This is a genomic window from Streptomyces sp. NPDC056628 (assembly GCF_042792555.1).
Lineage (GTDB): Bacteria > Actinomycetota > Actinomycetes > Streptomycetales > Streptomycetaceae > Streptomyces.
In genome coordinates, this window is the sequence record NZ_JBHTWG010000015.1 from 8,798 (window position 1) to 66,468 (window position 57,671).

Annotated in this window: 41 protein-coding genes and 3 pseudogenes (1 of these 44 cut by a window edge); 24 read left to right on the plus strand and 20 right to left on the minus strand. The window is 72.2% G+C overall.

From position 1 onward, the window contains the following. Nucleotides 1–137: 137 nt before the first annotated feature. Entirely contained in the window at nucleotides 138–1,937 is a 1,800-nt protein-coding gene (locus ACFRAC_RS19610; protein ID WP_382925239.1) for a coagulation factor 5/8 type domain-containing protein, read from the minus strand. 206 nt (nucleotides 1,938–2,143) lie between these two features. Between ACFRAC_RS19610 and ACFRAC_RS19615 the strand changes: the two genes are divergently transcribed. From ACFRAC_RS19615 to ACFRAC_RS19630, 4 genes are read left to right on the plus strand one after another with little or no spacing between them, the layout of a single operon-like run. Then, complete coding sequence (locus ACFRAC_RS19615) at nucleotides 2,144–3,463, plus strand: ABC transporter substrate-binding protein (RefSeq protein WP_382925241.1); 1,320 nt, start codon at nucleotides 2,144–2,146, stop codon at nucleotides 3,461–3,463. 5 nt (nucleotides 3,464–3,468) lie between these two features. Further along, nucleotides 3,469–4,458, plus strand: a complete 990-nt coding sequence (locus ACFRAC_RS19620) for a carbohydrate ABC transporter permease (protein ID WP_382925242.1) — start codon at nucleotides 3,469–3,471, stop codon at nucleotides 4,456–4,458. Between the two features lie 46 nt (nucleotides 4,459–4,504). After that, on the plus strand, nucleotides 4,505–5,344 hold the full coding sequence (locus tag ACFRAC_RS19625; protein ID WP_361342500.1) for a carbohydrate ABC transporter permease: 840 nt from the start codon (nucleotides 4,505–4,507) through the stop codon (nucleotides 5,342–5,344). A 29-nt stretch (nucleotides 5,345–5,373) separates the two neighbouring features. Further along, the gene (locus ACFRAC_RS19630) at nucleotides 5,374–6,738 is read left to right on the plus strand and encodes a GH1 family beta-glucosidase (protein ID WP_382925244.1); all 1,365 of its coding nucleotides are present in this window, start codon (nucleotides 5,374–5,376) and stop codon (nucleotides 6,736–6,738) included. A 58-nt stretch (nucleotides 6,739–6,796) separates the two neighbouring features. Here the strand turns inward: ACFRAC_RS19630 and ACFRAC_RS19635 are convergent, their stop codons facing one another. Continuing rightward, complete coding sequence (locus ACFRAC_RS19635; protein ID WP_382925245.1) at nucleotides 6,797–6,943, minus strand: hypothetical protein; 147 nt, start codon at nucleotides 6,941–6,943, stop codon at nucleotides 6,797–6,799. A 468-nt stretch (nucleotides 6,944–7,411) separates the two neighbouring features. After that, nucleotides 7,412–8,185: a CDP-alcohol phosphatidyltransferase family protein gene (locus ACFRAC_RS19640; protein ID WP_382925246.1), complete on the minus strand. Its 774-nt coding sequence runs from the start codon at nucleotides 8,183–8,185 to the stop codon at nucleotides 7,412–7,414. Nucleotides 8,186–8,293: 108 nt separating this feature from the next. Between ACFRAC_RS19640 and ACFRAC_RS19645 the strand changes: the two genes are divergently transcribed. From ACFRAC_RS19645 to ACFRAC_RS19665, 5 genes and pseudogenes are all read left to right on the plus strand, one after another. Next, nucleotides 8,294–9,274, plus strand: a complete 981-nt coding sequence (locus tag ACFRAC_RS19645; protein WP_382925247.1) for a zinc-binding alcohol dehydrogenase — start codon at nucleotides 8,294–8,296, stop codon at nucleotides 9,272–9,274. 151 nt (nucleotides 9,275–9,425) lie between these two features. Next, nucleotides 9,426–9,824 (plus strand): 6-carboxytetrahydropterin synthase, encoded by a 399-nt coding sequence (locus ACFRAC_RS19650; protein ID WP_055619267.1) that lies wholly within the window; start codon nucleotides 9,426–9,428, stop codon nucleotides 9,822–9,824. Next, complete coding sequence (locus tag ACFRAC_RS19655; RefSeq protein WP_382925249.1) at nucleotides 9,821–11,020, plus strand: glycosyltransferase family 4 protein; 1,200 nt, start codon at nucleotides 9,821–9,823, stop codon at nucleotides 11,018–11,020. Before ACFRAC_RS19650 ends, ACFRAC_RS19655 begins: the two co-directional genes overlap by 4 nt. 116 nt (nucleotides 11,021–11,136) lie before the next feature. Further along, on the plus strand, nucleotides 11,137–12,093 hold the full coding sequence (locus ACFRAC_RS19660; protein ID WP_382925251.1) for an SAM-dependent methyltransferase: 957 nt from the start codon (nucleotides 11,137–11,139) through the stop codon (nucleotides 12,091–12,093). Further along, nucleotides 12,090–13,067: pseudogene (locus ACFRAC_RS19665) on the plus strand (lysylphosphatidylglycerol synthase transmembrane domain-containing protein); the annotation flags it as partial. The gene ACFRAC_RS19660 and the pseudogene ACFRAC_RS19665, both read left to right, overlap by 4 nt. Before the next feature lie 152 nt (nucleotides 13,068–13,219). Here the strand turns inward: ACFRAC_RS19665 and ACFRAC_RS19670 are convergent. Beyond that, entirely contained in the window at nucleotides 13,220–14,002 is a 783-nt protein-coding gene (locus tag ACFRAC_RS19670) for a creatininase family protein (RefSeq protein WP_382925253.1), read from the minus strand. 41 nt (nucleotides 14,003–14,043) lie between these two features. Here ACFRAC_RS19670 and ribA point away from each other — a divergent pair, with 41 nt between their 5' ends. From ribA to ACFRAC_RS19685, 3 genes are all read left to right on the plus strand, one after another. Beyond that, entirely contained in the window at nucleotides 14,044–14,712 is a 669-nt protein-coding gene (gene ribA, locus ACFRAC_RS19675) for a GTP cyclohydrolase II (RefSeq protein ID WP_382925255.1), read from the plus strand. A gap of 179 nt (nucleotides 14,713–14,891) precedes the next feature. Then, on the plus strand, nucleotides 14,892–15,950 hold the full coding sequence (locus tag ACFRAC_RS19680; RefSeq protein WP_382925257.1) for a saccharopine dehydrogenase: 1,059 nt from the start codon (nucleotides 14,892–14,894) through the stop codon (nucleotides 15,948–15,950). Continuing rightward, complete coding sequence (locus ACFRAC_RS19685; RefSeq protein ID WP_382925259.1) at nucleotides 15,947–17,110, plus strand: saccharopine dehydrogenase family protein; 1,164 nt, start codon at nucleotides 15,947–15,949, stop codon at nucleotides 17,108–17,110. The genes ACFRAC_RS19680 and ACFRAC_RS19685 overlap by 4 nt, the downstream gene beginning before the upstream one ends. A 7-nt stretch (nucleotides 17,111–17,117) precedes the next feature. Here the strand turns inward: ACFRAC_RS19685 and ACFRAC_RS19690 are convergent, their stop codons facing one another. Beyond that, a complete protein-coding gene (locus tag ACFRAC_RS19690; RefSeq protein ID WP_382925261.1) occupies nucleotides 17,118–18,350 on the minus strand; it encodes a serine hydrolase domain-containing protein in 1,233 nt (410 codons plus the stop codon). A 495-nt stretch (nucleotides 18,351–18,845) separates the two neighbouring features. Between ACFRAC_RS19690 and ACFRAC_RS19695 the strand changes: the two genes are divergently transcribed. Further along, complete coding sequence (locus ACFRAC_RS19695) at nucleotides 18,846–19,256, plus strand: VOC family protein (RefSeq protein WP_382925262.1); 411 nt, start codon at nucleotides 18,846–18,848, stop codon at nucleotides 19,254–19,256. 4 nt (nucleotides 19,257–19,260) lie between these two features. Here the strand turns inward: ACFRAC_RS19695 and ACFRAC_RS19700 are convergent, their stop codons facing one another. From ACFRAC_RS19700 to tkt, 7 genes are all read right to left on the minus strand, one after another. Further along, on the minus strand, nucleotides 19,261–20,727 hold the full coding sequence (locus ACFRAC_RS19700; protein ID WP_382925263.1) for a membrane-associated oxidoreductase: 1,467 nt from the start codon (nucleotides 20,725–20,727) through the stop codon (nucleotides 19,261–19,263). A gap of 126 nt (nucleotides 20,728–20,853) precedes the next feature. Next, nucleotides 20,854–21,729, minus strand: coding sequence for a phosphogluconate dehydrogenase (NAD(+)-dependent, decarboxylating) (gene gnd, locus ACFRAC_RS19705; RefSeq protein WP_382925265.1), 876 nt, complete (start codon nucleotides 21,727–21,729; stop codon nucleotides 20,854–20,856). Between the two features lies 1 nt (nucleotide 21,730). Next, nucleotides 21,731–23,449, minus strand: a complete 1,719-nt coding sequence (gene pgi, locus ACFRAC_RS19710) for a glucose-6-phosphate isomerase (RefSeq protein ID WP_382925267.1) — start codon at nucleotides 23,447–23,449, stop codon at nucleotides 21,731–21,733. Continuing rightward, entirely contained in the window at nucleotides 23,442–24,377 is a 936-nt protein-coding gene (opcA, locus tag ACFRAC_RS19715) for a glucose-6-phosphate dehydrogenase assembly protein OpcA (protein WP_382925270.1), read from the minus strand. Before opcA ends, pgi begins: the two co-directional genes overlap by 8 nt. Continuing rightward, nucleotides 24,374–25,903, minus strand: a complete 1,530-nt coding sequence (gene zwf, locus ACFRAC_RS19720) for a glucose-6-phosphate dehydrogenase (protein ID WP_382925272.1) — start codon at nucleotides 25,901–25,903, stop codon at nucleotides 24,374–24,376. The genes opcA and zwf overlap by 4 nt, the downstream gene beginning before the upstream one ends. Then, complete coding sequence (gene tal / locus ACFRAC_RS19725; protein ID WP_382925274.1) at nucleotides 25,900–27,045, minus strand: transaldolase; 1,146 nt, start codon at nucleotides 27,043–27,045, stop codon at nucleotides 25,900–25,902. Before tal ends, zwf begins: the two co-directional genes overlap by 4 nt. Before the next feature lie 18 nt (nucleotides 27,046–27,063). After that, nucleotides 27,064–29,139, minus strand: coding sequence for a transketolase (gene tkt / locus ACFRAC_RS19730; protein ID WP_382925276.1), 2,076 nt, complete (start codon nucleotides 29,137–29,139; stop codon nucleotides 27,064–27,066). Between the two features lie 177 nt (nucleotides 29,140–29,316). Here tkt and ACFRAC_RS19735 point away from each other — a divergent pair, with 177 nt between their 5' ends. Together ACFRAC_RS19735 and ACFRAC_RS19740 are read left to right on the plus strand one after the other, a co-directional pair. Then, a complete protein-coding gene (locus ACFRAC_RS19735) occupies nucleotides 29,317–30,303 on the plus strand; it encodes an AraC family transcriptional regulator (RefSeq protein WP_382925278.1) in 987 nt (328 codons plus the stop codon). 31 nt (nucleotides 30,304–30,334) lie between these two features. After that, on the plus strand, nucleotides 30,335–30,745 hold the full coding sequence (locus ACFRAC_RS19740) for a GerW family sporulation protein (protein WP_382925279.1): 411 nt from the start codon (nucleotides 30,335–30,337) through the stop codon (nucleotides 30,743–30,745). Between the two features lie 58 nt (nucleotides 30,746–30,803). Here the strand turns inward: ACFRAC_RS19740 and ACFRAC_RS19745 are convergent. Continuing rightward, a pseudogene (locus tag ACFRAC_RS19745) lies at nucleotides 30,804–32,196 on the minus strand (glycoside hydrolase family 16 protein). Between the two features lie 174 nt (nucleotides 32,197–32,370). On the opposite strand from ACFRAC_RS19745, the gene ACFRAC_RS19750 reads away from it, so the two are divergent. Beyond that, nucleotides 32,371–32,571 carry a DUF1905 domain-containing protein gene (locus ACFRAC_RS19750; protein WP_382925280.1) on the plus strand — a complete coding sequence of 67 codons (201 nt, stop codon included), beginning with the start codon at nucleotides 32,371–32,373 and terminating at the stop codon, nucleotides 32,569–32,571. Nucleotides 32,572–32,607: 36 nt separating this feature from the next. Here the strand turns inward: ACFRAC_RS19750 and ACFRAC_RS19755 are convergent, their stop codons facing one another. After that, a complete protein-coding gene (locus ACFRAC_RS19755; RefSeq protein ID WP_382925421.1) occupies nucleotides 32,608–33,393 on the minus strand; it encodes an IclR family transcriptional regulator in 786 nt (261 codons plus the stop codon). Nucleotides 33,394–33,988: 595 nt separating this feature from the next. Between ACFRAC_RS19755 and ACFRAC_RS19760 the strand changes: the two genes are divergently transcribed. The 4 genes from ACFRAC_RS19760 to fxsT are packed head-to-tail and all read left to right on the plus strand — an operon-like array spanning nucleotide 33,989 to nucleotide 42,356. Continuing rightward, on the plus strand, nucleotides 33,989–36,124 hold the full coding sequence (locus tag ACFRAC_RS19760; protein WP_382925281.1) for an FxsB family cyclophane-forming radical SAM/SPASM peptide maturase: 2,136 nt from the start codon (nucleotides 33,989–33,991) through the stop codon (nucleotides 36,122–36,124). Beyond that, nucleotides 36,121–36,954, plus strand: a complete 834-nt coding sequence (locus ACFRAC_RS19765; RefSeq protein ID WP_382925282.1) for an aminoglycoside N(3)-acetyltransferase — start codon at nucleotides 36,121–36,123, stop codon at nucleotides 36,952–36,954. The genes ACFRAC_RS19760 and ACFRAC_RS19765 overlap by 4 nt, the downstream gene beginning before the upstream one ends. A gap of 58 nt (nucleotides 36,955–37,012) precedes the next feature. Beyond that, complete coding sequence (locus ACFRAC_RS19770) at nucleotides 37,013–38,305, plus strand: TIR-like protein FxsC (RefSeq protein ID WP_382925283.1); 1,293 nt, start codon at nucleotides 37,013–37,015, stop codon at nucleotides 38,303–38,305. Beyond that, complete coding sequence (gene fxsT / locus ACFRAC_RS19775) at nucleotides 38,292–42,356, plus strand: FxSxx-COOH system tetratricopeptide repeat protein (protein WP_382925285.1); 4,065 nt, start codon at nucleotides 38,292–38,294, stop codon at nucleotides 42,354–42,356. The genes ACFRAC_RS19770 and fxsT overlap by 14 nt, the downstream gene beginning before the upstream one ends. Before the next feature lie 17 nt (nucleotides 42,357–42,373). On the opposite strand, the gene ACFRAC_RS19780 is transcribed toward fxsT, so the two are convergent. From ACFRAC_RS19780 to ACFRAC_RS19805, 6 genes and pseudogenes are all read right to left on the minus strand, one after another. Next, complete coding sequence (locus tag ACFRAC_RS19780; protein WP_382925287.1) at nucleotides 42,374–43,267, minus strand: alpha/beta fold hydrolase; 894 nt, start codon at nucleotides 43,265–43,267, stop codon at nucleotides 42,374–42,376. Nucleotides 43,268–43,391: 124 nt separating this feature from the next. Beyond that, nucleotides 43,392–46,328 carry a glycoside hydrolase family 2 TIM barrel-domain containing protein gene (locus ACFRAC_RS19785; protein WP_382925288.1) on the minus strand — a complete coding sequence of 979 codons (2,937 nt, stop codon included), beginning with the start codon at nucleotides 46,326–46,328 and terminating at the stop codon, nucleotides 43,392–43,394. Further along, nucleotides 46,325–47,164, minus strand: coding sequence for a carbohydrate ABC transporter permease (locus ACFRAC_RS19790; RefSeq protein WP_382925290.1), 840 nt, complete (start codon nucleotides 47,162–47,164; stop codon nucleotides 46,325–46,327). Before ACFRAC_RS19790 ends, ACFRAC_RS19785 begins: the two co-directional genes overlap by 4 nt. Nucleotides 47,165–47,176: 12 nt before the next feature. Then, complete coding sequence (locus ACFRAC_RS19795; protein WP_382925292.1) at nucleotides 47,177–48,136, minus strand: carbohydrate ABC transporter permease; 960 nt, start codon at nucleotides 48,134–48,136, stop codon at nucleotides 47,177–47,179. Beyond that, a pseudogene (locus ACFRAC_RS19800) lies at nucleotides 48,136–49,421 on the minus strand (extracellular solute-binding protein). The gene ACFRAC_RS19795 and the pseudogene ACFRAC_RS19800 overlap by 1 nt, the downstream one beginning before the upstream one ends. A 60-nt stretch (nucleotides 49,422–49,481) precedes the next feature. Beyond that, nucleotides 49,482–50,501 (minus strand): carbohydrate kinase family protein, encoded by a 1,020-nt coding sequence (locus ACFRAC_RS19805; protein WP_382925294.1) that lies wholly within the window; start codon nucleotides 50,499–50,501, stop codon nucleotides 49,482–49,484. 150 nt (nucleotides 50,502–50,651) lie between these two features. Here ACFRAC_RS19805 and ACFRAC_RS19810 point away from each other — a divergent pair, with 150 nt between their 5' ends. The 4 genes from ACFRAC_RS19810 to ACFRAC_RS19825 all read left to right on the plus strand — a co-directional run. Beyond that, nucleotides 50,652–51,416, plus strand: coding sequence for a DeoR/GlpR family DNA-binding transcription regulator (locus ACFRAC_RS19810; protein WP_361342489.1), 765 nt, complete (start codon nucleotides 50,652–50,654; stop codon nucleotides 51,414–51,416). Next, nucleotides 51,413–52,753 (plus strand): 6-phospho-beta-glucosidase, encoded by a 1,341-nt coding sequence (locus ACFRAC_RS19815; RefSeq protein WP_382925295.1) that lies wholly within the window; start codon nucleotides 51,413–51,415, stop codon nucleotides 52,751–52,753. Before ACFRAC_RS19810 ends, ACFRAC_RS19815 begins: the two co-directional genes overlap by 4 nt. Before the next feature lie 502 nt (nucleotides 52,754–53,255). After that, nucleotides 53,256–54,713, plus strand: a complete 1,458-nt coding sequence (locus ACFRAC_RS19820) for an NF041680 family putative transposase (protein WP_382925297.1) — start codon at nucleotides 53,256–53,258, stop codon at nucleotides 54,711–54,713. A 48-nt stretch (nucleotides 54,714–54,761) separates the two neighbouring features. Further along, a protein-coding gene (locus tag ACFRAC_RS19825; RefSeq protein ID WP_382925299.1) for an alpha-mannosidase crosses the window boundary here: on the plus strand, nucleotides 54,762–57,671 show its 5' portion. It continues 138 nt past the right edge of the window; 2,910 of the gene's 3,048 nt are visible here — the first part of the coding sequence; its start codon is at nucleotides 54,762–54,764; its stop codon lies beyond the right edge, outside the window.

A 57,671-nucleotide genomic window follows, 5' to 3' on the forward strand; every position in this document is an offset into this window, starting at 1 on the left:
CCGGCTTCCGTGTCTCGGTTGCCCGGGGGGGGCCGGGCGCGGGGCCGTGCCACTACTTCGCGGTCGGGGGTTGCGGCCTCGCCCTGTGGCGCTCCCCCCCCGGGGGGGGGGGGGGCCCCCCCGGGAGCCGTCGTCGGTCAGGGATACGACACCACCGTCGACGGCACCGTCGACGTCCCCGACGTCGGGTTGCCCGTGTCGTTGATGACGCGTTCGTACTGGCCGTTGCCGCCCAGGGAGACGACGAGCAGGTTGTGGAAGCGGACGTTCGGGCGGGTCGGGGCGGCGAAGCCGTGGTGCTGGACGATCGTCGGGTCGACGTTGTAGTAGCAGTAACTGCCCAGGCCCCAGCCCTCGTGCGAGGTCACGGCGTCGCCGACCCGGTAGGCGGCGTAGCCCTTGACCGAGCCGTTCTGGATGGCCGCCTGGTTCGGGGCGTCGTACGCCTTCTCGTTCTGGAAGAAGATCGTGCGGCCCCGCTGGCCGAACCACTGCACGTCGTACTTGTTGAAGTGCTCGACGAACAGGCCGGTCGCCAGGACGTCGTCGCCGTTGACGACGACGCCGTAGTCGGCGCGGTTGGTCTCCCAGCCGACGCCCTCGCCGTGGTCGGCCCGCCACACCCAGGTGTGGTCGACGATGGTGTGCCGGTTGTTGATGACCATGCTGGTGGTGGCCTTGCCGGCGCCCGCGCCGCCGATGCGGATGAACACGTCCTGGAGGGTGGTCGGATTCGCGGAGTGGTCGCGGGAGGCGCCGGGGGGCCCGATCTCCAGCAGGGTGGATGAGTTGACCGGCCCGGCGTCCACCAGGAAGCCGGCCAGCCGCACCCCGTCGACGTCGGCGACCTTCACGGCGGTGACGCCGCCGTCCGGGATGAGGGTCGCGTAACCGAGGCCGAGGACGACCGTGTTCGCCCGGTTGATCCGCAGGGGCTCGTCGAGGTGGTAGATACCGGGCGTGAGCAGGAGGTGCAGTCCCTGCGTCAGCGCCTGGTTGAGCGTGCCGGCCGAGACGCCGGGACGGGCGACGTAGAACTGCGTGAGCGGCAGGGAGGTGCCGCGCGGGGTGCCGTTGCCCCAGGTCACGCCACGCGCGTCGGTCCGCTTCTCGGGCAGGAACACCCGGTACTCGCCGCCCTGGAGGTACAGGAACGGCTTCTCGCGGGAGACCGGCGTGGTGGCCAGGGTGGTGTACGGCGGGTTGGGGAAGCTCTGCGCGGGGGCGCCCTCGACACCCGAGAACACCATGTTCCAGACGCCATTGAGCCAGCTGCCGATCGCGCTGTCGCGGGTGTACCACTGCTGTTGCGAGTACGGTCCGACCTGCCCGTCGACGCGGCTGTCGGCGATGTAGCCGCCGCTGGCCCAGCCGTAGCCGGTGGGGGAGAGGTTCAGCCCGCCGCGGACGTGCATCCGGCGGAACGGGGCCGCCTGCGCGACCGCCCAGCGGTTGGTGCCGTTGACCGGGACCAGGGCCAGGTTCTCCGCCGAACGCCAGAAGTTCTGCGTGGCGTTGCCGCCGAACCAGCCGGCGTCGACGGTGACGTCCCCGTTGATGGTGGTGTCGTCGGGGGACAGGCCGAGGCCCGCGATGGAGGTGTAGAAGCCGAGCTGGGCGTTGAGCCCGTGGTAGGTGCCCGGCTTGAACAGCAGCGCGTAGCGGCCGGTGCCGAACTGCGCGGACTCCTGCTGCCGGAACACCTCGTCGAGACGGGCCTGGATGCCGGGGGTCGACGGGTCGAAGACCAGGACGTTGGGGCCGAGGTCGCCACCGCCGGGGAGCGCGCGCGGCCTCTTGCGGGGGGCCGGGGCGGCGGAGGCGTGGGCCGAGGCACCCAGCACCACGGGGGCCGCTGTGACGGCCGCGGCGGCGCCCAGCAGGGTGCGGCGGCCGACCGGGGACGGGCGCGACGAGGACGGGGAGGAATCATGCATGGGGCGGCTCTCCTTGTTCAGGAAGTGAACGTGGTGGGGTCCGGGAGCGCTCTCTCGCCGCTGAATGGTTCAACTGCGAAACGAGAGAGTCAAGAGGTTCGACCAGACTCCGGCAACTGCGTCCAAAGCCTTGACGCCGCCCGGTCCAGAGGCTTAACTCACGCTCTAAATTAAGCAGCAGTACCCCCGGAAGGGACACCGGAGCCATGCGCACAACGCGAGCCGCGGCCGTAGCTGCCGTCACCATGTCTCTCGCCCTGGCCGCCACGGCCTGCGGAGGCGGTTCGTCGACGGACGGCGGGGGGTCGAACGACTCCCCGAAGACCCTCACCTACTGGGCCTCGAACCAGGGCGCCAGCATCGAGGTCGATAAGAAGGTCCTCCAGCCCGAACTCGACAAGTTCGAGAAGCAGACCGGCATCAAGGTGAAGCTGGAGGTCGTGCCCTGGTCCGACCTGCTCAACCGCATCCTCACCGCCACCACTTCCGGACAGGGACCCGACGTCCTCAACATCGGCAACACCTGGAGCGCCTCCCTCCAGGCGACGGGCGCCCTGCTGCCCTGGTCCGCCGGGAACTTCGACAAGATCGGCGGCAAGGATCGCTTCGTCGACTCCGCGCTCGGCTCCACCGGCGCCGAGGGCAAGGACCCGGCCGCCGTCCCGCTGTACTCGATGGCGTACGCGCTCTACTACAACAAGAAGGCGTTCGCCGACGCCGGCATCTCCGAGCCGCCGGCCACCTGGGACGAACTCGTCGCCGACGGCAAGAAGCTCACCGGCGGCGGCAAGTGGGCGCTCGGCGTCGAGGGCTCCAACCCCTCCGAGAACATCCATCACGCAGTCGTCTTCGCCAAGCAGCACGGCGCCGACTTCTTCACCGCCGACGGCAAGGCCGACTTCACCTCCGACAAGGCCGTCGCCGGCGTCAAGCAGTTCGTCGACCTGATGGCCAAGGACAAGATCGTCGCGCCCGGCAACGCCGAATACGCGCAGAACCAGTCCGTCAGCGACTTCGCCAAGGGCAAGACGGCCATGCTGCTGTGGCAGTCCGCGTCCGCCAACCTCAAGTCCCAGGGCATGAGCGAGGACGCCTACGGCATCGCCCCGGTGCCCGTGCGGTCCGGCACTCCCGGCACCGGCGCGGGCGTCAACTCGATGGTCATGGGCATCAACATGGCCGTCTTCAAGAACACCGACAACATCGACGGCGCCACCAAGTTCGTGAAGTTCATGACGAGCGACGCCGAGCAGAAGATCCTCAACCAGGCCTACAGCTCCATACCGCCGGTCAAGGGCGCCCAGGCCGACGCCGCCTTCAACACCCCGGCGAACGCGGTCCTCAAGGACACCCTCGCCAAGAGCGCCGTCGCCGCCCCGCAGGTCGCCGACGAGTCCCAGTTCGAGACCGCCGTCGGCACGGCCATCAAGGGGCTGTTCGCCGACGCCGCCGCCGGACGCAAGGTCACGGAGGACTCGGTCAAGGCCGCCCTCGAGAAGGCCCAGCAGCAGATGCCGGCGAAGTGAGCACGATGACGACCACGGTCCCCACCGAGGCCGCGGTGCGTCCGAGCTCCCCCGGGACGGCGAGCGGCCCCCGCCGCCGTCCCGGGCGGATCCGCCGTATCGGCCTGCCCTACCTGTTCCTCCTGCCCGCCCTGCTCCTCGAACTCCTCGTCCACCTCGTGCCGATGGTCATCGGCATGGTGATGAGCTTCAAGGAACTCACTCAGTTCTACATCCGCGACTGGACCACCGCGCCCTGGAACGGCCTCGACAACTACTCGGTCTCCGTGGACTTCGACGCCCCCGTGGGCGAGGCGCTGCTCCACTCGTTCCTGGTCACCGTCGCCTTCACCCTGCTCTCCGTCGGCCTGTGCTGGTGCATCGGCACCGCCGCCGCCCTCTACATGCAGGAGACCTTCCGCGGCCGGGGCCTGCTGCGCGCCCTGTTCCTGGTGCCGTACGCGCTGCCCGTCTACACCGCCGTCATCACCTGGGTCTTCATGTTCCAGCACGACAACGGCCTGGTGAACCACGTCCTGCACGACCAGCTCGGCATCACCGACAAGCCCACGTTCTGGCTCATCGGCGACAACAGCTTCTTCGCGCTGCTGACGGTCTCCGTGTGGAAGGGCTGGCCGTTCGCCTTCCTCATCGTCATGGCCGGCCTGCAGAACATCCCGAGGGAGCTCTACGAGGCCGCCTCCCTCGACGGCGCCGGCATGTGGCAGCAGATCCGCCGGATCACCCTGCCGTCCCTGCGGCCCGTCAACCAGGTCCTCGTCCTCGTCCTGTTCCTGTGGACGTTCAACGACTTCAACACGCCGTACGTCCTGTTCGGCAAGACCGCGCCCGAGGCCGCCGACCTCATCTCCGTGCACATCTACCAGGCGTCCTTCGTCACCTGGAACTTCGGCACCGGTTCGGCGATGTCCGTGCTCCTGCTGCTGTTCCTGCTCGTGGTGACCGGCGTCTACCTCGTGATCACCTCGCGCGGACGGAGGACCGCCGATGTCTGAGTCCGCCCGGCCCATCAAGTCCCCTGCCATGCCCGCCCGTTCGCCGATGGCACCGCCCCGGTCCTTCCTGTGGTCCCGGCGGATCTTCCTCACCCTGCTCACCGGTTTCGTCCTGGTCCCCGTCTACGTCATGGTCTCCAGCTCGCTCAAGCCGCTGGCCGACGTGTCGGGCACGTTCCGCTGGCTGCCCAGCGGTCTGACGATCCGCCCCTACATCGACATCTGGTCGACGGTGCCCCTCGCGACGTACTTCGTGAACTCGCTCGTCGTGGCGGGCGCGGCCACGGTCTGCTCGGTGGTGATCGCGGTCTTCTCCGCGTACGCCGTCAGCCGGTACGACTTCCGCGGCAAGCGGGTCTTCACGGTCACCGTCCTGTCCACGCAGATGTTCCCGGGCATCCTCTTCCTGCTCCCGCTGTTCCTCATCTACGTCAACATCGGCAACGCCACCGGCATCGCCCTGTTCGGCAGCCGCGGCGGCCTGATCCTGACGTACCTCACCTTCTCCCTGCCGTTCTCCATCTGGATGCTCATCGGCTACTTCGACTCGGTGCCGCGCGACCTGGACGAGGCGGCGCTGGTCGACGGCTGCGGACCGCTCGGCGCGCTGTTCCGGGTCGTCGTCCCGGCCGCCGTCCCCGGCATCGTCGCCGTCGCCGTCTACGCCTTCATGACCGCCTGGGGCGAGGTGCTGTTCGCGTCCGTCATGACCAACGACACCACCCGCACCCTCGCCGTCGGCCTCCAGGGCTACTCCACGCTCAACGACGTGTACTGGAACCAGATCATGGCCGCCTCACTGGTCGTGAGCGTCCCCGTGGTCGCCGGCTTCCTCCTCCTCCAGCGCTACCTGGTCGCCGGACTGACCGCAGGCGCCGTCAAGTGACCGAGCACCCCCGCCCCGAAAGGAACTCCGTGCCCGACCGTATCGACCTCGCCGCACTCCCGAACGACTTCCTGTGGGGCACCGCCACAGCGGCGTACCAGATCGAGGGAGCCGTGGCGGAGGACGGCCGCTCCCCGTCGATCTGGGACACGTTCTCGCACACCCCCGGAAAGATCGACAACGGTGACACCGGCGACGTCGCCTGCGACCACTACCACCGCTGGCGCGAGGACCTCGCCCTCATGCGCACGCTCGGCACCAACGCCTACCGCCTCTCCGTCGCCTGGCCGCGCGTCCTGCCGGGCGGCGACGGCCCCGTGAACCCCAAGGGCCTGGCCTTCTACGACGAGTTGGTCGACGCCCTGCTGGAGGCGGGCATCACGCCGTCCGTCACCCTCTACCACTGGGACCTTCCGCAGGCCCTCCAGGACCGGGGCGGCTGGCCCGAGCGGGAGACGGCCGAGCACTTCGCCGAGTACGCCTCGGTGGTCGCGACCCGGCTCGGCGACCGCGTCCGCCACTTCGCCACCCTCAACGAGCCGTCCTGCTCGGCCTGGATCGGGCACCTCGAAGGCACCATGGCCCCCGGCCTGACCGACCTCACGGCCGCCGTCCGCGCCTCCTACCACCTCCTCCTCGGCCACGGCCTAGCCACCGAGGCGATCCGCGCCGCCGCACCCGGCGCCGAGGTCGGCATCGTCAACAACCTCTCCACCGTGTACGCGGCCGGCGACCGCCCCGAGGACGAGGCCGCCGCCCGCCGCCAGGACGGCCACGTCAACCGCTGGTGGCTCGACCCGATCCACGGCCGGGGCTTCCCGGCCGACATGGTCGAGACGTACGGCGTCGAACTCCCCGAGCGGGCCGGTGACCTGGAGACGATCGCGGCCCCGCTGGACTGGCTCGGCCTGAACTACTACTTCCCGGCCCACGTCGTCGACGACCCCGACGGCCCCGCCCCGTACGCCCGCGCGGTCCGCCGCCCCGGCGTGCCGCGCACCGGCATGGACTGGGAGATCGACGCGAGCGGCATCGAGACCCTGCTGCTGCGCCTCACCGAGGAGTACGGGGCGCGCAAGATCTACATCACCGAGAACGGCTCCGCCTTCCCGGACGTCGTACGCCCCGACGGCACGGTCGACGACCCCGAACGGCAGGACTACCTGGTCCGGCATCTCGCGGCCTGCGCCTCGGCCGCCCGCAAGGGCGCCCCGCTCGCCGGGTACTTCGCGTGGTCGCTCCTCGACAACTTCGAGTGGGCGTACGGCTATGCGAAGCGGTTCGGCCTGGTCCACGTGGACTACGAGACACAGGTACGGACGATCAAGGGCACCGGGCATCTGTACGCGGACATCGTGCGGGAGCACGGGGGGAGGGGGCGGCGGGCGGCGTGAGTCCGGGCTGCCCGTGGCCGGAGCACGAGGCGGGTCGGCCGTCCGTGTCCGCGGCCGCTCACTTCCCCGCAGGGCGGAAACGGTCCACGTGCCGCAGGCCGAGGAGTTCTGCGGCTCCGTCCAGCCGGCGGGAGGTGTCCTCGTCGCCGTCGATCCCGCCGGCGGTGGTGGCCGCGCCCTCCAGCCAGGAGCGCACCACGGTCACCGCCTTGTCACCCAGGTACGGGTTCGGGCGGCCCGGCTGCGTACCGGGTACCCCCCGCTGTGGACCACCTCGGCGAGGAACGCCACATCCCGCGGTCGCACCCCGAGCCGGTCCAGCAGGACGGCGGCGCCCACCGCGCCGTCGCCGAAGAGGGCGGCGCGGCGCGGTCCGGTGAGGGAGAGGCCCTAGCGCAGCATCGACGGGATGTCCTGCCGCGCCGGCTCGTCGTCGGTGCGGCCGGTGGGCGGGTCCGCGGCGCGCAGTTCATGGCTTCCTCACGGTGACGGTGTAGCTGTGGACGGTGGCGACCGGGCTACACCGAGGAGCAGCTCATCGCCGACGCCCTCCACCAGTACGAGCGGCACCTGGAGTTCCTCCGGGTGCGCCACGACGCGTCCACCCGCTCGAAGCTGCCCGGCCACCGTCCGGACGCGCACCTGCCGGCTCAGTGAGGGACCGGGCGGGACGTCAGCTCGTCACCAGTTCCGGTCGCGCCCTGCGCTCGGCCGCCGCCGGCGCCACCCGTGTCGCCCGGTGCGTGCGCCCCAGCCACAGCACGTCCCGGCCGAACGACCACAGCAGGGCGCCCAGCGCCGTGGCCGTGACCGCGAACGTGGCGGCGTGGGGGAACAGGCCGGACGCGGCCACCAGGAGGAAGACGCCCTGCACCGCGGCGACCGTCTTGCGGGCCGTGCTCGGCGGCAGCGGGGCGTTCAGCCAGGGCCAGAACCGGGCGGCGGCGACGAAGCCGTAGCGCATGGCGCCGATCAGCAGCACCCACGGACCCAGCGACATCGAGACGTACACGCTGAGCACCAGGATCAGGAACGCGTCCACCTCCATGTCGAAGCGGGCGCCCAGCGCCGTCGAGGTGCCGGTGCGGCGGGCCACCTTGCCGTCCACGCCGTCGAGGATCAGGGCGACCGCGGTCAGGCCCACGAACAACGTGACCGGCGGCGAGTCCTGGAAGGAGTCCGCGACCAGTGCCGTCACCCCGCCGACCAGCGTGGCCCGGCCGAGCGTGACCCGGTTCGCCGGGCCGAACGAGCGGAGCCCGGACCGGTGCAGGGCCAGGGAGAGCAGCGCCCAGGAGGCGACGGCGAACGCGAGGCCGGTCAGCCAGCCCGCGGGACCCATGCCGATCGCCGATCCCAGCAGGGCCAGCAACAGGATCTGAACGCCCGCTCCCACCGCGGTCTCCTGCTGGACCAGCCTTGCTTCGTACGTGTTGTTCAGGGCCACCGCACATTCCTCCGGCCAGATGACAGAGTCGATCAAGGCCGCGTACTGTGCGCGGCCTGTGCACACCTCGGTACGTGGACAGGTCGCCGATCGTTCAGGAGGTTCCCGATGAACCGCACCGCACGCGCGTTCTGGCTCAGTGCTCCGGGGGAGGGCGAGATCCGGGAGGTCGCCCTGCCCGAGCCCGGCGAGGGGGACGTGCTGGTGCGGTCGCTGTACTCGGGGGTCAGCCGGGGCACGGAGACCCTCGTGTTCCGCGGCGGCGTCCCGGAGAGCCAGCACGCGGCCATGCGGGCGCCGTTCCAGGAGGGGAACTTCCCCGCCCCGGTGAAGTACGGCTACCTTAACGTCGGGGTGGTCGAACAGGGGCCGGACGCGCTGGCCGGCCGTACGGTCTTCTGCCTGTACCCGCATCAGACGCGCTACGTCGTGCCCGCGAGCGCGGTGACCGTCGTACCGGACACCGTGACCGCCGCGCGGGCCGTCCTCGCCGGCACCGTCGAGACCGCCGTCAACGCCCTGTGGGACGCGGCGCCCCTGGTCGGGGACCGGATCGCCGTGGTCGGCGGCGGCATGGTGGGCTGCTCCGTGGCCGCGCTGCTGGCCCGCTTCCCCGGCGTGCGGCTCCAGTTGGTCGACGCCGACCCGTCCCGCGCCGAGGTGGCCGGATCCCTCGGCGTCGCCTTCGCGTCCCCCGAGGACGCCCTTGGCGACTGCGACCTCGTGGTGCACGCCAGCGCCAGTGAACAGGGACTCGCCCGCTCCCTCGAACTGCTGCGCCCCGAGGGCACCGTCCTCGAACTGAGCTGGTACGGCGACCGGCAGGTGGCCGTCCCGCTCGGCGAGGCGTTCCACTCGCGGCGCCTCGTCATCCGCAGCAGCCAGGTCGGGACCGTCTCACCGGCCCGCGCCGGCCGCAGTTACGCCGACCGCCTCGCGCTCGCCCTCGACCTGCTCGCCGACTCCGCGCTGGACGCCCTCGTCACCGGGGAGAGCCCCTTCGAGGAGCTGCCCGAGGTGCTGCCGAAGCTGGCGTCCGGGCGGCTCCCGGCGCTCTGTCACCGCGTCAGGTACCCGGACGCGCCCTGACGCGCGGATTCGCCCCGCGGGACGCAAGAGCGCCTGACCTGAGAAAAGAGTGAGGACGCGCTGAACATGGGGAAGCGAAGAGCCGTACTACACGGCATCCCCGGCGGCGATCGGCCGGGGACTAGGCGCACCGCACCTGGAGGGTCGTCCGTTGTTCAGCATCACCGTCCGCGATCACATCATGATCGCCCACAGCTTCCACGGCGAGGTCTTCGGGCCCGCGCAGCGTCTGCACGGGGCGACGTTCCTCGTGGACGCCACGTTCCGGCGTGAGCAGCTGGACGACGACAACATCGTCGTCGACATCGGACTGGCCACCCAGGAGCTCGGTGCCGTCGTCGCCGAGCTGAACTACCGCAACCTCGACAACGAACCCGACTTCGCCGGGATCAACACCTCCACCGAGTTCCTGGCCAAGGTCATCGCCGACCGGCTCGCCGAGCGCGTCGAGAAGGGCGCGCTGGGCGAGGGCGCGCGGGGACTCGCCGGGATCACCGTCACGCTGCACGAGTCGCACGTCGCGTGGGCGAGTTACGAGCGTGCCCTGTGACCGACGTGACCCTGGAGAAGCAGCCGCGGCCGGAGAAGGTCAAGCTCGCCTACGTGCCGGCGCAGCACTCCGTCCTGAAGAACGCGGAGATCATCCCGATGTCCCTGCGCTCCGTGCACTTCGTCATGCCGGGCGGCGTCGACGACCCGGCGGCCCCCAGCGGCGGCAACGCCTACGACCGGCGGGTCAGCCTGGACCTGCCCGGCTTCGGCTGGCAGGTCCACAAGCACGCGGTGGCCGGCGCGTGGCCCCGCCCCGACGAGGCGGCCCGCGCCGAACTCACCCGCACCCTGCGGGAGTTCCCGGACGGGACCGTCGTCCTGCTGGACGGCCTGGTTGCCTGCGGGGTGCCCGAGATCATCGTCCCGGAGGCCGAGCGGCTGCGGCTCGCCGTCCTCGTCCATCTGCCGCTCGGTGACGAGACCGGGCTGGAGCCGTCCGTCGCGGCCGACCTGGACGCCCGGGAGCGCACGGTGCTGCGCGCCGCCGACGCGGTCGTCGCCACCAGCGACTGGGCGGTCCGCCGCCTCGTCTCCCACCACGGTCTCGCCCCCGAACGGGTCCATGTCGCCGCCCCCGGCGCCGACATCGCCCCCCTCGCCTCCGGCACGGACGGCGTGTCCCGGCTGCTGTGCGTGGCCGCCGTGACCCCGCGCAAGGGCCAGCACCGGCTGATCGAGGCACTGGCGACGGTGACCGACCTGCCGTGGAGCTGTGTCTGCGTCGGCGGCCTGAACCACGACCCCGACTACGTCGCCGGACTGCGCTCCCTGATCACCCGGCACGGCCTCACCGACCGTCTGGTCCTGGCGGGCCCGCAGTCCGGGGCCGAACTCGACGCCAGCTACAACTCCGCCGACCTGATGGTCCTCACCTCCTACGCCGAGACGTACGGCATGGCGGTCACCGAGGCGCTCGCGCGCGGCATCCCGGTGCTGGCCACCGACGTCGGCGGGGTGCCGGAGGCTGTCGGACGCGCACCCGACGGCGGTGTCCCCGGCATCCTCGTGCCGCCGGAGAACCCCGCCGCGATCGCCGCCGAACTGCGCGGCTGGTTCGGCGAGGCGGACGTACGACGCCGGCTGAAGGCGGCGGCCCGGGGACGCCGGGCCGCTCTGAACGGCTGGGCCGGCACGGCCCGCAGCCTGGCCGCGGTACTGGGCCGACTGCCTGACGAACCGCGGAGGGCGGCATGAGCAAGGCGGCGACGACACAGGGCGGGGGCGCGATCCCGGCCCAGCCGGGACCCCGCGACGCGGCCGGTCCGGCACGCCGGCGACCCGACGGCGGACCCGGCCAGGCGGAGGATGACATGAGCGACGCGTCCGTACCCGAGGCGCACGGCGCCGACTCCGACGTCGTGATCCTCGGCGCGGGCCCCACCGGCCGGTCCGGCGAACGGGCCACCGTACGGCTGCGGGAGGCATCCCCGGACGACCCGCCCCGCTACGCCCCCGAGTGGCTGGAGCTGCGCGAGGGCGCGGACGCCGCCGCCCGGGCGCACGACCTGCTCGACCCGCTGCGGATCCGGCTCGCCAACCTGCCGGGCCGACCCGGCGGACTGGTCATCCACGACCTGGGCTGCGGCACCGGCTCCATGGGCCGCTGGCTCGCCCCCCACCTGGACGGCGCCCAGCACTGGGTCCTGCACGACCGCGACCCCTATCTGCTGCACTTCGCCGCCGTCGCGTCCCCGCGCTCCTCCGCCGACGGCAGCCGCGTCACGGTCGAGACGCGCCGCGGCGACATCGGCCGGCTCACCCCCGACGCGCTACGCGGCGCCTCCCTGGTGACGGCGTCCGCGCTGCTCGACGTCCTCACCCCCGACGAGATCAACACCCTGGCCGCCGCCTGCGCGGGGGCGGGCTGCCCGGCGCTGCTGACCCTGTCGGTGGCCGGCCGGGTCGAACTCACCCCGTCCGATCCGCTGGACGAGGAGATCACCGAGGCGTTCAACGCGCACCAGCGGCGCACCGGGCTGCTCGGCCCCGACGCCGCCACGGTGGCCGCCGAGATCTTCTCCGAGCACGGCGCGACCGTCCAGCTGCATCCGAGCCCCTGGCGGCTCGGACCCGACGAGGCGGCGCTGGCCGCGCAGTGGCTGCGCGGCTGGGTCGGCGCGGCGGTCGAGCAGCGCCCCGAACTGAGTGAACGCGCCGACCGCTATCTGCGCGAACGCCTCGACGCCTGCGCGGCGGGCGAGCTGCGGGTCGTCGTCCACCACACCGACCTGCTGGCCCTGAGCCGGCCGACGGGCGGAGCGTCATGACCGTGGAGACGGTGGCGAGGACGCACACCGGGCGCGAGGGCCTCACCTCGCGCGCCCGGCGGGCGGACCGCACGGGGGAGACCGCGGACGCCCGGACCGGGGCGGCCACCGCGGGCGCACCCGTCTCCCGCACCAAGGCCCTCCTGGGCGACCCGAAGGTCCGCACCCACGTGGGCACGGTCGCCGGAGTCGTCATCCTCGGCGTGCTGTTCTGGCGGCTCGGCACCGGCGTGTTCCTCGACGGGCTGCGGCGGATCGACGGCCCCGCGCTGCTCGCCGCGCTCGGCATCGGGTTCGTCACCACCGTGTTCAGCGCCTGGCGCTGGCAGTTGGTGGCCCGCGGCCTGCGCATCCGGCTGCCGATCGGAGCGGCCGTCGCCGACTACTACCGGGCGCTGTTCCTCAACGCGGCGCTCCCCGGCGGCGTCCTCGGCGACGTCCACCGGGCCGTACGGCACGGACAGAGCGCCGGAGACCTCGGGCGCGGCGTCCGCGCGGTCGTGCTGGAGCGCACGGCCGGGCAGGTCGCCCTGACCGCCGTCGGCGCGGCCGTCCTGCTGACGATGCCGTCACCGGTGCTCGACCAGGCCCGTGACCTCACCCCGCTCCTGCTGTTCGCCGCCGCCGGCACGTGCGCCGTCGTGGCCGCCGTCCGTATGAACCGGGCGCCCTCCCGCCGGGCCGGGGCGCGGCCCACGGCCGTGCGCACGGCTCTCGCGCAGGCACGCGAGAGCCTGCTGTCGCGCCGCAACGGGCCCGGTGTCGCCGTCTCCTCGCTGGTCGTCCTCGCCGGTCACGTCGCGATGTTCGTGCTCGCCGCGGGGATCGCCGGCTCCACGGCCTCCGTCGCCGCCCTGCTGCCGCTCGCCGTCCTGGCGCTGCTCGCGATGGGACTGCCCCTGAACGTCGGCGGGTTCGGCCCCCGGGAGGGCGTCACCGCCTGGGCGTTCGCCGCCGCGGGGCTCGGCGCCGACACCGGGCTCGCCGTCGCCGTCGTGTACGGCGTCCTCAGCTTCGTGGCCGCCCTGCCGGGCGCCCTCGTCCTCGTCGCCCGCTGGTACACGGGTCTACGGACCCGCACCGGATCCGCCGGCACCGTGGCGGATCCGGAGGCCAGCGGCTATTTTCATCCGTCCGTCGTGTCCACGACGGAGTCGCCCGCGGAGGTCAGCAGTGACATATACGCGCCGAAGGAATCCGCGAGGCTCTCCAGCAGCCGCTTCCCCTTTTCCGCGGAACCCAGCGACGGACGGCCGATGACCCCCGAATCGGTATAGGCGGACATTCCGAGGGTGAGCAGATGACGCCGGTCGTCCGCGACGAAATCGGAAGTCTCGTAACCGGGTCGGATCAATTCGGGATGAGCGTGCAGAAGGACGGAGGTCTCGATTTCCCCCGCGTGCATGTCGGTGAGCAGCGAGGTCTCCACCCCCGCCCGCTCCAGCGCGGTCTCCCAGTCCTCCGGAGCCGGGAACAGCGCCATCCGCTCGCCGCGCGCGGAGGACTCCTGAACGACGTTGCCCAGTACGTAGTTGCCGCCGTGGCCGTTGACCAGCACCAGGGCGTCGACGCCCGAACGGCGGAGCGAATCCGCTATGTCCCGTATCACCGCATGAAGGGTCACCGAAGAGATGCTGACGGTCCCCGGCCAGGCCGCGTGCTCGTGCGAGCACGAGATCGTCACCGGCGGCAGCAGGTGTACGGGATGCACGGCGGCCAGCTCGCGCGCGATCGCGCAGGCCACAAGGGTGTCGGTGGCCAGCGGCAGGAACGCGCCGTGCTGCTCGAAGCTCCCGACGGGAAGGACCGCGACCTGTCGTGAGACGTCCGCTCCCCGCGCCCGAACGTCCTCGGTGGTGTCCGCCGGCACCAGCGAGTGTGCCGCCGGCCGCGTCTGCGCACCACTCATCTTTTACCGGCCTTTCGTCTCTGCATAGGAACTGAAGAATCATGACAGACAAGATTGGCGTGCTCGGCAAGAAGTCCGGCCAGCGGACGCAGCGTTCCGGAGTCGAACGCGTGGTGAGCGCCCCCCTGCCGACCGTGTACGGGCAATTCCGGGCGATCGGCTACATGGACCACGACCGCGGCGACGAACAGGTGGCCCTCGTCCACGGCGAACCGGGCACCGACGGCGTCCTGACCCGGCTGCACTCCGAATGCCTGACCGGCGACGCGTTCGGCTCCCAGCACTGCGAGTGCGGCGACCAGCTGGCCTCCGCCCTGCGCGCCGTCGTCGCCGAGGGCAGCGGGATCGTCGTCTACCTGCGGGGCCACGAGGGCCGTGGCATCGGTCTGCTCGCCAAGCTGCGCGCCATGGCCCTGCAGGCGGAGGGCCTGGACACCGTCGAGGCCAACCTGGCGCTCGGGCTGCCCGTCGACGCCCGTGACTACGGTGCCGCCGCCGGCATCCTGCGCGACCTGAACGTCCGCAGCGTCCGGCTGATGTCGAACAACCCGCGCAAGCGCGAGGCGCTGGTGGAGCACGGCATCGAGGTGGCCGAGCAGGTCCCGCTGCTGATCCAGCCCTGCGAGAGCAACATCACCTACCTGCGCACCAAGCGGGAGCGCATGGACCACCACCTGCCCCACCTGGACGCCGTCGGACAGCTGACCTGACCGCGGGGCCGGCCGCCCGGACAGGAAGAGGGCACGCCCCGCGACCTCTTCCTGACGGGCCCGGCCGGCGGCCAGGTCATAGGCGCCCCGCGGCCCGTCCGCGTACCCTTCGGGGACGTCAGCCCGTCGAGCGCCGGCCGGCCCCCGGCCGACGCCCCGCGACCGGAGGCCCATCGCGTATGACCGAGCTGCATCTGTGGCTGCGCCACGAGGTCCGCACCACCGAGCGACGCACCCCGATCGTGCCGTCCGACGCGCGGCGCCTCGTCGACAGCGGGGTGACCGTGACCGTGGAGGAGTCCCCGCAGCGGATCCACCCCCTCCAGGAGTACGAGGCCGCCGGCTGCCGGGTCGCACCGGCGGGCTCCTGGGTGACCGCGCCTCCGGCGGCCGTGGTGACCGGGCTGAAGGAACTGCCCGACGAGCCCGAGGCGCTGACACACCGGCACCTGTACTTCGGGCACGCCTACAAGGGACAGCCCGGCGCCGGGGACCTGCTGCGCCGGTTCGCGGCCGGCGGCGGCGCGCTGTTCGACCTGGAGTACCTGGTGGACGACTCCGGCCGACGCCTGGCCGCTTTCGGGTTCTGGGCCGGCTACCTCGGGGCGGCCCTCGCCGTGCTCCAGCACCGGGGCCGGCTCGCCGCGCCCCTGACGCCGACGTCCAAGGACGAACTGGACGCCGGACTCCGGCCCGCCGCCGGGGACGAGGAGTTCACCGCGCTCGTGATCGGTGCCCTCGGCCGCAGCGGACGCGGCGCGCGGCTCGCCTTCCTCACCGCCGGTGTCGAGGCGACCCCGTGGGACCTCGCCGAGACCCGCGACCTGGACCGCCGGGCCCTGCTGGCGCACGACGTCCTGGTGAACGCGGTCCTCGCCACCGCCCCCGTCCCGCCCTTCCTGCGTGAGCAGGACCTCGACGTCCCGGACCGGCGGCTGCGCACCGTCTGCGACGTCACCGTCGACGTCGGCTCACCGCTGAACGTGCTGCCGGTCTACGACCGCGTCACCGAATGGACCGACCCGGTGCGCAGGCTGCGTGAGCGGCCCCCGCTCGACCTCATCGCCATCGACAACCTCCCCTCCCTGCTGCCCCGCGAGTCCAGCGCCGACTTCTCCTCCGCCCTGACACCCCTGCTGCCGGCCTTCGGCACGGACGCGGCGTGGGGCCGCTGCCTCGACCGGTTCCACCAGGCCCAGCGTGAACTCGGCATCGGAAAGGAGCGAGTCGAAGGATGACTGACGGACCGGCACGGGTCCCCGCGAGCGGCACCGTCCACTGGGTGGGTGCCGGACTGTCCACCGGCAGCGGACTGGCCCGGCTCCGCGACACCGCCTCCCGGGTACGGCTGTGGCACCGGACGGAGGAGCGCGCCGCCGACGCCCTGGACCGCCTCGGCCTCACCGGACGCGCCGCGCCCCGCGGGTACACCCCCGACGCCCTGACCGCCGAGCTCGCGCCCGGCGACGTCGTCGTCTCGATGCTGCCCGCCACGGAACACGCCGTGCTGCTGGCGGCCTGCGTCCGTGGGGGCGCCCACTTCGCCTGCTCCAGCTATGTGTCCGACGCCGTCCTGGAGCAGGTCCCCGCGGCCGCCCGGGCCGGGCTGACCGTTCTCACCGAGGCCGGGCTCGACCCCGGCATCGACCACCTCTTCGCGCACAGTCTCGTCGGCCGGGCCCGGGCGGTCCTCGGCGACGACCTGGCCGCGTCGTACACCCTCACCTCGTACTGCGGAGGCGTCCCCGCCGTCCCGAACGACTTCCGGTACCGCTTCAGCTGGGCACCCGCCGGGGTGCTCAACGCCCTGCGCGCGCCCGCCCGGTACGTCGAGGGCGGTGCCGAACGGGTCGCCGAACGGCCCTGGGAGGCGACCCGCCGGCTGGACGTCGGCGGGGAGATGTTCGAGGCGTATCCCAACCGCGACAGCGTCCCCTTCATCGAGCAGTACGGGCTGCCCCCGGCATGGCGGCCGGCCGCCTTCGTGCGCGGCACCCTGCGCCTGGACGGCTGGCTGGACGCCTGGGCCGGCGTGTTCGAGGAGCTGACGGCGGGGGACGACGCCCGGATCGCCGCCCTGGCGGGGGAGCTGGCACGGGCCCACCCGACCACCGACGCCGACCGGGACCGGGTCGTCCTCGCCGTCGCCCTCGACGTACGCGGTGAGGACGGCCGGTCCTGGACCGGGAGCTGTCTGCTGGATCTGGTCGGGGACGCGGAGGAGAGCGCGATGGCCCGCTGCGTCTCCCGCCCGCTCGCCCTGGGCGTGCGCCACATCCTGGACGGCTCCCTTCCGGCGGGCCTGCACCGGTCCGCGGGAACGGCGGCCCGCTCGGAGGAGTGGCTGCGTGAACTCGCCGCCGAAGGAGTGCCGTTCACGCGGTCCGCGGACGCCTGAGGTCCCGTCAGTCCCCGGTGAGGGCCTCGTGCACGAACCGCTTCAGGTCCTGGAACACCGTGTGCGACGTCCGGTGCCGCACCTGCGTCATGAACTGCACGGTGAGGTCGTTGCGCGGGTCCACCCAGAACGTGGTGGTGGCGACCCCGCTCCAGCCGAAGGCGCCCCGCACCGACGGGTCGCGCGTGCGGTCGGGGTCGATCACCACGGACACCCCGAGGCCGAAGCCGACGCCGTCGTTGCCGGGCTCGTCGTGTGCGGGCCGGCTGCCGAAGGAGCGCAGGTCGGCGCCGCCGGGGAGGTGGTTGGACGTCATCAGGGCGACCGTCTCGGGCGTCAGCAGCCGGGTGCCGTCCAGCTCACCGCGGCGGCGCAGCAGTTCCATGAAGCGGTGCACGTCGTGCGCGGACGCCACCACACCACCGCTGCCGGACAGGAACCGGGGACGCCCGTGCAGCGGCAGACCGGCGATCGGCTCGATGCCACCGGAGTCGGTCTGGCCGTACAACTCGGCCAGCCGGCCCTCCTGTTCGCCACTCACGCAGAACCCGGCGTCGGTCATGCCGAGCGGGCCGAAGACGCGCTCGGCGAGGAACGCGTCGAGCGGCTGCCCGGAGACCACCTCGATGATCCGGCCGAGGACGTTGGAGGCCACCGAGTAGTTCCACTGCGTGCCGGGCTCGAACTGGAGCGGCAGACTCGCGTACACGTCGACCGTGGTGGCCAGGTCCGAGCCCGGGAGCACCGCGGAGTGCAGGTCGGCGTCCCGGTAGAGGGCGTCGACGGGGTGCTGGTGGTAGAAGGCGAAGGTGAGACCGGCGGTGTGGGTCATCAGATGCCGGATCGTCATCGGCCCGTCGGCGGGGCGGGTCACCGTGCCGGAGCCCGATCCACTGACGTACACGCGAGGTTCGGCGAACGCCGGGAGGTGGCGGCCGACCGGGTCGTCGAGGGAGAGCTTCCCCTCCTCCACGAGCATCAGGGCCGCGACCGAGGTGATCGGCTTCGTCATGGAGTAGACGCGCCACAGGGTGTCGGCCTCGACGGGCAGACCGGCGGCCACGTCCCGCATCCCGTGCGCGGTGAGGTGCGCGACGCGTCCGCGCCGGGCGACGGACACCAGGAAGCCGGGCAGCCGTCCCTCGTCGACCTGGTGGGCCAAGTGCTGGTCGAGGCGGTCCAGCGCCTTGACGTCCAGCCCGGCCTCGCCCGGGTCGACCTGTTGTGCCAGCAGTGCCATCGCGTTCCTCCACATCCGTACGACGAGGTGCGCTCCGGTGTACTCACCGCGGCGGCCTCCGGTCTCATCGTCGCTCAGGAACCGGCGGCCGGTCCCCCGAACGGCGATGATCATTCCGTACGCCGGGGCCCTGACCGGGGAGGGGAGGGGCCGAGGCACGCCCCGGCCGGGACCGGGACGGCCGGCGCGGTCGTTCACCGTGGTCCGCTCACCGCGGCGACCCGCCGGGCCGGCGGGCGATCTCCCGGAGGGTGAGCGCCCGGGCGCCCTCGCGGGCCACGAGTTCCCCACCGACGTCGACCAGCCGCTCCCGCAGAGCCCTTCCGTGTCGTCCACAGACACTGTCCACCAGGCATGAGGGGACAGTCTCCGCGTGTTCAGGCCGGCCGGTACCAGGACCTCGGTCCCAGGTCCAACGCCCGATGGTCCGTGCCGCACCCCGCCGCCTAGGCTGCCGAGCGGTTCAAGAACGTTCACCCCACCCCCGGAGGCATCGTGCCGGTCAGCGGCCGCAGTCACATCCGTATCGCCCGCCCCTCCCGCGATCTCGCGGCGGCCGAACGCTTCTGGGCCGACGGGCTCGGGCTGACGGTCGTGTGGCGGGCGGCCAGTGGGCCGGAACCCGGCGAACACGACCTGCTGATGCTCGGCTGGCCCGACGCCGACTGGCACCTCGAACTGGTCCACGAGCCCGCCCGCCCGGTCGAACCCCGGCCCACCGAGGAGGACCTCCTCGTCCTCTACGTCGACGGCCCCGTGCCGGACGACCTGCTCGCCCGGCTGGAGGAGTGCGGGGGCAGGCGGGTCGTCTCCCCGAACCCGTACTGGAACGAGTGGGGCGTCACGGTCGAGGACCCCGACGGCTACCGGCTGGTGCTGTGCACGCGGGCATGGTCCAACGCCTGACGGCCTACTGTCGGGAGACGGTCCGCGTCACGCCCGCGATGACCGTCGTGGCCAGGATCCAGCCGGCCAGGACCAGGACGTAGGCCAGGGCCTGTTGCAGGCCTCGCGGCGCGAAGGCCGCCTCCTGGCCGAAGGAGATCACCGGCAGCAGCAGGTCCAGCGTGTAGAAGAACGCGTCGAACGGCGGCGCCTCGTCCGCCTTGAGCGGGGGCGGCGTGTCCAGCGCGAAGGCGACCGAGCCGACCGCGAGCAGGGAGAGCAGCCAGCCCAGCGCCCGCATCGGCCGGAACCCGTAGCCGACGGTCACGTCCTGCACGTGGCCCCACAGCCGGCCGTACCAGGGCAGGGTCGTGCGGTGGTGGCGCTGCTTGGCGAGCTGGACGAGCCGGGCGGCGTGGTCGTCGCCGGTGCGGCGGTACGCGGCCGTCAACTGCTCGTAGCCGTGCGGGTCGAAGGTGCCCTCGTCCCGTTCCAGCATGGGCAGCCGCCGCTCCGGCGGCTCGTGCGGGGTCAGGGAGGTGTAGGTGAGGTCGAGGAGCCGGACCTGCTCGGGCAGCATCTCCGGCGTCAGGTTCAGATGGTCGATCTGGGAGCGGCGCAGATTCAGCCGGCCCCGTATCCGCTCGCCGTCGCGCAGCCACACCTCGCCGATGACACAGCTGCTCGCGCGCAGAGCGGTGCCCTCGGGGTGGGACAGACGGCTGTACAGCAGGTCGAGCCGGCCGGGTATGCGGGCGCCGCGCAGGTCGATACGGCCGTGCGCGCTCAGCCGTCTGCCGAGCACGTTGGCGCCCACCTCCAGCGCCTCGGCGCTGAGCACGAAGTCACCGGTGCGGCGCAGCCGGGCCTCCTCCAGCCGGAGCGAACCGCTGATCGTGGCCCCGTTGAGCCGGATCTCACCCCGGGTGCGCAGCCGGCTCGCGCACAGGTCCTCGCCGACGGTGACCTGGTGGAGCTGGAGGACCGGGTCCGGCCCGTCCCCGTCCGCCGTGATCTCGGCGTCCTCCAGGTGGAGCGCGCCCGCGATCTGCGCCCCGCCGAGCCGTACGGGTCCGCGGAACCGGCAGCCCGTCAGCCGCAGCCCGCCGTCGACCCGGACGCGTGCGCCGGTCAGCCCGGGCAGGTGCGAGCCGGACAGGTTCAGGTACTTCAGCTGGGTGCCGGAGACGTCGAGGACCTCGTCGAAGGAGCAGTCGCTCAGCCGGATCACGCGGTCGACGGTCGCGTACCGCAGATCCGTCCCGCCGGTGATCCGGGCGCCCGCCACCTTCAGGGCCGCCACCTCACCGCGCTCCTCGGGCCCGTCGAGCAGCAGGGCCCTGAGCACCTCGGCTCGCACGGTCCGCTGCGGCCCCCAGCCGGCGCCGTCCGCCGCGCTCTCGTCCGGCGCCTGCCGGAAGTCCACGGGCCGCCCCTTGGGGTAGGCCTCCCACACGGTGCGCTCGGCCGGTGTCAGCTCGTCGATCTCCATCAGCGGGGACTCTGACGCGGGCCGCCGCCGCTGTCAACTCGCCGTCTCACCACGGACGTTCCGCACAACAGGCGCAGGCCGGGACGGCTGGTGCGCCGTCCCGGCCCGTGGGGTTCGCGCCGGTCGCTACTTCGACTCGACGGCGTGCCCGCCGAACTGGTTGCGCAGGGCGGCGATCATCTTCATCTGCGGGGAGTCGTCCTGCCGGGACGCGAACCGCGCGAACAGCGAGGAGGTGATCGCGGGCAGCGGCACGGCGTTCTCGATGGCCGCCTCCACGGTCCAGCGGCCCTCACCGGAGTCCTGCGCGTAGCCCTTCAGCTTCTCCAGGTGCTCGTCCTCGTCCAGCGCGGCCACCGCGAGGTCCAGCAGCCAGGAGCGGATGACGGTGCCGTCCTGCCAGGAGCGGTAGACGTCGCGGACGTTGTCCACCGAGTTCACCTTCTCCAGCAGCTCCCAGCCCTCGGCGTACGCCTGCATCATGGCGTACTCGATGCCGTTGTGGACCATCTTCGAGAAGTGCCCGGCGCCCACCTTGCCCGCGTGGACGAAGCCGTACGGACCCTCCGGCTTGAGCGCCTCGAAGATCGGCCGGAGCCGGTCGACGTGCTCCTTCTCACCGCCCACCATCAGGGCGTAGCCGTTCTGCAGGCCCCACACGCCGCCGGACACACCGGCGTCGACGAACCCGATGCCGTGCGCGGACAGCTCCTTGGCGTGCTTCTCGTCGTCCGTCCACCGGGAGTTCCCGCCGTCGACGACGATGTCGTAGGGCTTGAGCAGGCCCCCCAGCTGGTCGATCACCGTCTGCGTCGCGTGCCCGGCCGGCACCATCACCCACACCGTGCGCGGCGCGTCCAGCCGGTCGACCAGGTCGGCCAGGCTGGGCACGTCGGACAGCTCGGGGTCGGTGTCGTAGCCGACGACGGTGTGGCCGGCGTTGCGCAGGCGCTCGCGCATGTTGCCGCCCATCTTGCCGAGACCAACAAGGCCGATCTGCATGTCAGTTCACTTCCTCCTGGACGCCCAGCGCGTCCGACGCGGTCTTGAGTGAGCGGTACGCGGCCACGAGGGCGGCGGTGGACGGGTCGAGACCGGGGACCTCGGCACCCTCCGTGAGGGCGGGCTCGACCCGCCTGGCGAGGACCTTGCCGAGCTCCACGCCCCACTGGTCGAAGGAGTCGATGTTCCACACCGCGCCCTGCACGAACACCTTGTGCTCGTAGAGGGCGACGAGCTGACCGAGGACCGACGGGGTCAGCTCCGGGGCGAGGATCGTGGTGGTGGGGTGGTTGCCCTGGAAGGTGCGGTGCGGGACCTGCTCCTCGGGCACCCCCTCCGCGCGGACCTCGTCCGCGGTCTTGCCGAACGCGAGCGCCTGCCCCTGAGCGAACAGATTGGCCATCAGCAGGTCGTGCTGCGCCTTCAGTTCGTCGCTGAGCTCGGCGACCGGGCGGGCGAAGCCGATCAGGTCGGCCGGGATCAGCCGGGTGCCCTGGTGGATCAGCTGGTAGTAGGCGTGCTGCCCGTTCGTGCCGGGCGTGCCCCACACCACCGGGCCGGTCTCCCAGCCCACGACGTGCCCGTCCCGGTCGACGGACTTGCCGTTGGACTCCATGTCCAGCTGCTGCAGGTACGCCGTGAACTTCGACAGGTAGTGCGAGTACGGCAGCACCGCGTGGGACTCGGCGTGGAAGAAGTTGCCGTACCAGACGCCCAGCAGGCCCAGCGTGAGCGGTGCGTTGGACTCGGCGGGCGCGGTGCGGAAGTGCTCGTCGACGGTGTGGAAGCCGTCGAGCATCTCCCGGAAGCGCTCCGGGCCGATCGCGATCATCAGGGACAGCCCGATCGCGGAGTCGTACGAGTAGCGCCCGCCGACCCAGTCCCAGAACTCGAACATGTTGTCCGGGTCGATCCCGAAGCCGGTGACCTTCTCGGCGTTCGTCGACAGCGCCACGAAGTGCTTCGCGACGGCTTTCTCCACCCCACTCCCGGCTTCGCTCGAGGGGGAGACGTCCCCCTCCCCGAGCCCGGCGAGGAGCCAGGAGCGGGCCGAGGTGGCGTTGGTGATCGTCTCGATCGTCGTGAACGTCTTCGACGCGACGATGAACAGCGTCTCGGCGGGGTCCAGGTCCCGGACCGCCTCGTGCAGGTCGGAGCCGTCCACGTTGGACACGAACCGGAACGTCAACCCCCGGTCGGTGAACGGGCGCAGGGCCTCGTACGCCATGGCGGGCCCCAGGTCGGAGCCGCCGATGCCGATGTTGACGACGTTCCTGATCCGCCTGCCGGTGTGGCCGGTCCACTCGCCGGAGCGGACGCGGTCCGCGAACGCGGCCATCTTGTCGAGCACGGCGTGCACCTTCGGCACGACGTTCTCGCCGTCGACCTCGATCACCGCGTCCCGCGGCGCCCGCAGTGCGGTGTGCAGCACCGCCCGGTCCTCGGTGACGTTGATCCGCTCGCCGCGGAACATGGCGTCCCGCAGCCCGGTCACGTCGGTGGCGGCGGCCAGCTCGCGCAGCAGGGCGAGCGTCTCGTCGTTCACCAGCTGCTTGGAGTAGTCGATGCGCAGATCGCCCACGCGCAGGACGTACCGCTCGGCGCGCGCGGGGTCCGCGGCGAACAGCTCCCGCAGGCTCGGCTGCCGGAAGGCGTCCGCGCGGTGGTCCTCCAGGGCCACCCACTCGGGGCGCCGGGTGAGCCGGGGGGTCTCAGGCATGGGAGGGGGTCTCCTTGTCGGCCTCGCCCCGCAGGGCGATGGCGTACATCTCGTCGGCGTCGAGGCGCCGCAGCTCCTCGGCGATGAGCTCGGAGGTGGTGCGGACCTTCAGCGCCAGGGTCCGCGACGGCTGGTCCGGCAGGTGCAGGGTGGCCAGCGGGCCCTCGGGGCGGTCGATGGCGATCTCGCCGTTCTCGGTGCCCAGGCGCACGCCCGTGACGACCGGCCCGGCGGTGACGACCCGCTCGGCGGTCACGTCCAGACGGGCCTCCAGCCAGCGGGCCAGCAGCTCCGCGGCCGGGTTGTCGGCCTCGGCCTCCACGACCGCGGACACGACCGGCATCCGCGCCTGGTCCAGGGCGGCCGCGAGCATGGAGCGCCACGGCGTGAGCCGGGTCCAGGCCAGGTCGGTGTCGCCGGGCGCGTAGGAGCGGGCGCGGACCTGCAGGTCGGACAGCGGGCTCTCGGAGGTGTACAGGTCGGTGATGCGGCGCTGGGACAGCGCGCCCAGCGGGTCCTTCGCCGGGTTCCCCGGCGCGTCCACCGGCCACCACACCACGACCGGGGCGTCCGGCAGCAGCAGCGGCAGCACCACCGAGTCGGCGTGCTCGGACACCTCGCCGTACAGGCGCAGGACGACGGTCTCGCCGGTGCCGGCGTCGGCGCCCACCCGGACCTCGGCGTCGAGGTGGGAGCGGGTGCGGTCGCGCGGGGTGCGGGCGTGCCGCTTGATGACGACCAGGGTGCGCGAGGGGTGCTCGTGCGAGGCCTCCTCGGCCGCCTTGATGGAGTCGTAGGCGTTCTCCTCGTCCGTGACGATGACCATCGTCAGGACCATGCCCACGGCCGGGGTGCCGATCGCCCGGCGGCCCTGGACCAGCGCCTTGTTGATCTTGCTTGACGTGGTGTCGGTCAGGTCGATCTTCATGGCCTGCGCCAGCTCCGTCCGTCTCGTGCGAGCATCTCGTCCGCCTCCTCGGGTCCCCAGCTTCCGGCCGCGTACCGCGCCGGCCTGCCGTGCGTCTCCCAGTGCTCCTCGATCGGATCGAGGATCTTCCAGGACTCTTCCACTTCCTGATGACGGGGGAACAGGTTCGCGTCACCGAGGAGGACGTCCAGGATCAGCCGCTCGTACGCCTCGGGCGAGGACTCGGTGAAGGACTCGCCGTACGCGAAGTCCATCGTCACGTCCCGGATCTCCATCGACGTGCCCGGCACCTTGGAGCCGAAGCGGACCGTCATGCCCTCGTCCGGCTGGACGCGGATGACGATGGCGTTCTGGCCCAGTTCCTCGGTGGCCGTGGAGTCGAAGGGGGAGTGCGGCGCCCGCTGGAGGACGACGGCGATCTCCGTGACGCGCCGCGCCAGCCGCTTGCCGGTGCGCAGGTAGAACGGCACCCCCGCCCAGCGCCGGTTGTCGACGTTCAGCCGGATGGCCGCGTAGGTGTCGGTCCTGGAGGCCGGGTCGATGCCGTCCTCCTCGAGGTAGCCGCGCACCTTCACACCGCCCTGCCAGCCCGCCGCGTACTGGCCGCGCACGGTGTGCAGGCTCAGGTCCTCGGGCAGCTTGACCGCCTTGAGGATCTTCAGCTTCTCGGCGAGCAGCGACGGGGCGTCGAACGCGGCCGGTTCCTCCATCGCGGTGAGCGCCATCAGCTGCAGCAGGTGGTTCTGGATGACGTCCCGGGCCGACCCGATGCCGTCGTAGTAGCCCGCGCGGCCGCCGATGCCGATGTCCTCGGCCATGGTGATCTGCACGTGGTCGACGTACGAGCGGTTCCAGATCGGTTCGAACATCTGGTTGGCGAAGCGGAGCGCCAGGATGTTCTGGACGGTCTCCTTGCCCAGGTAGTGGTCGATCCGGAAGACCTGCTCCGGGTCGAACACGTCGTGCACGATCGCGTTCAGCTGCCGGGCGCTCGCCAGGTCGCGTCCGAACGGCTTCTCGATGACCGCGCGCCGCCACGACCCCTCCGGGGCGTCCGCCAGGCCGTGCCGCTTGAGCTGCTGCACGACCTTCGGGAAAAACTTCGGCGGCACGGACAGGTAGAAGGCGTAGTTCCCGCTGGTCCCGCGCGCCGCGTCCAGTTCGTGGACGGTGTCCCGCAGCTGCTTGAAGGCCCTGTCGTCGTCGAAGTCACCCGGGATGAACCGCATGCCCTCGGCGAGCTGCTGCCAGACCTCCTCGCGGAACTCGGTCCGGGCGTGCTCGCGCACCGAGTCGTGCACGACCTGCGCGAAGTCCTGGTCCTCCCAGTCCCGCCGGGCGAACCCGACCAGGGAGAAGCCCGGCGGCAGCAGGCCGCGGTTGGCGAGGTCGTACACGGCCGGCATCAGCTTCTTGCGGGCCAGGTCGCCGGTGACCCCGAAGATGACGAGCCCGGACGGGCCCGCGATCCGGGGGAGGCGGCGGTCGCGGGGATCGCGAAGCGGGTTGTCCCAGTCGGAGGTCATTCTGCGTCAGCTCCCTTGCTGCCGAGCGACTTGTTCACGGCGTCCAACAGGTCCTGCCACGCCGCTTCGAACTTGGCGACGCCCTCGTCCTCCAACCGGGTGACGACGTCGTCGTAGGAGACCCCGAGGGCCTCCACCGCGGCCAGATCGGCGCGGGCCCGCTCGTAGCCGCCGGTCACCGTGTCCCCGGTGATCTCCCCGTGGTCGGCGGTGGCGTCGAGCGTGGCCTCGGGCATCGTGTTCACGGTGCCCGCCGCGACCAGCTGGTCCACGTACAGAGTGTCCTTGTAGGAGGGATCCTTAACGCCCGTGGACGCCCACAGCGGGCGCTGCCGGTTCGCCCCGGCGGCGTCGAGGGCCGTCCAGCGCTCCGAGGCGAACACCTGCTCGTACTCCTGGTAGGCGAGCCGGGCGTTGGCGAGTGCCGCCCGCCCCTTCAGCGCGAGGGCCTCGTCCGTACCGATCTCCGTGAGCCGCCGGTCGATGTCGGCGTCGACGCGGGAGACGAAGAACGACGCCACCGAGTGGACGGCGGACAGGTCCAGGCCCTTCGCGGCCGCTTTCTCCAGTCCGGCCAGGTAGGCGTCCATGACCTCGCGGTAGCGGGCCAGCGAGAAGATCAGCGTGACGTTGACGCTGATGCCCGCCGCGACGACCTCGGTGATGGCGGGGAGCCCCGCCGTCGTCGCCGGAATCTTGATCATCACGTTGGGGCGGTCGACCAGCCAGGCCAGCTGCCGGGCCTCGGCGACGGTGGCCGCCGTGTCGTGCGCGAGCCGCGGGTCGACCTCGATGGAGACCCGGCCGTCCCGGCCGCCGGTGGCGTCGTACACGGGCCGCAGCACGTCCGCGGCGGCGCGCACGTCGGCGGTGGTCATCATCCGTACGGCCTCGTCGACCGTGACGCCCCGCACCGCGAGGTCGGCCAGCTGCTCCTCGTAGCCCTCGCCGGAGCCGATCGCGGCCTGGAAGATCGACGGGTTGGTGGTGACGCCCACGACGTGCTTCTCCGCGACGAGCGCGGCGAGGTTGCCGGACTCGATCCGGCGGCGCGACAGGTCGTCCAGCCAGATGGAGACGCCCTCGTCGGACAGGCGCTTGAGGTTGCCCGGGGCGGTTGCTTCAGTGGTCACTGCGATCATCTTCTTTCTGCGTGCGGATCAACCGCGGGCGGCGGCGAGGGATTCCCGGGCGGCGGCGGCCACGCGCTCGGGGGTGAAGCCGTACTCGGCGAACAGGGTCCCGGCGTCGGCGGAGGCGCCGAAGTGCTCCAGGGAGACGATGCGGCCGGCGTCCCCGACGAATCGGTACCAGGTCAGGCCGATCCCGGCCTCGACGGCGACCCGGGCCCTCACGGCCGGCGGCAGCACGCTGTCGCGGTACTCGCGCGGCTGCTGCTCGAACCACTCGACCGACGGCATCGACACCACACGGGTGGCGACCCCCTCCGCCTCCAGCAGGTCCCGCGCGGCGACGGCGAGCTGCACCTCGGAGCCGGTGGCGACCAGGACCACCTCGGGCGTCCCGGTGGAGGCGTCCCGCAGGACGTAGCCGCCCTTGGCGGCGTCCGGGTTCGGGGCGTGGACCGGCACGCCCTGGCGGGTCAGCGCGAGGCCGTGCGGTGCCGGGTCGGCGGAGTGGCGCCGCAGGATCTCCGCCCACACGATGGCGGTCTCGTTGGCGTCGGCGGGCCGGACCACGTTCAGGCCCGGGATGGCGCGCAGCGCGGCCAGGTGCTCGACCGGCTGGTGGGTCGGGCCGTCCTCGCCCAGACCGATGGAGTCGTGCGTCCAGACGTACGTCACCGGCAGCTGCATCAGCGCGGACATCCGCACGGCGTTGCGCATGTAGTCGGAGAACACCAGGAACGTGCCGCCGTAGACACGGGTGTTGCCGTGCAGGGCGATGCCGTTCATCTCCGCGGCCATCGAGAACTCGCGGATGCCGAAGTGGACGGTGCGGCCGTAGGGGTCGGCCTCCGGCAGCGGGTTGCCGGCCGGCAGGAACGAACTGGTCTTGTCGATGGTGGTGTTGTTGGAGCCGGCGAGGTCGGCCGAGCCGCCCCACAGCTCGGGCAGGACCGGGCCGAGCGCCTGCAGCACCTTGCCGGACGCGGCCCGCGTGGCGACCGCCTTGCCCTCCTCGAACACCGGGAGCGCGTCCTCCCAGCCCTCGGGCAGCCGTCCCGCGACGATCCGGTCGAACAGGCGGGCGCGCTCCGGCGACGCGGTGCGCCAGGCGGCGATCCGCTTGTCCCAGGCGGCGTGCGCCTCGGCGCCCCGGTCCAGGGCCCGGCGGGTGTGTGCGAGGACGTCGTCGGCGACCTCGAAGGTCTGCTCCGGGTCGAAGCCGAGGACGCGCTTGGTGGCGGCGACCTCCTCGGCGCCGAGCGCGGAGCCGTGGGAGGCCTCGGTGTTGCGGGCGTTCGGGGCGGGCCAGGCGATGATCGTGCGCATCGCGATGATCGAGGGCCGGCCCGTCTCGGCCTGCGCCGACGTCAGGGCCGCGTACAGGGCGGCCACGTCGATGTCGCCGTTCGCGGCCGGTTCGATGCGCTGCACGTGCCAGCCGTACGCCTCGTAGCGCTTGAGCACGTCCTCGGAGAAGGCGGTCGCGGTGTCGCCCTCGATGGAGATGTGGTTGTCGTCGTACAGGAAGACGAGGTTGCCGAGCCGCTGGTGGCCGGCGAGCGACGACGCCTCGGCGGACACGCCCTCCTGGAGGTCGCCGTCGGAGACGATCCCCCAGATGGTGTGGTCGAACGGGGACTCGCCCTCGGGCGCCTCCGGGTCGAACAGGCCGCGCTCGTACCGGGCGGCCATGGCCATCCCGACGGCGTTGGCGACCCCCTGGCCCAGCGGCCCGGTCGTCGTCTCCACGCCCGCCGTGTGCCCGTACTCGGGGTGACCCGGCGTCTTCGACCCGTGCGTGCGGAACGACTTGAGGTCGTCGAGGTCCAGCTCGTACCCGGCGAGGAACAACTGGGTGTAGAGCGTCAGCGAGGTGTGCCCGGGGGAGAGGACGAAGCGGTCCCGGCCCGTCCACTCCGGGTCGGCCGGGTCATGGCGCATCACCTTCTGAAAGAGCGTGTAGGCGGCCGGGGCCAGGCTCATCGCCGTGCCCGGGTGCCCGTTGCCGACCTTCTGCACGGCGTCCGCAGCCAGCAGACGCGCAGTGTCGACGGCACGCCGGTCGAGTTCGGTCCATTCGAAACTGTCCGGTGTCTGCGTGCTCATCTTCAAGAAGTCCTCGATCGCGGTGGAGTAGCTGGTCCAACGCGTTCAAAACTAAAAGTCTGACTTTTCGCTGGGAAGGTCGGCGTGTGTCACGCTGTGGTGAAAATGGGACACCGCGCGGGACGCGGCGCACGGCTGAGCGGCCGCCCCGCACGACTGAGACGGCATGAGACGGACATGGTGGACACAACGGCCGAAGGTGGAACAGGCCCCGGAGGAACGGCCCCGAGCGGCGCCGGCGACACGATCCGCACGTTCCCCTTCCCGGTGGATCTGAGCGTCCTCGGCGTCGGCATGAGGGTCGGCACCATGGGCCCCGGCCGCAGCTGGCACTCCGCAGCGCCCCCGGGCCGCGTGCACCGCATCGACTTCCACGTCGTGATGCTCTTCGACGAGGGCCCCCTCCGGCACATGGTCGACTTCACCGAGTACGAGGCACTCGCGGGCGACCTGCTGTGGATCCGCCCCGGCCAGGTCCACCGGTTCGCGGCGGGCGCCGACTACCGCGGCACCGTCCTGACCATGCAGCCCGGCTTCCTGCCCCGCGCCACCGTCGAGGCCACCGGCCTGTACCGCTACGACCTGCCGCCCCTGCTGCGCCCCGACGGCGCCCAGCTCGCCGCCCTGCGCGTGGCCCTCGCCCAACTGCGGCGCGAGTACGAGGACTCCACGACCCTGCCGCTCAGCCTGCACACCGCCGTCCTGCGCCACTCGCTGACCGCGCTCCTGCTGCGCCTGGCCCACCTCGCCGTGAGCTCGGCGGCCACGCCCCGGCAGGGCGACACCACGTTCACGCTCTTCCGGGACGCCGTGGAGCGCGGCTTCGCCACCAACCACAGCGTCAGCGCCTACGCCGACCAGCTCGGTTACTCCCGCCGCACCCTCGTGCGCGCGGTCCGCGCCGCGACCGGCCAGACCCCGAAGGGCTTCATCGACCGGCGCGTGGTCCTCGAGGCGAAACGGCTCCTGGCCCACACCGACATGCCGATCGGCCGGATCGGCGCGGCCGTCGGCTTCGCGGACGCGGCCAACTTCTCCAAGTACTTCCAGCAGCACACCGACACGACACCGGCGGCGTTCCGCGCCGAACTCCGGTGGACCGGCGGCTCCGTGGACCACCCTTCCCAGGGTGGTCCCGCCCGTCCGATCGGCGGGCCGGGTTGACGGGGGCGCCCCACGCGCCTACGAGTCCTGCATGAGCGACCCTCACGCAACCACACCGGAACCGGCCCCCGAGCCCGCCGCCCACGCCACCGTCAGCCTCCTGGAACGCCTCGCCGAGCAGCTGGGCGGCCGGGCGTCGGTCACCGCCGTCTACGGCGAGCCCGTCACCGCCGACGGCGTCACCGTCGTCCCCGTCGCCCGGGTCGCCTTCGGCCTCGGTGGCGGGACGGGACGCACGGTGGAGGGCGCCAGGACGAACGACGGCGGAGGCGGCGGGGGAGGGGTGGAGGCCCGCCCCCTCGGCTACATCGAGATCCGGGACGGCGTCACCACCTACAAACCCATCCGCGACACGTGGGGGAAGGCGGCCCCCCTGGCCGGCCTGCTGCTGGGTGCCGCCCTCCCCGGGGCGATCAGGGCACTGCGGCGGCGACGGCACTGAACGCGCCGCCGCCCCGCGAGGCCGGACGGGACCTCGCGGGGCGGCGGCAACCCTTGGATCAGTGCCCGAAGTTGAACCAGTTCACGTTCACGAAGTCCGCGGGCTGGCCGCTGGTGAAGGTGAGATAGACGTCGTGCGTGCCGGTCACCGCGCCGATGTTCGCGGGGACCGTCCGCCACGACTGCCAGCCGCCGGTGCTGCCCACCGCGAAACTGCCGACCGGCGCGTTGCCGCGGCTGTCCAGCCGCACCTCCACCAGACCGCTGACCCCGCTCGCCGCGCCGCTCGCCACCCGCGCCACGAACTGACGGGCCGCCGTGGAGCCGAAGTTGACGCCCTTGTAGAGCGCCCAGTCCCCGTTGGCGAGGGCGCCGATGTTCTGTCCGCCGCCCGTGTCCGACGTCGACTCGGTGAAGACACCGCTCTGGCCGTCGAACGACTCGGCCTGGATGGCGCTGTAGGCGTCCCGGTTGCCCGTCGGCGGCGGTGTGGTGCCGCCCCCGCCGGACGACAGCACCTGGACGTAGTCGACGACCATGGAGTGCCCCGGCTGCGTCCCGCCGTCCGGGCCACCGCCGAAGGCGTCCGGGAAGCCGCCGCCCATGGCCACGTTGAGGATGATGAAGTACCCGTGGTTGGTCGCGTTGGCCCAGGTCGCCGCGTCGACCTGGTTGGCGCGCACGGTGTGGAAGGTGACGCCGTCCAGGGAGAAGCGGATCTCCTCCACGCTCGTTGAGCGGTCCCACTCCAGCCGGTAGGTGTGGAAGCCCGCCTGGCAGGTCGTACCGGAACAGGTGGTGTTGCCGCCGATCCCGTTGTTCTCGTTGCACGGGCCGCCCGGCGCGGTGCCGCAGTGCATGGTGGCGAACACCGTGTTCATGCCCTGGGTGTTCTCCATGATGTCCAGCTCGCCGACGCCGGGCCAGTTCCAGTAGTTGCCCCGGTAGGGCGCGCCCAGCATCCAGAACGCCGGCCAGTACCCCTTGGCGGCGGGCCCGGTCACGTTCGGCACCTGGATGCGGGCCTCCACGCGGAGCTTGCCGCCCGCCGGGGGCTGGAAGTCGGTGCGGTTGGTCTCGATACGGCCCGACGTCCAGTTGCCGGCCCCGTCGCGGCGTGATGCGCAGATTGCCGCTGCCGTCGAGGGAGACGTTGTCGGTGCTGCTCGTCATCGTCTCGACTTCGCCGGTGCCCCAGTTGGCGGGGCCGCCGGGGTACCCCTTGCCGGTGTCGTAGCGCCAGTTCGAGGTGTTCACACCGGTGCCCGCGGGGCCGGTGAAGTCGTCGAGGAACACCTGGGTCCAGCCCGACGGGGGCGTGGGCGCCGAGGCGCTGGCGGACGGGACGGCGACACCGGCGGCGGCCGCCGCCAGAGCGAGGGTGCCGAGCACGGCGACGAACGCGCGCCGGACGGAGCGGCGTCTTGGGGGCATGCCGGAGAGTTCGCTCATGGGGGTGCCTCTCGGGGGACGGAGGGGGAGGTGGGGGTCTGTACGGCGAAGGCTGAGAGCGCTCTCAGACCGAGGTCAATGTGCTCCCCGCGGTGCCGGTCGTCAAGAGGTGAAGCGCATGAATCCCGTGCGTCACACGGGAGTTCACTGAGGGAAGCCGCCGATACGCTGAGCGTGGAGGAGTCGGCCGACATCCGGGACGTGGCCGCGACGGCCACGTCCGGCTGGGGCGTGGTCCCGGTCGAGGCCCGCATCGGCCTGCTCGCCTTCGAGACCTCCCTCTTCCCCCGTGGCGGCGGCTGTCTGCTCCCGCTCACGAAGGCCGTCCGCGCCTCGCGGGGCCTCGGGCCGGACGGCCACCGGACGGCCAGGTGACCGTGGCCACGACGATCCGCCTCCGAGTCCCGCGCCCTACGGGTGCCGCTCGGGCCGCCACCCCAGCCCCCGCGATATCCCGCGCGCCGCGAGCCGTACGGCGGGGGCCAGTACCGGGACCTGCGCGTCGGCGTAGGGCACGACGACCGACACGGCGGCGACGACCGTGCCCGCCGGATCACGGACCGGGGCGGCCACGGACAGGGCGTCCTCGGTGACCTGGCGGCTGCTCACCGCCACTCCCGTGCGGCGCACCTCGGCCAGCATGCGGCGCAACCGGGCCGCGTCCGTCACCGTGTACGGGGTGAACGACGCGAGCGCCCCGGCGCAGTACTCCTCCTGCTCCGCCACCCCGCAGTGGGCGAGCAGCGCGAGCCCGACTCCGGTGGCGTGCAGCGGCCAGCGCGCACCGACCCGTATGTGCACCCCGACCGCCGAACGCCCCGACAGCCACTCGATGTAGACGACCTCGGACCCGTCCCGCACCGCCAACTGCACGTTCTCGTGGGTCGCTTCGTACAGGTCCTCCAGATACGGCAGTGCGATCTGCCGCAGCGCGGGCCCGCGCGGGGCGAGCGCCGCGAGCTCCCACAGGCGCAGCCCGACGTGATAGAGCCCGCGCTCGTCGCGCTCCAGCGCGCCCCACTGCCGGAGCGCGCCCACCAGACGGTGCGCGGTGCTCAGACTCAGCCCGGCCCGCCGCCCGATGTCCGTGAGACTCAGCGCGGGATGCTCCTGATCGAAGGCACCGAGCACGGCCAGGAGCCGGCCGGGGGCCGAGCGGACGGTATCGGGGTGCGGGCCTGCGGGCGGGCTGACGATGACGGGCTCCCTCCCGGGCGGGCCACGGAACCGCACCGCGCGCGGGCCCGTGGATCGACTGCCGCCGGAACGATGCCCGTTGACGGACTGCCCCGAAACCCGGTTCACGGACCCGTCCCGCCGGTAAGCTGACCGCGGGTGAAGACGGTTCCGGGCGGAGCGGCGATCGACGGGGAAGGCGCGATCGAGACCGCGGGGCCGAGTGGGCGACGAGGGTGACGAGTCCGCCCGCTGCAACAGCTGGGGCAGTTCGTTACCCCGAAGCGGTACCGATATCCCTCCAACGGAGGCATGATTTTCGCATCAGCGGGTACGCATGCGCGCGCCGCTGTACCGTGCTGGCAGAGTGCCCCGACACTCACTTCACCCTACCCTTCTGATCAGGGAATACCGTGACCGTTCGCACCAGAGCCACTGTCGGCAGCGAGCCGCGGCCATCGGCCGCCGACGCTCGGACCACCGCGCCGCGTCTCGACGCTCCGCACGACCCGAGGAGCGTCCGCGGCGTACGCCGAGCACGCGCGGCCACGCCGGCACGCAAAGAGACGGGCGTCACCTTCCAGTCGTCCATCTGAGGACAACCGCCCACGTCGTCATGACCGGTCCGACCGTCCCGCTGGGGCAGCTCGTACTGAAAGTGCACAGCAGATGTGACCTGAGCTGCCGGCACTGCTACATCTACGAGCACGCCGACCAGAGCTGGAGTTCCCGGCCCAAGGTGATCTCACCGGAAACGATCTCCTGGACCGCCCTCCGGCTGGCCGAACATGCCAGGAAGCACCGACTCGCCTCCGTACAGGTCATCCTGCACGGAGGCGAGCCGCTGCTGGCGGGCCCCGCCCGCTTACGGGCCGTCTGCGAGGCGCTGACCAGCGCCCTCCACGGGATCTGCGCCCTCGACCTGCGCATCCACACCAACGCTGTCCAGCTGAACCGGCGCCACCTCGACCTGTTCCTGGAGTACGGCGTCCGCGTCGGCGTCTCCCTCGACGGCGACCGCGCCGCCAACGACCGCCACCGGCTCTACGCCGACGGGCGCAGCAGCCACGACAAGGTCCTGCGGGCGATCGCCCTGCTCGACCAGGACCGGCACCGCCACCTCTACGCCGGCATCCTGTGCACCGTCGACGTCCGCAACGACCCCGGCGCCGTGTACGACGCCCTCGCCGCCCTGCGGCCCCCGCGCATCGACTTCCTCCTGCCGCACGCGACCTGGGACGAGCCACCCCTGCGCCCCGGCGGCGAGGGCACCACCCCGTACGCCGACTGGCTGCTCGCCGTGCACGAGCGGTGGACCCGGGCCGGAAGGCCGATGCCGGTGCGGCTGTTCGACTCGGTGGTCAGCACCCTCGGCGGCGGGCCCGGCCTCACCGAGGCGATGGGGCTCGACGCCGCCGACGTCGTCGTGGTCGAGACCGACGGCACCTACGAGCAGGCCGACTCGCTGAAGACCGCCTACGACGGAGCGCCGGCCACCGGCAAGGACGTCTTCCGGCACACCCTCGACGAGGTGGCCCGGCATCCGGGGATCAGCGCCCGGCAGCACGGCCTGGACGACCTGTGCGCACAGTGCAGGCAGTGCCCCGTGGTGCGCTCGTGCGGCGGCGGCCTGTTCGCCCACCGCTACCGGTCCGACGGCACCGGGTTCCAGAACCCGTCCGTCTTCTGCGCGGATCTCACGCAGCTGATCCGGACGATCGACGCGCGCACCGGCGCCGGCGCCACCCGCCCGGTCGACGGCTTCGACGCCCTCGCCGACGGCAGCGACGACGGCCTGGGCGTACGGGAGTTGGCCCGGGTGCGACAGGACGTCACCCGGAGCCTGCTCGCCGCCGTGCACGAGGAGATCGGTGCGCAGGCCGGGCCCACATGGACGGAGCCCTGGCGGCTCGCCGTCGACCTGGGGCGGAGAGACGGCGCCGTGACCGAGGCACTGCTGTCCCATCCGTACACCCGCAGCTGGGCCGTGCGCTGCCTCGCCGGCACCGCCCCGCCCGCGCACCTGGCCTCCCTCGTCGCGGCCGCGAGCCTGACCGCCCGGCCCGCCGAGCCCGTCCCGGTGCCGGTGCGCGAAGGCGTGGCGCGCCTGCCCGGCCTCGGCAGCCTCACCACCCGACCGGGGACGCACAGCGCGCAGTTGACGGGAGCGGATCTGGCCGGACCCGGATGGGAGCCGCTGCGGCGCGTCCGGGCCGACGGCCTGGACGTCGCCCTGGACGACACCGACCTCCATCGCGACTGCTACGGCACACCCGTCGAAGGGCCGCTCACCGACGCGCGCACCGAGCTGTGGCGTCATGTGCTGCCGCAGGCATGGGCGTTGATCCGCAAGGCCCTGCCGGCGGTGGCCGGCGGCATCGAGCAGAGCGTGCGCGTGATCACTCCGCTCGCCGTCCCGCACGACCCGGAACGCTTCGTACCCGGCGGCGGGATCGGCGCCCTCGGCGTCCATCTGCACCCCGGCCCGGAGGCGGTCGCCGTCGAGATGGTGCGCGGCTTCCGGCTCGGCGTGCTGGACGCGCTCCTCGACGTGTGCGACCTCTACGACGAGGCGGACACCCGCACCGGCGACCTGCTCGGCGACACCTTCGCCCGGGTCGCCACCGACGTGCTGCGGGACGACCCGGAGGAGGCCCGCCGTACCCGGGCCCAGTGGGAGCGGCTGACCGAGGCGGCTTCACTGACCGCCCTCGGCCGCCGGTTCGTCGACGGCGTCGGGCGAAGCCTGTGACCCCCTCCTCGCTCGCCGGGGACCTGGTGGACCTGGGCCTGCGGCCCGGCGCCACCGTCCTGGCCCACGCCTCCCTGCGCCGGGTGGGTGCGGCGGACGGTGACCTGCTCACCGCTCTGCTGGACGTCCTCGGCCCCGAAGGCACCCTCGTGGTACCGGCGTTCACCGCCGGCAACTCCGACTCCTCCCCGGCGTACCGGGAGCGGGTGCGCGGATTGACCACCAATCAGATCCGGTCGGTGCGGCGCCGGATGCCCCCGTTCGACCCCGTGAGCACGCCGTCCGAGGGGGTGGGACGGCTCGCCGAGGCCGTGCGGCGGGCCGGCGGAGCGGTGCGCAGCACCCACCCGCAGACCTCGTTCGCCGCCCTGGGTGCGCGGGCCCGGGAACTGCTGGCCGGGCACGCGGAGGACTGCCACCTGGGCGAGCGCTCCCCGCTGCGCGGCCTGTACGAGGCGGGCGCCCACGTCCTGCTCCTCGGAGTCGGCTTCGAGGTGTGCAGCGCCTTCCACCTCGCCGAGTACCGCGTCCCCGACCCGCCCCGGCGGACGTACCGCTGTGTGGTCCTGCGCGACGGCGTGCGCCGCTGGATCGCCTACCAGGACGTCGCCCTCGACGACAGCGACTTCGGTGTGCTCGGCGCCGACTTCGAGAAGGACGACGCGGCCCGCCCGCATCCCGTGGTGCGCGGCGGCCGCGTCGGCGACTCCCACGCCCGGCTGTTCCCGCTGGCGACGGCCGTCGACTTCGCGACCGCCTGGCTGACCGGAAATCGATCCCGTCGCGTTCCCACGGACCCGTCACAAAACGGCGCGAGGTTCCTACACTGAGTGTCCACCCCCGCGGGGCCGGGGGAGGGGGACGGGATCGGGGGATCGCGTGGTGCCGATGGAACGACCGGGGGATGCCACCGCCCCCTATTTCTTCCTCAGTTACGCCCGTATGCCGCAGGACGGCTCCGGTTCGGCCAACCCCGATCTGTGGGTCCACCGTCTCTACGACGAACTCTGCGAGCACATCAAGAACATGACGGACCACCGGGGCGCCCCGGGATTCATGGACGGCACGATGCGGGTCGGCCAGATCTGGCCGCGGGAGCTCTGCGACTCGCTCGCCCGCTGCCGGGTGTTCGTGCCGCTGTACTCGCCGCGGTACTTCATCAGCACCTGGTGCGGAAGGGAGTGGGCCGCGTTCGGCAGCCGCCCCGCCCGGCACCGCGCGGCCGGACAGCCGGGCGTCCCCAGCGCCGTGGTGCCCGCCCTGTGGTCCCCGGTGCCCGACCACCGGCTGCCCGACGCCGTCAAGGACGTGCAGTACGTGCACCCCGAACTCGGACAGCGCTACCGCACGTTCGGGCTGTACGGGCTGGCCAAGCTGAGAGCCTTCCGCAACGACTACGAGAAGGCCGTCCTGCATCTGGCCCGGCGCATCGTCGACATCGGCGAGAGCATCGTCGTGGACCACGCCGAGCGCATCGAACTCAGCGGAGGACCCGACGCCTTCGCGGCCACCCCCGCCACCACGTCGACCACCGGCCGCACCCTGCGCATCAGCGTGGCGGCCCCCACCCGCGACCGGCTGCCCGAAGGCCGCGCCCCCGACTACTACGGTGACTCGGCCGTCGACTGGACGCCCTACCTCCCGGCGTCCGAGCAGCCCCTCGCGCAGGTCGCCGCCGGCATCGCGGAAGGACTCGCGTTCCGGCCCGACATCCGGGCGTTCGACCACACCGCGGGGCCGGCCGAGGGACCCGAGGTCGTGCTCCTCGACCGCTGGGTGCTGCGCGACCCCGAACGCCGCGCCGCCCTCGCCGCGTTCGACGCCTCCGACCTGCCGCCGACCGGTCTGGTCGTGCCGTGGAGCGAACACGACCCCGACAGCGACGACGCCGAGCACGAACTCGGCATGGAGGCCGAGGCCACCCTGCCGCGCCGCATCCGGCTGGGCCGGCAGGTGTGCAGACCCGCCGTCCGGGGCGTGCCGGACCAGCGCACCTTCGCCGGGGTGCTGCCCGACGTCGTGCACTGGGCGGAGGGCGAGTACCGCAAGCGGGCCCAGGCCCGGCCCCCGGCCGGACAGGGCACCGAGCGATTCCGGCTGTGCGGGAAGGACCACGCGGACAGCCGACCCCAGGGACACCGCCGGAACGCCGAGGAGGAAGACCGCGATGAGCAGCCTTGACGAACAGGACGGCCGGTCCGGCCGCATCGTCACGTTCTACTCGTACAAGGGCGGCACCGGACGGACGATGGCCCTCGCCAACGTGGCATGGATCCTGGCCGCCAACGGCAAACGCGTCCTCGCCGTGGACTGGGACCTGGAGGCACCGGGCCTGCACCGCTTCTTCCACCCGTTCCTCGACCCGGCCACCGTCGGCGCCACCACCGGCGTCATCGACATGCTCAAGGACTACGCCTGGGCCGCCACCGACGACACCGACCCCGGCGGCGCCGACAGCCGGCCGCCGGACTGGCACCTGGACTACGCCCGCATCCAGCGCCACGCCGTCTCCCTCGACTGGTCGTTCCCCGAGCCCGGCACCCTCGACCTGGTCTCGGCCGGACGCCAGGACCGCGACTACTCGGGGCTCGTCAGCACCTTCGACTGGGACCACTTCTACGACGAGCTCGGCGGCGGCCTCTTCTTCGACGCGCTGCGCGAGGACATGCGCCACAACTACGACTACGTCCTCGTCGACAGCCGCACCGGGCTGTCCGACATCGCCGACATCTGCACCGCCCACCTGCCCGACGTGCTCGTCGACTGCTTCACCCTCAGCGACCAGAGCATCGACGGCGCGGCCGCCGTCGCCCACGACATCCGCGACCGGTTCCGCAGCCGCCGTATCCGCATCCTGCCCGTCCCCATGCGCATCGACGAGGGCGAGAAGGTGAAGGCCGACGCGGGGCGGGCCCTGGCCCGCGCCAAGTTCGACGGGTTCCCCTCCGGCCTGACCGAGGACGAACTCACCGACTACTGGGGCTCGGTGGAGGTGCCCTACCGGCCGTACTACGCCTATGAGGAGACGCTGGCCACCTTCGGCGACGAGACCGGCAACGCCACGTCCCTGCTGTCCGCGTTCGAGCGGCTCACCGGCGTGATCAGCGGCCAGGCGGTGGTCGCCCTGCCCCGGATGCCGAAGGAACTGCGCGAGACCGTCACCGCCAAGTTCACCCGGCCCCGGCTCACCCTCCCCGTCGACCTGCACCTCAGCTATGTGTCCGAGGACCGGATGTGGGCCGACTGGATCACCTCCCAGCTGTCCCGCGCGGGGTTCAAGGTGTCCCGCCGGTACGTCGGCTGCGAGGGGGACGGCGCCGAGAAGCCCGCCGACCGGACCGTCTTCGTGCTCTCCCCGGCGTTCCAGCGCTCGGCGCGGGCCCGCCAGGTGTGGGACGCGGCCACCGGCGGCGACCTCGCGGGCCGCCGCCAGGTGGTCGCCGTCCGCGTCGGCGACCTGCGGCCCGCGCCCACCTTCGGCGAGCGGCCCGCCATCGACCTGGTGCGCACCAGTGAGAAGGCCGCCGCGTCCGCGCTGCTGAGGGCGCTCGGCAAGCCGCCGCTGCCCGCCGAACTGACCGACGAGGTGGCGCTCCGGGACGCCCGTTTCCCGGACACCGTGCCCAAGTTCTGGAACGTCTCCCCGCGCAACGCGTCCTTCACCGGCCGCAGCGCGCTGCTGGAGAGGCTCCGCGACGGGCTCGGCAGCAGCTCCTCGGCGGGCTCCCCGGCGCCGTACGCCCTCTACGGGCTCGGCGGTGTCGGCAAGACGCAGATCGCGCTGGAGTACGTGCACCGCTTCGCCGCCGACTACGACCTGGTGTGGTGGATCCCCTCCGAGCAGAACGAACTGGTCGTTTCCTCCCTCACCGACCTCGCCCGCCGGCTGGGCCTGCGGGTCGGCGAGGACGCCGCCCAGGCCGCCCTGGAGGTCTGCGACCACCTGCGCCAGTCCTCGGGGCTGCGCTGGCTGCTGGTCTTCGACAACGCCGACGAACCGCAGGAGGTCAGCCGGCACTTCCCCGGCGGCACCGGCCACGTCCTGGTCACCTCCCGCAACCAGACGTGGCTGCACTTCGGCGAGGCCCTGGAGATCGACCCGTTCCTGCGCGAGGAGAGCGTGGAGCACCTGCTGCGCCGGGCCGCCGACCTCACCACCGAGGAGGCCGACCGGGTGGCCGCCGCCGTGGGCGACCTGCCGCTGGCGCTCGACCAGGCCGGCGCCTGGCTGGCCGAGACCGGCACCCCCGTCGACACCTACCTCGCCGAACTCGAGCACCAGGCGGCGCGGGTGCTGTCGCTCAGCCAGCCCGCGAACTACCCGGAGCCGGTCGGCGCCACCTGGAACGTCTCCATCGAGCGGCTCAAGGAGCGCTCCCCGGCGGCCGTACGCCTGCTCCAGCTGTGCGCCTTCTTCGCGGCCGAACCCATCTCCATGGAGCTGCTGTACGGCGACGAGATGACCAGCGTCCTGTCCGAGCTGGACCCCTCCCTCCAGGAGAAGATGGTGCTCGGCCGGGTGATCCGCGAGATCGGGCGGTTCGCCCTCGCCAAGGTGGACCGGGCGACCGAGTCGATCCAGGTGCACCGGCTGGTGCAGTCGGTGATCCGCTCCCAGCTGACCGCCGGGGAGCAGGAGGACGCCCAGCACGTCGTGCACCGCATCCTGGCCGGTGCCCGGCCGTCCGGCGAGGAACCCATCGACGACCCGAAGAACCAGCCCACCTTCGCCGCGATCTGGCCGCACCTGGAGGCGTCCGAGGCCAGCACCTGCGACGAGCCGAAGACCCGCCAGCTCCTCATCGACCGGGTGCGCTACCTGTGGAAGCGCGGCGACCTGAACGCCGCGCTGTCCTTCGCGGGCTCCCTGCGCACCCTGTGGGAGCAGCAACTGGCCGACAGCCGGGCCCGGATCGCCGGTCTGGAGGCGACCGGCCCGGGGGAGCCCGCGTCCGGGCCGGGCCGTTCCGCCGACCCCCGTGCCCCGCGCGGCCTCGCCGAGGAACGCCGGTACGCGACGGAACTGCGCACCCAGCTGCTCCACCTGCGCTTCCACATCGCCAACGTGCTGCGCTCCCTCGGCAAGTACGTCGAGGCCGAGGAACTGGGCTCCGACACCCTGGCGCAGCAGCGCGCCCTGCTGCTGCCCGGCCACCCGCACATCCTGATGACGGCCAGCGGCCTCGCCACCGACCTCGGCAGCATCGGCCGGTTCGAGGACGCGCTGGAACTGGCGACCGAGGCGTACGACGGCTTCAAGGAGAACTTCGGCGAGGACCACCCGCGCACCCTCAGCGCCAACAACAACCGCGCGGTGTGCTTACGGCTGCTCGGCCGCTACACCGAGGCCCGGGACGTCGACCAGGAGATCTACGACCTGCGGCGCAACGACCTCGGTGCCTCGCACCCCCACACCCTGATCAGCATCACCAACCTGGGGCGCGACCTGCGCGAGACCGGCCAGTACGAGCCGTCCATCTCCTTGCTGAGCAGCAGCTACGAGGCGTACAGGCGGCTGTTCGGCGACCTGCACCCGGAGACGCTGCGCAGTGCCAAGAGCCTTGCGGTGTCGCTGCGCAAGGCGGGGCGGGTGGACGAGGCACGGGCGCTCACCCAGCAGACACGGGAGCAGTACCGGCTGCGGGACGCCCCCGCGACCACCCCCGACGTGCTGGACTGCACCCTGAACTACGCCACCGACCTGTACGCCACCGGGGCGCGCGACGAGGCCCTGTCGCTGGCGCTCGACATCGTGCGGCAGTACCGCACGGCGCCCGGCGAGCGGCACCCGGCGACGCTCGCCGCCGTCAACAACCTCGGCATCTTCCTGCGGGGCTCCGGTGAGGTGAGCCGGGCGCGGGCCCTGCTGGAGAAGAACCTCGCCACCCTCAAGGAGGTCCTCGGCGAGCGGCACCCCTACACGCTGGCCTGCGCCGTGAACCTGGCCAACGTGCTGGCGGAGCTGAACGAGCTGCGCGCCGCGGAGGAACTGGAGCGGACGGCGGTGACCGGTTTCCAGCCGACGCTGGGGGAGCAGCACCCGGACACCATCGTCTCGCGCGCCAACCTGGGGGTGACGCTGCGCGCCCTGAACCGGGTCCCGGAGGCCGACCAGCTCCGCAAGAGCAGCCACGACGAGTTCGTCCGGCTGCTCGGCGAGAACCATCCGCACACGGTCAGCGCCCGTGAGGGCAAGCGCATCCACCGGGATCTGGAACCGCCGGCCGTGTGACCGGCGGCGGGCGTACGTCAGACGGGGTCGGCGGCCAGCCGGGAGCGTCCGCCGACCAGCCAGGTGAACACGTCCGGCAGTACCCGCAGGGAGGCGAAGTGCGCCTCCTCCGGGTGCACGACGGCCCGTCCCCCGGGGATGCGCTCGGCCAGCCACCTGGTGTGGCTGGCCGGGGAGAACCCGTCCCGCTCGCCGTGCCAGAGCAGCACGGGCACGGAGATGTCCGCCGGTGAGAAGCCCCAGGGCGCGCAGAAGGACAGGGCGTCGTCCACCCAGCCGTCCGCGGACACGCTGAGCGCCTCACGGTAGTTGCGCAGCAGCATCGCGCGGATCCCCGCGTCGGAGATGACCCGCAGATCCGAGTCGGTCAGCTCCCAGCGGAGCTGGGCCAGGAGCCTGCGCGGATCGGACCGGATGTCGACCGACCGTTTGCGCAGACTGTCCGCCAGCTCGTCGGGCCCGTCCTCGGCCTTGGTGTACTCGTTGACGTTGGAGGCGGTCATGCCCGCGAACCAGTCGAGGCCGTCCGCGTCCCGTGGGGCGAGGCTGACCAGGACGGCGGCGCGGGTCACCCGGCCCGGCAGCAGGGCCGCGCAGGCCAGGGCGTGCGGGCCGCCGCCGGAGCGGCCGACCACGGCGAAGCGTTCCACGCCCAGGGCGTCCGCGATGGCGGCGACGTCCTGCGAGACATGCGCGACCCGGCGGCCCGGCAGCCGGTCCGAGGGCCCGTAACCGGGGCGGTCGTAGGTGATGAGCCGGACCCGCTGGTGGTAGAGCAGCATCGGCCGGGGCGCCGGACCGAGCCGGCTGCCGGGTGTGCCGTGCAGCAGGAACACGGGCGAGCCGCCGGGATCTCCACTGATCTCGACGGCTAATCGTCTCCCGTCCCCCGTGTGCACCTCTCTGAGCATGCGCGGCCCCCTCTCGACGCCCCCCGCCCGCTGCGGCATGCCGTGTGGTCGTGCATCGGCCATTCCCCATCGTGCCCCAGATCATCCCGGTGTGCGGGCGTTTCCGGCCCGCTGTGAACGGCCCTCAGACCACCCCCAACGTCCAGCTCCACCGATGCACCCCCGGTGCGACGAGGTAGCCGGGTGACGTGTCGGGGCCGCAGGACGCCGTGCCCAGGCCGCGGTGGGCCGCGTCGATGTGGACGACGCAGCCGGGGCGTGGGACCAGTTCGGCGTGGTGGCGGGCGGCGGTGAGGTCCTCGGCCCGGAAGCGCGTCACCGACACCTGGCGCGGCTCGTCCAGCGTGACCCCCAGGCCGCCCGTGTCCGGTCCCGACAGGGTGAACCGGCGTACCCCGTGCCGGCCGCCGCTCTCCTGCGGGCGCAGGTACGGCGTGAACAACTCGTCCACCGGGCGGGTGTGATGGCCGACCGGGGCCCCGGCGGCGCGGTCGGGGTAGGACTCCCACGGCCCCTGCCCGAACCACTCCATACGGTCGAGACCGGCGACCGTCTCGAAGACCGTGCCGACCCTCGCCACGTCGTCGAACTCCTCCGGCAGCCCGGCCTCCTCCTCGATCCGCACACCGCCCTCGACCGGCGTCAGCACCTGCCGGTGCCGGACGACGGCGCCTCCTCCCGTGTACACGGCCTCCACCGTGATCCGCCCGGCCTCCTCGCGGACGGACACCACCTCGCGGACCAGCGTGTCGAGGCCCAGGTCGCGCCAGCGGCGGGCCATGCCGCCGATCTCGTCGTTGTCGGTGGGCGCCCGCCACAGGGTGAGCGTGGGGGCCGCCGTCAGCAGCGGGTGCAGCAGCAGGCCCTCACCGTCCACCCGTACCCCGCCGCTCACCGGTGGTCCGGACGCCGGAGCCGGGCCCCGCAGGCGTACCTGCGGCACACACAGCTCGGTGCCGCGCGGCGCCCACGGCTGGTCCTCGGCCACCGTCACCCGCAGCGTCAGCCAGGCCTCGCCGCCCTCGCGCGGCACCTCGAAAGGCAGCGGTACCGCGGCCGTCTGCCCGGGGCGCAGATCGGGCAGGCGGGCCGGGGCCCTCCACGTCGTCCCGTCGGCGAGCTCAAGGCGCCACTCCCCGGCCAGCCAGTCCAGGCCCCGGAAGTGCTGGTGGTTGCCGAGCACGACACCCTCGTGCTTCAGGCACTCGATCCGTACCAGTGCCGCGATCTCGCGGTGCTCGTACAGGGCCGGCTTGGGCGCGCGGTCGGGGAACACCACGCCGTCCGCGATGAACGCGCCGTCGTGGACGCGCTCGCCGAAGTCGCCGCCGTACGCCCAGCGGTGGCCGGGCGGGGCGACGCCGTCGCCGCGGAGGGCGGGGCCCGTGCGTCCGGCCGGTCGTCCGTCGCTCACGCGCTGCAGGATGCCGTGGTCCCAGAACTCCCAGATGAACCCGCCCTGAAGGCCCGGCGTCCCCTCGACGGCTGCCCAGAAGTCGGCGAGCGTGCCGTTGCTGTTGCCCATCGCGTGCGAGTACTCGCACTGGACGAGCGGCCGGGTCTGCCGTCCCGACAGGGCGTGTGCCACGCACTCCTCGATCGGCGCGTACATCGGGCACGCGAGGTCGGAGGCGTCGTCCGTCGCCGCCCAGTCGAGCTTCGCGGCCCCCTCGTACTGGAGCGGGCGCGTCGGGTCGTGGTGGCGGACCCAGCCCGCCGCCGCGTCGTGGTGCGCGCCGTAGTCGGACTCGTTGCCCAGCGACCAGACGATCACCGACGGGTGGTTCTTGTCGCGCAGCACCATGCGCGCCACCCGGTCGACGTAGGCGTTGAGGTAGCGCGGGTCGTCGGCGATCTCGTGGGCGTGGTCGTGCGCCTCGATGTCGGCCTCGTCGACGACGTAGAAGCCGAGTTCGTCGGCCAGGTCGTACAGCGCGGGGTCGTTCGGGTAGTGGGCGGTGCGGATCGCGTTGAAGCCGAACCGCTTGAGGAGGACCAGGTCGGCTCGCAGGTCGCCGGGGGAGACGGTGCGGCCGGTCAAGGGGTGGAAGTCGTGCCGGTTCACACCCCGGACGAAGACCCGCTCCCCGTTGACGAGCAGGTCCCGCCCCACGATCTCGACGTCCCGGAACCCGACGCGGTGCCGGGAGGTGTCGGCGACCGTGCCGTCGGCGCGGTGCAGCCGGACGGTCAGGGCGTACAGCTCGGGCGTCTCCGCCGTCCAGGTCCGCGCGTCCGGCACGGTGGCCGCGAGGCGGGCCTCGCCGAGGAAGCCGGAGACCCGCTCGGCCGCTGCGTTGGCCCGGTCGAACGCGGCGTCCTGGGCGAGCGGCACACCGTCGAGCTCTCCGGTCAGGTGCCAGCCCTCGGGCAGCGGGCCGCGCGCGTCGCGCACCTGGCAGTCGACGCGTAGGTCGCCGCCGCGCCGCGCGCGCACGGTCACGTCGGCCAGGTGCAGCGGGTCGGTGGCGTACAGCAGGACGGAGCGGGTGAGGCCGCCGTGCCACCACTGGTCCTGGTCCTCGATGTGGGAGGCGTCGGACCACTTGACGACGGTCAGCCGGACGGTGGCGCGGCCGCCGGGCCGGACCACCCGCGTCAGGTCGAACTCGGCGGCCAGATGGGAGTCCTTGGAGACGCCCACGGGCCGCCCGTCCACATGGACCAGCAGCACGCTCTCGGCCGCCCCCACCTGGAGCACGATCCGGCGTCCGGCCCACCCGGCGGGCACGTCCACCTCCCGTTCGTACACCCCGGTCGGGTTGGCGGCGGGGGAGTGCGGCGGGATGTCGGGGAAGGGCATTGTGACGTTGGTGTACTGCGGCAGGTCATCGGTGTCCTGGACGGTCCAGGCGCCGGGCACGTACGCCGTCGACCAGGCACCGCCGACCGGCGCGTCCGGAGCGGGCAGCAACTGGAAGCGCCAGTCGCCGTCCAAGGGGATGGCTCCGGGGCGCCGGTCGACGGCGTTCATGGGGAGGCGGTTCCAGGAGGTGAGCTCGGGTGCCTCCCAGGGGCGCAGCGCGATCAGGGGGTCGGGGGAGAAGGGGCGCTCGGTCATCCGCGGACGGCTCCCTTGGCGAGGTCGCCGATGATCTGCCGGGCGCCGATCGCGAAGACGATCAGCAGCGGGATCAGGGCGAGGACCGCGCCGGTCATCACCATGCCGTAGTCGGTGGTGCCGTGGGTTCCGTTGAGCTGGGACAGCGCGACCTGGAGGGTCACGTTGCCGGGGTTCGTCAGGGCGATCAGCGGCCAGGCGTAGTCGTTCCACTGGCTCATGAAGGTGAAGATGCCGAGGAAGGCGAGCCCGGGGCGGACGACCGGGAGCGCCACGTGCCAGTACTGGCGCAGGAAGTTCGCGCCGTCCAGCCGGGAGGCGTCGAGCAGTTCGTCGTGGATGGCGCTCCGCATGTACTGGCGCATCCAGAAGATGCCGAAGGCGTTGGCGGCGGCCGGCACGATCAGCGATGTCATCGAGCCGATCCACCCGATCTTCGCCATGATCACGAACTGGGGGATCGCGGCCATCTGGGCCGGGACCATGAAGATCAGCATGAGCAGCGCGAACAGCGCGTTCTTGCCGGGGAAGTCGAACTTCGCGAACACGAAGGCGGCGAGCGAGTCCAGGAACAGCACCAGGAACGTCACCGCCGTCGCGACCAGCAGCGAGTTCGCCATCGACCCGAAGAAGTCGACCGTGTCGAACAGGTGGCGGACGTTCTCCGTGAAGTGCGAGCCCGGCAGCAGCTTCGGCGGGTAGGAGAAGATCTCCGACGAGGTGTGCGTCGACATGATCACGGCCCAGTAGAACGGGAAGGCCGAGAGGAGCACACCGATGATCAGGGACGCGTGCAGCGCGATGCCCCGGCGTCCGGAGCCCTTGATGGATGCCATGTCGCGGCCTTCCTACTGTTCGCCCCGGCGCTGCACCAGGCGCCAGTTGATGAGGGAGAAGAGGACGACGACCAGGAAGATGCCCCACGCCACGGCGGCGCCGTACCCGAAGTCGTTGTTGTCGAAGGTCTGCTGGAAGAAGTAGAGGACCATCGTCCGGCCGGCGTGGTCCGGACCGCCCGAGAACGTGGACTCGTTGGCGGTGGTCTGGAGCAGGACCTGCGGTTCGGAGAAGCTCTGCAGTCCGGTGACCGTCGAGACGACGAGCACGAACAGCAGGGTCGGCCGCAGCAGCGGCAGTGTGATCCGGAAGAAGGTCTGCACGGGACCGGCGCCGTCGATACGGGCCGCCTCGTACAGGTCGCCGGGGATGGTCTGGAGCCCGGCGAGGAAGATGATCGCGTTGTAGCCGGTCCACTGCCAGGTCATCAGCGTGGCGATGGCGACCTTGATGCCCCACGGGGTGTTCAGCCAGGCCACCTGGTCCACGCCGACCGCCTGCAGCAAGGCGTTCACCAGGCCGAAGTTGGTGGAGAAGACCGACCCGAAGACGATGGCGACGGCGACGACGGACGTGACGTTCGGCAGGAAGTACGCGAACCGGTAGGCGTTCTTGAAGCGGACCGCCGAGTTGAGTATCACGGCCGTCACCATCGCCAGGAAGATCATGGGGAAGGTGGCGAGCGCCCAGATGATCAGTGTGTTGCCGATCGACTGCCAGAAGTCGACGTCGGTGAACAGATACTGATACTGCGTCAGGCCCGCCCACTCCATCGAGCCGAGGCCGTCCCAGCGGTGCAGGGAGAGATAGAGCGAGAAGCCGACGGGGATCAGGCCGAAGGCGAGGAAGAGCAGGTAGAACGGGGAGATCGCGGCGTACAGGTGCCAGTGCTTGCGCCACCCCGTGCGCGGCGGGGCCGTGGCGGGCCGTGTCCGGTCCACGGCGGGCGGGGTCCGTTCGGCGACGGCCATCAGAACGCCACCCCCAGGTGCTTGGCGATGCGCCGGCACTTGCCCATGGCGTCCTCCCAGGCCTTCGCGGGGTCCTTGCCGAGGACGCCGACGTTCTTGATCTCGTCCCGGACCGGCTGCCCGAGCGCGATGTCGTAGGGGCTGTTGAAGGCGACCGGGATCTTCTCGGCGGCCGGCCCGAAGACGTCCATGGTGATCTGCCCGCCGAAGAACGGGTCCGGCTCACGCAGCTTCGGCATCGCGTACGACGCCGGGGTCGACGGGAACAGACCGGCGTCGACGAACCCCTGCGCCTGGTTGGGGGCGTCGAGCATCCAGCTGATGATCTCGAACGCCCGCTCGGGCTCCCGGCACGCCTTCGTGATCGCCAGGAAGGAGCCGCCGACGTTGGAGGGGCCGCCCGGGCAGTCGGCCACCCGCCAGCGGCCCTTCGTCTTCGGGTAGGCGAGCTTGAGGTCGCCCGCGGCCCAGGAGGCGTTGAGCTGGCTGGGCAGCTTGCCCTTCTCTGTGGCCGAGATGGAGTCGGGTGTGCCGGAGACGATGTCCGACACGATGCCGCGCCGCTTGGCCTCGACCGCCCGCTCCCAGCAGGCCCGCACATGCGGGCCGTCCCCGATGAAGCGCCGGTCCTCGTCGACGAACCGGGTGGTGCCCTGCCCGATGGACATCTCGAAGACGCTGACGACGTCGGTGAGGATGTACGTGCCGGGCAGCCGCTTCCTCAGCCGCTCGCCGGCCGCGAAGAACTTCTCCCAGGTGTCCAGTTCCCGGGAGACGTCCGCGGGCTCGTGGGGCAGGCCGGCCTTCTCGAAGACGGCGGGCTGGTAGTAGTGCACGACCGGGCCGACGTCGATCGGCAGCCCGACGAGGCTGCCGTCCGGGGCGACGGCCTGCTGCCACTTCCAGTCCAGGTACCGGCCCTTGAGCCTCTCCGCGCCGAGCGTGCGCAGGTCCACGAACTGGTCGGCGTTCGGGAGGTAGGACGCCATGTCCTCGCCCCGGAGCCCGGCGATGTCCGGGATGTGGGCCCGGCCGGCCAGCGTGGTGATCAGCTTGGAGCGGTAGTAGCCGCCGATCTGGATGGCGTCGAGGTCGACGGAGCGCCGTAGCGCGCCTTGGCGTTCTTGACGACCGTGTCGCTCAGTCCGCCGCTCCAGTACCACAGGACCATGTTCCGGCCGGTGGAGCCGGTCGGGACGGCACAGCCGGACGCCAGGCCGCCCAGCGCGGTGGCGGCCGTACCGGCCAGGCCCGCGCGCAGCAGGCCTCTTCGTGAGAGCCGCACAGCTCCCACCGCCTTTCGGATCTGTTCGGGACTTCGCAAGGGAGGGGACGTGGGGGGAGGTCAGCGCCGCGGTGCGGGCGGGGTGACGGGCGGGTACGCGACGGGCGGTCCCGGATCGGCCGGGAGCCGGTCCGCGAGGAAGCCGTACGCCCGCCGCAGGTCCGGGTCGGTCAGGGAGCGCCACCAGCGGTCGACGCCGTACCAGCCGGGAGCGGCGAGCGCTCCGCCGGGGTGGCCCACCGAGAGGCCGGCGGCGAGGACCGCGAAGCGCAGGCGTTCCTCCAGCGGCCAGCCGCCGAGGGAGGCCGCGACGAAGCCCGCCCCGAAGACGTCCCCGGCCCCCGTCGGATCGAGGACATCGATGTCGAGGGCGGGCACGTCGGCGTACTCGCCGGTCGTCTGGTCCACGGCGAGCGCGCCCCGGCCGCCGCGGGTCACCACGGCCACCGGCACCAGATCGGCGAGTGCGCGCAGTGCCTCGGACGCGCTGCCGGTGCGGGTGTAGGCCATGGCCTCGGCCTCGTTGGGGAGGAAGGCGTGGCACAGGGACAACTGGTCGAGGAGGTCCCGGGGCCACCGCCCGGTGGAGTCCCAGCCGACGTCGGCGTAGACGTGCGTGCCGTTCGCGGCGGCCTTGGCGAGCCAGGCGCGGCGTTCCGGCTCCAGGTGCACGAGGGCCGTGCGCGCCGGGGGCGGGTCGGCCATCAGCGCGTCCTGGCTGTACGGGGGCTCCTGGCCGTGGGTGACCAGGGCGCGGTCCCGGTCGTAGGCCAGGGAGACGGTGACCGGGGTGGGCCAGGCGCTCGCCGTGCGGGACAGCGAGAGGTCGATGCCCTCCTGGCCGGCGAGGACGTCCCGGCAGTAGGCGCCGTAGAGGTCGTCGCCGAGGACGGTGGCGAGCGAGGTGCGCAGACCGAAGCGGGCGGCGGCGACGGCGAGGTTGGCGATGCCGCCGGGGCCGCAGCCCATGCCGTCGGTCCAGATCTCCTCGCCGGGGGTGGGCGGTCCGCCGAGTCCGGTGAGGACGAGGTCGTAGAAGAGCAGCCCGGTCAGCAGCACATCGGGCCGGTCGTCGTCCACGGGTGCGTCCTCTCGCTCGGGTCCCGCCGGGGAGATCGTCAGAACTCTTCAATTCGGTGACCGGAATCGTGCGCTGCTCGACGGGATTGGTCAATATCCGAGCAGAAATGAGCATGGCGATGATTGAAGATGACGAGTACTGTTCAGGTCGTGCTGGCAGAACGACGACACCAACTCATCCTGCGGGCCCTGCGCTCCGGCGGGCCCGCGGCCGTGACCGACCTCTCCGAGCAGCTGGGCGTCAGCCCCGCCACGATCAGGCGCGACCTGGTCAAGCTCGAGGAGGACGGACTTCTCACCCGGGTGCACGGCGGTGCCGTGGCGGACGAGGGCGACCAGCCCTTCGCCGAGGTCGCCGAGGTGCGGGTGGCCGAGAAGGACGCCATAGCGGCGCACGCCGCCGCGCTGGTCGAGGACGGTCAGTCGGTGCTGCTGGACATCGGCACCACGGCCTTCCGGCTGGCCCGGCAGCTGCACGGCCGCCGGCTCACCGTGATCACCAGCAATCTGGTGGTCTACGAGGAACTGGCCGACGACGAGGGCATCGAACTGGTGCTGCTCGGCGGCATGGTGCGCCGCGAGTACCGCTCCCTGGTCGGCTTCCTCACCGAGGACAACCTGCGCCAGCTGCACGCCGACTGGGTCTTCCTGGGCACCAGCGGAGTGCGGCCGGGCGGGCAGGTGATGGACACGACGGTCGTCGAGGTGCCGGTGAAACGGGCCATGATCAAGGCCGGTGCCCGGGTCGTCCTCCTCGCGGACGCGGCGAAGTTCCCCGGCCACGGCATGGCCAAGGTGTGCGGTCCGGAGGACCTGGACGTGGTGGTGACGAACGCGCCGGTCGACACGGCGACGCGGTCCTCCTTCGAGGAGGCCGGCGTCGAGGTCGTCGTGGCGGGAAAGGTGCAGACGTGAGGCTGACGATCCTGGGCGGCGGAGGATTCCGCGTCCCCCTCGTGTACGGCGCGCTCCTGACGGACCACGCCGAGGGCCGGGTGACCCGGGTCGTGCTGCACGACCTGGACGCCGGCCGGCTCGACGCCGTGACACGGGTGCTCGCCGAGCAGGCCGCCGGGGTGCCCGACGCCCCCGAGGTCACCGCCACCACCGACCTCGACGAGGCTCTGCGCGGCGCCGACTTCGTCTTCTCCGCGATCCGCGTCGGCGGCCTCCAGGGCCGGGCCGACGACGAACGGGTCGCGCTCGCCGAGGGCGTCCTCGGCCAGGAGACGGTCGGCGCGGGCGGCATCGCCTACGGCCTGCGCACGGTGCCCGTCGCCGTCGACATCGCCCGGCGGGTGGCCCGCCTCGCCCCCGACGCCTGGGTCATCAACTTCACCAACCCGGCCGGACTGGTCACCGAGGCCATGTCCCGCCACCTCGGCGACCGCGTCATCGGCATCTGCGACTCGCCCGTCGGCCTCGGCCGCCGTATCGCCCGTGTGCTCGGCGTGCGGAACCCCGCCGAGGCGTGGATCGACTACGTCGGCCTCAACCACCTCGGCTGGGTCCGCGGCCTGCGCGTCGCCGGCCGGGACGAACTCCCGCGGCTGCTCGCCGACCCCGGACTGCTCGGCTCCTTCGAGGAGGGCAAGCTGTTCGGCGCCGACTGGCTGCGCTCGCTCGGCGCGATCCCCAACGAGTACCTGCACTACTACTACTTCAACCGGGAGGCCGTGCGCGCCTACCAGGAGGCCGAGCGCACCCGCGGCGCGTTCCTGCGCGACCAGCAGGCCGGCTTCTACGACCGGATGCGCGACCCGGACGCCCCGGCCCTGGAGATCTGGGACCGCACCCGCGCCGAGCGTGAGGCCACCTACATGTCCGAGAACCGGGAGACGGCCGGCGCGGGCGAGCGCGACGCCGACGACCTGTCCGGCGGCTACGAGAAGGTGGCGCTGGCGCTGATGCGGGCCATCGCCCGCGACGAACGCACCACCCTGATCCTCAACGTCCGCAACCGGCACACCCTGTCGGTGCTCGACGCCGACGCCGTCATCGAGGTGCCCTGCCTGGTCGACGCCAACGGCGCCCACCCGGTCGCCGTCGCCCCGCTGCCCGACCACGCCACCGGGCTCGTCTGCTCGGTCAAGGCCGTCGAACGCGAGGTGCTGGCCGCCGCCGAGTCCGGCTCGCGCACCACGGCCGTCAAGGCGTTCGCGCTGCATCCGCTGGTCGACTCGGTCGGCGTGGCCCGCCGGCTGGTCGAGGGCTACACCTCCGTCCACCCCGGTCTGGCCTACCTCACCTAGGGCCTTTCGTTTGGATCATCCCGGCGTCGCGGGGCCCGGCACGCGCATCTGCGGCGTTGTCGTCACTCGCCGACGCTCCGCGTCGACTCCCTCCTCCGCCCTGCAACTGCACGCACCAGATCCCGCTCGGGCACGTCACCATGTCCCGTCGGCCACAGCCGGGCTGATCCAAACGAAAGACCCTAGGGCGTGTTTCGAAAGTCCCGTCTGGTCCGCGACGCCTGGCACGGCGCCTCGCCGCGTTGTCGGGATCGTCCGCGTACGCCCAGTACGCGGACGACCCTCCGCCTTGCGATGCACCGCACCAGACGCCGCGGACCCCGCCCTTCGGGCGGACGACGCTACTTTCGAAACACGCCCTAGCTTGATCTTTAACGTCTGGCGTCGAATGGTGTGTCGAACTTGATCACCTGGTTCGGTAACCGCCGTACTTGGAAGCGGCCTTCGGCTGAACATGTGCTCCGACCAAGGAACACACACGTTCAGCACGAAGGCCATGGGGATGAGTCTGCTGGATCACTACGCCCGGCGAGAGCCGTTGGAGCAACTGTCATGCTTCCGGGGCGAGTTCTACGCCTGTCTGACCGCTCGTTCGGACGCGTTGTTCGAGCTTGCTGATGCTGTTCTGTGTGGCGACGGACCGGTGAGGTCGCTGGCCGAGCTGTCGCTGGTGGGTGAACACCGTCGCGGCCATGGAGGGCTCTATGCGGCTGTGGCCCGTGGACGCGTCGATGCCGGCAGTCTGCGGCGAGCACTGGCCGAAGTGCCGCTGCCGCGGGCTGCCGATGGCCGGCTGGTCCTGGCTGTCGATGTCACCTGCTGGCTGCGGCCCGACGCCCACACCTCGCCTCAACGGATCCTGTGTCACACCTACGGCCGGGGCAAGGACCAGCACATCCCGGTCCCCGGCTGGCCCTACTCGATCATCTGCGCGCTCGAGCCGGGCCGCAGCTCATGGACCGCACCGCTGGACGCACTGCGCCTGACTCCAGGGGACGACACCGCCACGGTCACCGCCCGGCAGCTGCGCGATCTGCTTCAGCGACTGATCACCGCGGGACAGTGGCAGACAGGCGACCCGGACATCCTCATCGTTGCGGACGCCGGATACGACGCACCCCGCCTCGGCTTCCTCCTCAAGGACCTGCCGGTCCAAGTGCTGGCCAGGATGCGATCCGACCGCGTCCTACGCAGGGCTGCCCCACCCCGCCTCCCGCACACCCAGGGCCGACCACCCCGACACGGCGGCGAGTTCGTCTTCGGACAGCCTGACACATGGGGCACCCCGGACACCGAAACGGTCACCGACACCCGCCTCTACGGCACCGCCACCGCACGCTCCTGGAACCGGCTGCACCCCAAACTGACCCACCGCTCTTCCTGGGCAGCCGACGACGGCACCCTCCCGATCGTCGAAGGGACAGTGATCCGCCTGGACATCGGCCACCTGCCCAGCGGAGCAACACCGAAGCCGGTCTGGCTGTGGTGGTCAGGCATCGATGCCACTGCGGCGGACGCCGACCGTCTCTGGCAGGCATACCTGCGACGCTTCGACATCGAGCACACCTTCCGTCTGTTCAAGCAGACCCTCGGCTGGACCTCCCCGAAGATCCGCACCCCCGAAGCAGCCGACCGGTGGACCTGGCTGATCCTCGCCGTTTACACCCAGCTGCGGCTGGCCCGACCGCTGGCGGCTGACCTGCGTCGGCCGTGGGAGAAGCCGAGCTCGCCGAACAGGCTCACCCCTGCCCGCGTCCGCCGCGACTTTCGGCACATCCGCCCCAAAGCCAGCTGCCCGGCCCAAGCACCGAAACCCTCCCGCCCCGGCCCGGGACGACCACCCGGCCGCAAAAACACTCGCCCCACACCCCGCCACGACGTGCACACGCCCCGCAAATCACCGACGGCGAAGCAGCGAACGAAGAAGTCAACGACCCCACGACCCCGCCGCACAGGTTAAAGATCAAGCTAGCCCCCGCCCCTGTTCTCTGCCTCCCTGGAGACCCTGATGCACGACGAACGCCGCCGGATCGAGGAGCGCGTCGAACGCGTCCACACCCAGCGCATCAAGCCCGCGATGTACGCGGCCACCGTCCCGTTCGAGGTCGAGGCCTGGCAGGCCCCCGGCGAGCCGGTCCCCTTCGAGGAGGCGGCGGCCGCCCCCTACACGCCCTTCGCGACGGGCACCCCGTGGGGCCCGCCGTGGGGCACCACCTGGTTCCGGATGCGCGGCCGGGTGCCCGCCGAGTGGGCCGGGCGGCGCGTCGAGGCGGTCATCGACCTCGGCTTCGTCGGCGACTGGCCCGGCAACCAGGCCGAGGGCCTCGTGCACCTCGCCGACGGCCGCCCCCTGAAGGCCGTCAACCCGCTCAACCAGTACGTGCCCGTCGGCAACCCGGTGGCGGGCGGCGAGGAGGTCCACTACCTGGTCGAGGCCGCCTCCAACCCGGACATCCTGGCCGACGGCTTCGCGCACCCCACCCCGCTCGGCGACGTCCTCACCGCCGGCGACCGGCCCCTGTACACCTTCCGTCGCGCCGACCTCGCCGTCCTCGACGAGGAGGTCTGGCACCTCGACCTCGACCTCGCGGTGCTGCGTGAACTCATGGTCCACCTGGGCGAGCACGAGCCGCGCCGGCACGAGATCCTGCACGCCCTCGACCGCGCCATGGACACCCTCGACCTGGACGACGTCCCCGGCAGCGCCCCCGCCGTCCGCGAGGTGCTCGCGCCGGTCCTCGCCAAGCCCGCGCACGCCAGCGCGCACACCATCTCCGGTGTCGGGCACGCCCACATCGACTCCGCCTGGCTGTGGCCCATCCGGGAGACCAAGCGCAAGACGTCCCGCACCTTCTCCAACGTCACGTCCCTGGCCGACGAGTACGAGGAGTTCGTCTTCGCCTGCTCGCAGGCCCAGCAGTACGAGTGGGTGCGCGACAACTACCCGCACGTGTGGGCCCGCATCCAGGAGTCGGTGAAGAAGGGCCAGTGGGCGCCGGTCGGCGGCATGTGGGTCGAGGCCGACGGCAACCTGCCCGGCGGCGAGGCCCTCGCCCGCCAACTGATCCACGGCAAGCGGTTCTTCATCGAGCACTTCGGCGTCGAGACCAAGGGCGTGTGGCTGCCGGACTCCTTCGGCTACACCGCCGCCTACCCGCAGCTCGCCAAGCTCGCCGGCAACGAGTGGTTCCTGACCCAGAAGATCTCCTGGAACCAGACCAACAAGTTCCCCCACCACACCTTCTGGTGGGAGGGCATCGACGGCACCCGCATCTTCACGCACTTCCCGCCCGTCGACACCTACAACGCCTGCTTCAGCGGCGAGGAGATGGACCGCGCCGTCCGCAACTACCGGGAGAAGGGCGGCGGCACCCGCTCCCTCGCCCCGTTCGGATGGGGCGACGGCGGCGGCGGCCCCACCCGCGAGATCATGGAGCGGGCCCGCCGGCTCGCCGACCTGGAGGGCTCGCCGAAGGTCGTCGTGGAGCACCCGGACGCGTTCTTCGCCAAGGCCCGCGCCGAGTACGAGGACGCCCCGGTCTGGAACGGCGAGCTCTACCTGGAGCTGCACCGCGCCACCTACACCTCGCAGGCCCGCACCAAGCAGGGCAACCGGCGCAGCGAACACCTGCTGCGCGAGGCCGAGCTGTGGGCGACGACGGCCGCTCTGCACGCCCCGGGCTACGCCTACCCGTACGAGCGGCTGGACCGGCTCTGGAAGACGGTCCTGCTGCACCAGTTCCACGACATCCTGCCGGGCTCCTCGATCGCCTGGGTGCACCGCGAGGCCGAGGACGAGTACGCCCGGGTCGCCCAGGAGCTGGAGGAGCTGACCGCCGGGGCGGTGGCCGCGCTCGGCGGGGGAGGGGCCCACGTCTTCAACACGAGCCCGTTCGACCGCGCCGAAGTGGTCCGCACCCCCGGGGGCGCGCCCGCGTACGTCACCGTCCCCGCGAACGGCAGCGCGCCCTTCGTGGCCACGGAGCCCGAGCGGCCGGTCACCGTCTCCGGACGCGTCCTCGACAACGGGCTGGTCCGCGTCGAGATCGCCGAGGACGGCACCCTGGCCTCGGTGTTCGACCTGCGGGCGAACCGCGAGGTGCTCGCCGGCGCCGGCAACCTGCTGCGCCTGCACACCGACCTGCCCAACTACTGGGACGCCTGGGACATCGACAAGCACTACCGCAACCGCTACCGCGAACTGCGCGCGACCGAGTCGGTCACCGTGGTCGAGGACGGCCCGCTGGTCGGCGCGGTCCGGGTCGCCCGCGCCTTCGGCCAGGGTTCCACGATCACCCAGACGATCACGCTGCGGGCCGGCAGCCCTCGGATCGACTTCGCCACCGAGATCGACTGGCACGAGGCCGAGAAGATCCTCAAGGCCGGTTTCCCGGTGGACGTCCGCGCCCCGCACTCCTCCGCCGAGATCCAGTTCGGGCACGTCCAGCGGCCCACCCACACCAACACGAGCTGGGAGGCGGCCCGTTTCGAGGTCTCCGGGCACCGCTGGGTGCACATCGCCGAGCCCGGCTACGGCGTCGCCGTCGTCAACGACTCCACGTACGGCCACGACGTGACCCGCACGGTCCGCGAGGACGGCGGCACGACGACCCGGGTCAGCCTCAGCCTGGTCCGCGCCCCGCGCATCCCCGACCCCGAGGCCGACCAGGGCCTGCACCGGCTCACCTACGCGCTGCTGCCCGGCGCGAGCATCGAGGACGCCGTCGCCGAGGGCTACGCCCTCAACCTGCCGCTGCGGGTGGCGGACGCCGCGGGCGCGCCCGAGCCGGTGGTGTCCGTGGACGGCGACGGGGTGACGGTCGAGGCGGTCAAGCTGGCCGACGACCGCTCGGGCGACGTCGTCGTACGCCTCTACGAGTCCCGGGGCGGGCGGGCGCGGGCCGTGCTGCGCACCGGC

Excerpts from the sequence above, each read along its gene's own strand:
- ACFRAC_RS19610 (WP_382925239.1), bottom strand. The coding sequence starts at position 1,937 with ATGCATGATTCCTCCCCGTCCTCGTCGCGCCCGTCCCCGGTCGGCCGC.
- ACFRAC_RS19615 (WP_382925241.1), top strand. The coding sequence starts at position 2,144 with ATGCGCACAACGCGAGCCGCGGCCGTAGCTGCCGTCACCATGTCTCTC.
- ACFRAC_RS19620 (WP_382925242.1), top strand. The coding sequence starts at position 3,469 with ATGACGACCACGGTCCCCACCGAGGCCGCGGTGCGTCCGAGCTCCCCC.
- ACFRAC_RS19625 (WP_361342500.1), top strand. The coding sequence starts at position 4,505 with ATGGCACCGCCCCGGTCCTTCCTGTGGTCCCGGCGGATCTTCCTCACC.
- ACFRAC_RS19645 (WP_382925247.1), top strand. The coding sequence starts at position 8,294 with ATGAACCGCACCGCACGCGCGTTCTGGCTCAGTGCTCCGGGGGAGGGC.
- ACFRAC_RS19660 (WP_382925251.1), top strand. The coding sequence starts at position 11,137 with ATGAGCGACGCGTCCGTACCCGAGGCGCACGGCGCCGACTCCGACGTC.
- ACFRAC_RS19670 (WP_382925253.1), bottom strand. The coding sequence starts at position 14,002 with ATGAGTGGTGCGCAGACGCGGCCGGCGGCACACTCGCTGGTGCCGGCG.
- ribA (WP_382925255.1), top strand. The coding sequence starts at position 14,044 with ATGACAGACAAGATTGGCGTGCTCGGCAAGAAGTCCGGCCAGCGGACG.
- ACFRAC_RS19680 (WP_382925257.1), top strand. The coding sequence starts at position 14,892 with ATGACCGAGCTGCATCTGTGGCTGCGCCACGAGGTCCGCACCACCGAG.
- ACFRAC_RS19685 (WP_382925259.1), top strand. The coding sequence starts at position 15,947 with ATGACTGACGGACCGGCACGGGTCCCCGCGAGCGGCACCGTCCACTGG.
- ACFRAC_RS19690 (WP_382925261.1), bottom strand. The coding sequence starts at position 18,350 with ATGGCACTGCTGGCACAACAGGTCGACCCGGGCGAGGCCGGGCTGGAC.
- ACFRAC_RS19700 (WP_382925263.1), bottom strand. The coding sequence starts at position 20,727 with ATGGAGATCGACGAGCTGACACCGGCCGAGCGCACCGTGTGGGAGGCC.
- gnd (WP_382925265.1), bottom strand. The coding sequence starts at position 21,729 with ATGCAGATCGGCCTTGTTGGTCTCGGCAAGATGGGCGGCAACATGCGC.
- pgi (WP_382925267.1), bottom strand. The coding sequence starts at position 23,449 with ATGCCTGAGACCCCCCGGCTCACCCGGCGCCCCGAGTGGGTGGCCCTG.
- opcA (WP_382925270.1), bottom strand. The coding sequence starts at position 24,377 with ATGAAGATCGACCTGACCGACACCACGTCAAGCAAGATCAACAAGGCG.
- zwf (WP_382925272.1), bottom strand. The coding sequence starts at position 25,903 with ATGACCTCCGACTGGGACAACCCGCTTCGCGATCCCCGCGACCGCCGC.
- tal (WP_382925274.1), bottom strand. The coding sequence starts at position 27,045 with ATGATCGCAGTGACCACTGAAGCAACCGCCCCGGGCAACCTCAAGCGC.
- tkt (WP_382925276.1), bottom strand. The coding sequence starts at position 29,139 with ATGAGCACGCAGACACCGGACAGTTTCGAATGGACCGAACTCGACCGG.
- ACFRAC_RS19735 (WP_382925278.1), top strand. The coding sequence starts at position 29,317 with ATGGTGGACACAACGGCCGAAGGTGGAACAGGCCCCGGAGGAACGGCC.
- ACFRAC_RS19740 (WP_382925279.1), top strand. The coding sequence starts at position 30,335 with ATGAGCGACCCTCACGCAACCACACCGGAACCGGCCCCCGAGCCCGCC.
- ACFRAC_RS19760 (WP_382925281.1), top strand. The coding sequence starts at position 33,989 with ATGACCGGTCCGACCGTCCCGCTGGGGCAGCTCGTACTGAAAGTGCAC.
- ACFRAC_RS19770 (WP_382925283.1), top strand. The coding sequence starts at position 37,013 with ATGGAACGACCGGGGGATGCCACCGCCCCCTATTTCTTCCTCAGTTAC.
- fxsT (WP_382925285.1), top strand. The coding sequence starts at position 38,292 with ATGAGCAGCCTTGACGAACAGGACGGCCGGTCCGGCCGCATCGTCACG.
- ACFRAC_RS19780 (WP_382925287.1), bottom strand. The coding sequence starts at position 43,267 with ATGCTCAGAGAGGTGCACACGGGGGACGGGAGACGATTAGCCGTCGAG.
- ACFRAC_RS19785 (WP_382925288.1), bottom strand. The coding sequence starts at position 46,328 with ATGACCGAGCGCCCCTTCTCCCCCGACCCCCTGATCGCGCTGCGCCCC.
- ACFRAC_RS19790 (WP_382925290.1), bottom strand. The coding sequence starts at position 47,164 with ATGGCATCCATCAAGGGCTCCGGACGCCGGGGCATCGCGCTGCACGCG.
- ACFRAC_RS19795 (WP_382925292.1), bottom strand. The coding sequence starts at position 48,136 with ATGGCCGTCGCCGAACGGACCCCGCCCGCCGTGGACCGGACACGGCCC.
- ACFRAC_RS19820 (WP_382925297.1), top strand. The coding sequence starts at position 53,256 with ATGAGTCTGCTGGATCACTACGCCCGGCGAGAGCCGTTGGAGCAACTG.